The organism is Sneathiella sp., from assembly GCF_047631475.1.
Lineage (GTDB): Bacteria > Pseudomonadota > Alphaproteobacteria > Sneathiellales > Sneathiellaceae > Sneathiella.
Genome location: NZ_JBLHZT010000021.1, coordinates 1 through 57671, shown reverse-complemented (window position 1 = coordinate 57671; position 57671 = coordinate 1). Strand labels below are relative to the sequence as shown.

55 protein-coding genes, 1 tRNA gene and 1 CRISPR repeat array (1 of these 57 running past the window's edge) are annotated in these 57671 nt (G+C 48.7%); of the genes, 21 read left to right on the top strand and 35 right to left on the bottom strand.

Going from position 1 to position 57671, the window contains the following annotated elements:
- The 3 genes from cas9 to cas2 all read left to right on the top strand — a co-directional run.
- Positions 1 to 938: part of a type II CRISPR RNA-guided endonuclease Cas9 coding region (cas9, locus tag ACJAYR_RS10455; protein WP_415236553.1), annotated on the top strand (this coding region is incomplete at its 5' end). Its footprint begins 1662 nt before the window's first position; the window shows 938 of its 2600 annotated nt.
- A 64-nt stretch (positions 939 to 1002) separates the two neighbouring features.
- Positions 1003 to 1935: a type II CRISPR-associated endonuclease Cas1 gene (gene cas1 / locus ACJAYR_RS10450; protein WP_415236552.1), complete on the top strand. Its 933-nt coding sequence runs from the start codon at positions 1003 to 1005 to the stop codon at positions 1933 to 1935.
- The gene (cas2, locus tag ACJAYR_RS10445) at positions 1932 to 2279 is read left to right on the top strand and encodes a CRISPR-associated endonuclease Cas2 (RefSeq protein ID WP_415236551.1); all 348 of its coding nucleotides are present in this window, start codon (positions 1932 to 1934) and stop codon (positions 2277 to 2279) included. The genes cas1 and cas2 overlap by 4 nt, the downstream gene beginning before the upstream one ends.
- A gap of 73 nt (positions 2280 to 2352) precedes the next feature.
- Positions 2353 to 5225: direct repeats of the CRISPR family, unit length 36 nt; unit sequence GTTATAGCACTCTGGAAAAGCCGGGCCAACCGCAAC.
- A 184-nt stretch (positions 5226 to 5409) separates the two neighbouring features.
- Here the strand turns inward: cas2 and ACJAYR_RS10440 are convergent.
- Complete coding sequence (locus ACJAYR_RS10440) at positions 5410 to 7776, bottom strand: transketolase (protein ID WP_415236550.1); 2367 nt, start codon at positions 7774 to 7776, stop codon at positions 5410 to 5412.
- A gap of 11 nt (positions 7777 to 7787) precedes the next feature.
- Positions 7788 to 8993, bottom strand: coding sequence for a methionine gamma-lyase (locus ACJAYR_RS10435; protein ID WP_415236549.1), 1206 nt, complete (start codon positions 8991 to 8993; stop codon positions 7788 to 7790).
- Between the two features lie 116 nt (positions 8994 to 9109).
- On the opposite strand from ACJAYR_RS10435, the gene ACJAYR_RS10430 reads away from it, so the two are divergent.
- Positions 9110 to 9568: an Lrp/AsnC family transcriptional regulator gene (locus ACJAYR_RS10430; RefSeq protein WP_415236556.1), complete on the top strand. Its 459-nt coding sequence runs from the start codon at positions 9110 to 9112 to the stop codon at positions 9566 to 9568.
- Between the two features lie 482 nt (positions 9569 to 10050).
- Positions 10051 to 11022: a tRNA dihydrouridine(20/20a) synthase DusA gene (dusA, locus tag ACJAYR_RS10425; RefSeq protein ID WP_415236555.1), complete on the top strand. Its 972-nt coding sequence runs from the start codon at positions 10051 to 10053 to the stop codon at positions 11020 to 11022.
- 69 nt (positions 11023 to 11091) lie between these two features.
- Here the strand turns inward: dusA and ACJAYR_RS10420 are convergent, their stop codons facing one another.
- The 6 genes from ACJAYR_RS10420 to ACJAYR_RS10395 all read right to left on the bottom strand — a co-directional run bounded on the left by ACJAYR_RS10420 (position 11092) and on the right by ACJAYR_RS10395 (position 17201).
- Complete coding sequence (locus ACJAYR_RS10420; protein WP_415236548.1) at positions 11092 to 11862, bottom strand: hypothetical protein; 771 nt, start codon at positions 11860 to 11862, stop codon at positions 11092 to 11094.
- 117 nt (positions 11863 to 11979) lie between these two features.
- The gene (gene aroC, locus ACJAYR_RS10415; RefSeq protein WP_415236547.1) at positions 11980 to 13053 is read right to left on the bottom strand and encodes a chorismate synthase; all 1074 of its coding nucleotides are present in this window, start codon (positions 13051 to 13053) and stop codon (positions 11980 to 11982) included.
- Between the two features lie 29 nt (positions 13054 to 13082).
- Positions 13083 to 13907, bottom strand: a complete 825-nt coding sequence (gene fabI / locus ACJAYR_RS10410) for an enoyl-ACP reductase FabI (protein ID WP_415236546.1) — start codon at positions 13905 to 13907, stop codon at positions 13083 to 13085.
- Between the two features lie 115 nt (positions 13908 to 14022).
- On the bottom strand, positions 14023 to 14928 hold the full coding sequence (locus tag ACJAYR_RS10405) for a DnaJ C-terminal domain-containing protein (RefSeq protein ID WP_415236545.1): 906 nt from the start codon (positions 14926 to 14928) through the stop codon (positions 14023 to 14025).
- Between the two features lie 88 nt (positions 14929 to 15016).
- Positions 15017 to 16627, bottom strand: coding sequence for a hypothetical protein (locus ACJAYR_RS10400; protein ID WP_415236544.1), 1611 nt, complete (start codon positions 16625 to 16627; stop codon positions 15017 to 15019).
- A gap of 94 nt (positions 16628 to 16721) precedes the next feature.
- Positions 16722 to 17201 (bottom strand): RT0821/Lpp0805 family surface protein, encoded by a 480-nt coding sequence (locus ACJAYR_RS10395; protein ID WP_415236543.1) that lies wholly within the window; start codon positions 17199 to 17201, stop codon positions 16722 to 16724.
- 231 nt (positions 17202 to 17432) lie between these two features.
- On the opposite strand from ACJAYR_RS10395, the gene pdxH reads away from it, so the two are divergent.
- The 6 genes from pdxH to ACJAYR_RS10365 all read left to right on the top strand — a co-directional run bounded on the left by pdxH (position 17433) and on the right by ACJAYR_RS10365 (position 23396).
- Entirely contained in the window at positions 17433 to 18023 is a 591-nt protein-coding gene (gene pdxH / locus ACJAYR_RS10390; RefSeq protein ID WP_415236542.1) for a pyridoxamine 5'-phosphate oxidase, read from the top strand.
- A 27-nt stretch (positions 18024 to 18050) separates the two neighbouring features.
- The gene (locus ACJAYR_RS10385) at positions 18051 to 18941 is read left to right on the top strand and encodes a cation diffusion facilitator family transporter (RefSeq protein ID WP_415236541.1); all 891 of its coding nucleotides are present in this window, start codon (positions 18051 to 18053) and stop codon (positions 18939 to 18941) included.
- 2 nt (positions 18942 to 18943) lie between these two features.
- On the top strand, positions 18944 to 20524 hold the full coding sequence (locus ACJAYR_RS10380; RefSeq protein WP_415236540.1) for an AAA family ATPase: 1581 nt from the start codon (positions 18944 to 18946) through the stop codon (positions 20522 to 20524).
- A gap of 108 nt (positions 20525 to 20632) precedes the next feature.
- Positions 20633 to 21484: a universal stress protein gene (locus tag ACJAYR_RS10375; protein WP_415236539.1), complete on the top strand. Its 852-nt coding sequence runs from the start codon at positions 20633 to 20635 to the stop codon at positions 21482 to 21484.
- A 159-nt stretch (positions 21485 to 21643) separates the two neighbouring features.
- Positions 21644 to 22855: a 5-aminolevulinate synthase gene (gene hemA / locus ACJAYR_RS10370; RefSeq protein WP_415236554.1), complete on the top strand. Its 1212-nt coding sequence runs from the start codon at positions 21644 to 21646 to the stop codon at positions 22853 to 22855.
- Between the two features lie 4 nt (positions 22856 to 22859).
- A complete protein-coding gene (locus ACJAYR_RS10365; protein WP_415236538.1) occupies positions 22860 to 23396 on the top strand; it encodes an isochorismatase family protein in 537 nt (178 codons plus the stop codon).
- Here ACJAYR_RS10365 and ACJAYR_RS10360 read toward each other — a convergent pair.
- The 4 genes from ACJAYR_RS10360 to ACJAYR_RS10345 all read right to left on the bottom strand — a co-directional run bounded on the left by ACJAYR_RS10360 (position 23389) and on the right by ACJAYR_RS10345 (position 28070).
- Complete coding sequence (locus ACJAYR_RS10360; RefSeq protein WP_415236537.1) at positions 23389 to 24213, bottom strand: SDR family oxidoreductase; 825 nt, start codon at positions 24211 to 24213, stop codon at positions 23389 to 23391. The genes ACJAYR_RS10365 and ACJAYR_RS10360 overlap by 8 nt on opposite strands.
- Positions 24214 to 24250: 37 nt before the next feature.
- Complete coding sequence (locus ACJAYR_RS10355) at positions 24251 to 25048, bottom strand: enoyl-CoA hydratase (protein WP_415236536.1); 798 nt, start codon at positions 25046 to 25048, stop codon at positions 24251 to 24253.
- 55 nt (positions 25049 to 25103) lie between these two features.
- A complete protein-coding gene (locus ACJAYR_RS10350) occupies positions 25104 to 26165 on the bottom strand; it encodes an MBL fold metallo-hydrolase (RefSeq protein ID WP_415236535.1) in 1062 nt (353 codons plus the stop codon).
- Between the two features lie 105 nt (positions 26166 to 26270).
- Positions 26271 to 28070: an acyl-CoA dehydrogenase C-terminal domain-containing protein gene (locus ACJAYR_RS10345; protein ID WP_415236534.1), complete on the bottom strand. Its 1800-nt coding sequence runs from the start codon at positions 28068 to 28070 to the stop codon at positions 26271 to 26273.
- 129 nt (positions 28071 to 28199) lie between these two features.
- On the opposite strand from ACJAYR_RS10345, the gene ACJAYR_RS10340 reads away from it, so the two are divergent.
- Both ACJAYR_RS10340 and ACJAYR_RS10335 read left to right on the top strand, forming a co-directional pair.
- Positions 28200 to 29156, top strand: a complete 957-nt coding sequence (locus ACJAYR_RS10340; protein ID WP_415236533.1) for an L-threonylcarbamoyladenylate synthase — start codon at positions 28200 to 28202, stop codon at positions 29154 to 29156.
- Between the two features lie 11 nt (positions 29157 to 29167).
- On the top strand, positions 29168 to 30580 hold the full coding sequence (locus ACJAYR_RS10335; RefSeq protein WP_415236532.1) for an FAD-binding oxidoreductase: 1413 nt from the start codon (positions 29168 to 29170) through the stop codon (positions 30578 to 30580).
- An 11-nt stretch (positions 30581 to 30591) separates the two neighbouring features.
- On the opposite strand, the gene ACJAYR_RS10330 is transcribed toward ACJAYR_RS10335, so the two are convergent.
- From ACJAYR_RS10330 to ACJAYR_RS10315, 4 genes are all read right to left on the bottom strand, one after another.
- The gene (locus ACJAYR_RS10330) at positions 30592 to 32370 is read right to left on the bottom strand and encodes a putative bifunctional diguanylate cyclase/phosphodiesterase (RefSeq protein WP_415236531.1); all 1779 of its coding nucleotides are present in this window, start codon (positions 32368 to 32370) and stop codon (positions 30592 to 30594) included.
- A 99-nt stretch (positions 32371 to 32469) separates the two neighbouring features.
- Entirely contained in the window at positions 32470 to 33174 is a 705-nt protein-coding gene (locus ACJAYR_RS10325; RefSeq protein ID WP_415236530.1) for a glutathione S-transferase C-terminal domain-containing protein, read from the bottom strand.
- Positions 33175 to 33183: 9 nt separating this feature from the next.
- The gene (locus ACJAYR_RS10320) at positions 33184 to 33780 is read right to left on the bottom strand and encodes a 2-hydroxychromene-2-carboxylate isomerase (RefSeq protein WP_415236529.1); all 597 of its coding nucleotides are present in this window, start codon (positions 33778 to 33780) and stop codon (positions 33184 to 33186) included.
- Positions 33781 to 33896: 116 nt separating this feature from the next.
- Positions 33897 to 35042: a hypothetical protein gene (locus ACJAYR_RS10315; RefSeq protein WP_415236528.1), complete on the bottom strand. Its 1146-nt coding sequence runs from the start codon at positions 35040 to 35042 to the stop codon at positions 33897 to 33899.
- A gap of 336 nt (positions 35043 to 35378) precedes the next feature.
- Here ACJAYR_RS10315 and ACJAYR_RS10310 point away from each other — a divergent pair, with 336 nt between their 5' ends.
- Positions 35379 to 36032 carry a VPLPA-CTERM sorting domain-containing protein gene (locus tag ACJAYR_RS10310; protein WP_415236527.1) on the top strand — a complete coding sequence of 218 codons (654 nt, stop codon included), beginning with the start codon at positions 35379 to 35381 and terminating at the stop codon, positions 36030 to 36032.
- 94 nt (positions 36033 to 36126) lie between these two features.
- Here ACJAYR_RS10310 and ACJAYR_RS10305 read toward each other — a convergent pair whose 3' ends face one another.
- Together ACJAYR_RS10305 and ACJAYR_RS10300 are read right to left on the bottom strand one after the other, a co-directional pair.
- Positions 36127 to 36801, bottom strand: coding sequence for a cupin domain-containing protein (locus ACJAYR_RS10305; RefSeq protein ID WP_415236526.1), 675 nt, complete (start codon positions 36799 to 36801; stop codon positions 36127 to 36129).
- A 13-nt stretch (positions 36802 to 36814) separates the two neighbouring features.
- Positions 36815 to 37441, bottom strand: a complete 627-nt coding sequence (locus ACJAYR_RS10300; RefSeq protein ID WP_415236525.1) for a glutathione S-transferase family protein — start codon at positions 37439 to 37441, stop codon at positions 36815 to 36817.
- 133 nt (positions 37442 to 37574) lie between these two features.
- Between ACJAYR_RS10300 and ACJAYR_RS10295 the strand changes: the two genes are divergently transcribed.
- Entirely contained in the window at positions 37575 to 38132 is a 558-nt protein-coding gene (locus ACJAYR_RS10295) for a TetR/AcrR family transcriptional regulator (protein WP_415236524.1), read from the top strand.
- On the opposite strand, the gene ACJAYR_RS10290 is transcribed toward ACJAYR_RS10295, so the two are convergent.
- From ACJAYR_RS10290 to ACJAYR_RS10275, 4 genes are all read right to left on the bottom strand, one after another.
- Complete coding sequence (locus tag ACJAYR_RS10290; protein WP_415236523.1) at positions 38129 to 39088, bottom strand: ribonucleotide-diphosphate reductase subunit beta; 960 nt, start codon at positions 39086 to 39088, stop codon at positions 38129 to 38131. The two genes, ACJAYR_RS10295 and ACJAYR_RS10290, sit on opposite strands and share 4 nt — an antisense overlap.
- Before the next feature lie 55 nt (positions 39089 to 39143).
- Positions 39144 to 41024, bottom strand: a complete 1881-nt coding sequence (locus tag ACJAYR_RS10285) for a ribonucleoside-diphosphate reductase subunit alpha (RefSeq protein ID WP_169546130.1) — start codon at positions 41022 to 41024, stop codon at positions 39144 to 39146.
- Between the two features lie 655 nt (positions 41025 to 41679).
- A complete protein-coding gene (locus ACJAYR_RS10280; RefSeq protein WP_415236522.1) occupies positions 41680 to 43617 on the bottom strand; it encodes a bifunctional metallophosphatase/5'-nucleotidase in 1938 nt (645 codons plus the stop codon).
- 175 nt (positions 43618 to 43792) lie between these two features.
- The gene (locus tag ACJAYR_RS10275; protein ID WP_169546132.1) at positions 43793 to 43972 is read right to left on the bottom strand and encodes a YdcH family protein; all 180 of its coding nucleotides are present in this window, start codon (positions 43970 to 43972) and stop codon (positions 43793 to 43795) included.
- A 129-nt stretch (positions 43973 to 44101) separates the two neighbouring features.
- Between ACJAYR_RS10275 and ACJAYR_RS10270 the strand changes: the two genes are divergently transcribed.
- Positions 44102 to 44680: a UbiX family flavin prenyltransferase gene (locus tag ACJAYR_RS10270; protein WP_415236521.1), complete on the top strand. Its 579-nt coding sequence runs from the start codon at positions 44102 to 44104 to the stop codon at positions 44678 to 44680.
- On the opposite strand, the gene ACJAYR_RS10265 is transcribed toward ACJAYR_RS10270, so the two are convergent.
- The gene (locus tag ACJAYR_RS10265; RefSeq protein WP_415236520.1) at positions 44677 to 45240 is read right to left on the bottom strand and encodes a TIGR02444 family protein; all 564 of its coding nucleotides are present in this window, start codon (positions 45238 to 45240) and stop codon (positions 44677 to 44679) included. The two genes, ACJAYR_RS10270 and ACJAYR_RS10265, sit on opposite strands and share 4 nt — an antisense overlap.
- A gap of 251 nt (positions 45241 to 45491) precedes the next feature.
- On the opposite strand from ACJAYR_RS10265, the gene ACJAYR_RS10260 reads away from it, so the two are divergent.
- Positions 45492 to 45701 carry a YdcH family protein gene (locus ACJAYR_RS10260; RefSeq protein ID WP_415236519.1) on the top strand — a complete coding sequence of 70 codons (210 nt, stop codon included), beginning with the start codon at positions 45492 to 45494 and terminating at the stop codon, positions 45699 to 45701.
- A gap of 18 nt (positions 45702 to 45719) precedes the next feature.
- Here ACJAYR_RS10260 and ACJAYR_RS10255 read toward each other — a convergent pair whose 3' ends face one another.
- Complete coding sequence (locus tag ACJAYR_RS10255; protein WP_415236518.1) at positions 45720 to 46451, bottom strand: GGDEF domain-containing protein; 732 nt, start codon at positions 46449 to 46451, stop codon at positions 45720 to 45722.
- Between the two features lie 165 nt (positions 46452 to 46616).
- On the opposite strand from ACJAYR_RS10255, the gene purE reads away from it, so the two are divergent.
- Together purE and ACJAYR_RS10245 are read left to right on the top strand one after the other, a co-directional pair.
- Positions 46617 to 47120, top strand: a complete 504-nt coding sequence (purE, locus tag ACJAYR_RS10250) for a 5-(carboxyamino)imidazole ribonucleotide mutase (protein ID WP_415236517.1) — start codon at positions 46617 to 46619, stop codon at positions 47118 to 47120.
- 9 nt (positions 47121 to 47129) lie between these two features.
- On the top strand, positions 47130 to 48218 hold the full coding sequence (locus tag ACJAYR_RS10245) for a 5-(carboxyamino)imidazole ribonucleotide synthase (RefSeq protein WP_415236516.1): 1089 nt from the start codon (positions 47130 to 47132) through the stop codon (positions 48216 to 48218).
- Between the two features lie 10 nt (positions 48219 to 48228).
- Here ACJAYR_RS10245 and ACJAYR_RS10240 read toward each other — a convergent pair whose 3' ends face one another.
- The 3 genes from ACJAYR_RS10240 to def are packed head-to-tail and all read right to left on the bottom strand — an operon-like array spanning position 48229 to position 50230.
- On the bottom strand, positions 48229 to 48960 hold the full coding sequence (locus tag ACJAYR_RS10240; RefSeq protein WP_415236515.1) for an SDR family oxidoreductase: 732 nt from the start codon (positions 48958 to 48960) through the stop codon (positions 48229 to 48231).
- Between the two features lie 30 nt (positions 48961 to 48990).
- On the bottom strand, positions 48991 to 49647 hold the full coding sequence (locus ACJAYR_RS10235) for a COQ9 family protein (RefSeq protein ID WP_415236514.1): 657 nt from the start codon (positions 49645 to 49647) through the stop codon (positions 48991 to 48993).
- 19 nt (positions 49648 to 49666) lie between these two features.
- Positions 49667 to 50230 carry a peptide deformylase gene (gene def / locus ACJAYR_RS10230; RefSeq protein WP_415236513.1) on the bottom strand — a complete coding sequence of 188 codons (564 nt, stop codon included), beginning with the start codon at positions 50228 to 50230 and terminating at the stop codon, positions 49667 to 49669.
- A 162-nt stretch (positions 50231 to 50392) separates the two neighbouring features.
- Between def and rpsU the strand changes: the two genes are divergently transcribed.
- Positions 50393 to 50593 (top strand): 30S ribosomal protein S21, encoded by a 201-nt coding sequence (rpsU, locus tag ACJAYR_RS10225; RefSeq protein ID WP_037493599.1) that lies wholly within the window; start codon positions 50393 to 50395, stop codon positions 50591 to 50593.
- A gap of 96 nt (positions 50594 to 50689) precedes the next feature.
- On the opposite strand, the gene ACJAYR_RS10220 is transcribed toward rpsU, so the two are convergent.
- The 3 genes from ACJAYR_RS10220 to ACJAYR_RS10210 form a co-directional block, all read right to left on the bottom strand.
- Positions 50690 to 51013 (bottom strand): Mpo1-like protein, encoded by a 324-nt coding sequence (locus ACJAYR_RS10220; RefSeq protein ID WP_415236512.1) that lies wholly within the window; start codon positions 51011 to 51013, stop codon positions 50690 to 50692.
- A 551-nt stretch (positions 51014 to 51564) separates the two neighbouring features.
- Positions 51565 to 51651 (bottom strand) — tRNA-Leu (locus ACJAYR_RS10215).
- A gap of 111 nt (positions 51652 to 51762) precedes the next feature.
- Entirely contained in the window at positions 51763 to 52011 is a 249-nt protein-coding gene (locus ACJAYR_RS10210; protein ID WP_169546142.1) for a FliM/FliN family flagellar motor switch protein, read from the bottom strand.
- A 116-nt stretch (positions 52012 to 52127) separates the two neighbouring features.
- Here ACJAYR_RS10210 and lipB point away from each other — a divergent pair, with 116 nt between their 5' ends.
- Positions 52128 to 52784, top strand: a complete 657-nt coding sequence (gene lipB / locus ACJAYR_RS10205; protein ID WP_415236511.1) for a lipoyl(octanoyl) transferase LipB — start codon at positions 52128 to 52130, stop codon at positions 52782 to 52784.
- On the opposite strand, the gene ACJAYR_RS10200 is transcribed toward lipB, so the two are convergent.
- The 5 genes from ACJAYR_RS10200 to ACJAYR_RS10180 form a co-directional block, all read right to left on the bottom strand.
- Entirely contained in the window at positions 52762 to 53037 is a 276-nt protein-coding gene (locus ACJAYR_RS10200) for an acylphosphatase (protein ID WP_415236510.1), read from the bottom strand. The genes lipB and ACJAYR_RS10200 overlap by 23 nt on opposite strands.
- 16 nt (positions 53038 to 53053) lie before the next feature.
- On the bottom strand, positions 53054 to 55021 hold the full coding sequence (locus ACJAYR_RS10195) for an acetyl-CoA carboxylase biotin carboxylase subunit (RefSeq protein WP_415236509.1): 1968 nt from the start codon (positions 55019 to 55021) through the stop codon (positions 53054 to 53056).
- Between the two features lie 17 nt (positions 55022 to 55038).
- A complete protein-coding gene (locus tag ACJAYR_RS10190; RefSeq protein ID WP_415236508.1) occupies positions 55039 to 56571 on the bottom strand; it encodes an acyl-CoA carboxylase subunit beta in 1533 nt (510 codons plus the stop codon).
- A gap of 43 nt (positions 56572 to 56614) precedes the next feature.
- The gene (locus ACJAYR_RS10185; protein WP_415236507.1) at positions 56615 to 57307 is read right to left on the bottom strand and encodes an ATP12 family chaperone protein; all 693 of its coding nucleotides are present in this window, start codon (positions 57305 to 57307) and stop codon (positions 56615 to 56617) included.
- A 97-nt stretch (positions 57308 to 57404) separates the two neighbouring features.
- Positions 57405 to 57671 (bottom strand): HAD-IA family hydrolase (locus ACJAYR_RS10180; protein ID WP_415236506.1); only part of this gene is annotated, 267 nt, incomplete at its 5' end.

Below are 57671 nucleotides of genomic sequence, written 5' to 3'. Positions count from 1 at the left end.
ACCGGCAAGACCACCGGCATCATGCAATTGATGCAATCGTCGTTGCCTGCACAGATATGGCAATGCTTGGCAAGGCGGCCAGTCTGGCCAAGCAGAATGAAAACCTGAATAGTGAAAAGTTAATCGCGGGACTGGAAGAGCCCTGGCCGAATTTTCGAAGTGATGTCGAAACGGCCGTCAGAAATATTATTGTCAGCCACAAACCCGACCATGGCATACAGGCGGCCATGCATAATGATACGGCTTATGGCCTGACAAAAGGTGAAGAGGGCCTGCCTGACAAACGAGGCGCCCGTCTGGTTGTCACACGCAAACCACTGGACAGTGACAGTTTCAAATCAATCAACGATTTGGCAAAAATCCGGGATGAAAAGATTAGAGAGCATTTAGAAATTGCCACCTTTGGTCTGGCGGGATCAGACTTTAAGCAAGCCCTGCTGCAGGCCGCGCATGCCATGACACCCCCTGTTTACAAGGTACGGATTGAAGAAAAGTTGAACGTTATCCCTTTTAAAGATGCGGCGGGCAAGGAATACAAAGCCTACAAAGGCGATGGAAACTATTGCTATGACATCTGGATAACAGACAAAGGTAAATGGGCTGGCGAGGTTATTTCAATCTATCAGGCCTATCAACTTGCCCGGAAAGACGCCAATTGGTGGCGGCGACTTGAAGGACAGAACGGCCAGACACTGCTGATGCGACTGCGAAAAAAAGACTATCTTCAAATAGAGCATCAAGGGACTGAAAAAATTGTGCAGATTTATAAATTTTCAAAGGGCATTATATCGCTATCTGAACATCATGAAGCAAATGCCTCGGCTCGAGTGAGGGATAAGTCTCTCTCGGCAATTCAAATGGCACCCGGCGCCTTGCAAAAGGCCAAAGCCAAATATGTAACCGTCAGTCCTTCAGGTATCATAAAAACACACCAATAATATGCAATAATTGTTTTTTAACTCTACCGCTATATTTTCTCCTTATATAGATAAGGAGGGGATCATGAAAAATCGTGTTGTCGACATTTCTTCAGATGGTGCCTATCTCAGTGTTTCTCGTGGTTTTTTATCCATTGAAATTGACGAACAGATCATTGGGAAAGTCGCAATCGAGGACATGGCCGCCTTGATTATACGCGGCCATGGTGCGTCTTTATCAGTGAATATTTGCTCTCGTCTGGCTCAAGCAAATGTCCCCGTCGTAATATGTGATAACCGGCAATCCCCCGCATCAGTCATCTGGCCAATCGACGGGCATTTCGCTCAAGGGTTATCGATGCAAGCGCAAGCGGTCGCCAACAAACCTTTATTAAAGCGTCTATGGGCCCAACTGATAATCTCAAAGATTGAAACACAGGCACAAGTCCTGAACGCCTGCCACCTAAATGGGACAGATATTGCGTCGATGGCCTCACGGGTCAAATCGGGGGATTCGGACAACATCGAAGCACAGGCCGCGCGAAAATACTGGAAACGCCTGATGGGAGAAAGTTTTACACGAGGGTCGCGCGAGGGCGATATTAATGGGGCGCTGAATTATGGATACACCATTATTCGAACCGCTATGGCCCGTTCCATTTTGGCGGCGGGCCTGCACCCTTCATTGTCTCTACATCATCAAAGCAAAGGAGATGCCCTGCGTTTGGCCGACGACTTGATGGAACCTTTCCGCCCGTGGGTTGACTACAAAGTGAAAAGAATAGTTTCAGAAGCAGAAAATAATTCTTTTGAATTAACACCCGAACGCAAAGCCATCCTGGCAGGGGTTTTAACAATGGATATGCAGTCCCCGATCGGCGCGAGCCCGATGCAATCCTGTATGGACAGAATGGCACACTCTCTGGCGCAGGTGTTTATGGGACATCGTAAAAAACTTGAGATACCCGCGCCGCCGCCCCCCTTGATGCTAACCCCTTCAACCGATCGCTCAACATGAGTACCGTTCGCTTTACCAAACTAAGTGGATATAAATTCATGTGGGTAATGGTGTTATTTGATCTGCCAACGACAACTAAACAAGAGCGGCACTCCTATACAGAGTTTCGGTCTTTACTGCTTGATAACGCCTTCGAAATGGCTCAATATTCTGTTTATGTTCGCCATACAGCGGGTAAAGAAGCCGTTCAAGCAATTATACGGAAAATCGAAGCGGCAATGCCCCCTGAAGGCAAGGTAGATATTTTGCAATTCACAGATAAGCAGTATGAAAATATTGTTTGTTTGAGAGGGGGACGACGAAGCGATTCCCTAAAAAACCCGGAGCAATTTATACTTTTTTGAAAGGTATCTGGATGTTTTCGAAAATTAAAATATCTAAAACACCCAGATATATCAAATCGTTACCTATCGATCAGTTATAGCACTCTGGAAAAGCCGGGCCAACCGCAACTCTGATTTTATCCGGGTTACAAAGGTTAGCGTTATAGCACTCTGGAAAAGCCGGGCCAACCGCAACATCCGACTATAACCGGAGGATCGTCATGAAGTTATAGCACTCTGGAAAAGCCGGGCCAACCGCAACTGACCATCATGTATTTAAAACAAGGTGGTCGTTATAGCACTCTGGAAAAGCCGGGCCAACCGCAACGGTACAGCTCAAGCATATATTCCTGCTCTTGTTATAGCACTCTGGAAAAGCCGGGCCAACCGCAACACCGCTGCCATTAAAGCCATTTGCAGCCTTGTTATAGCACTCTGGAAAAGCCGGGCCAACCGCAACGACGGGCGGCGGAAGTGTAGTGAGTAATAGTTATAGCACTCTGGAAAAGCCGGGCCAACCGCAACGTTTGCTTTGTGATCATTTCGGTCTGTTTAGTTATAGCACTCTGGAAAAGCCGGGCCAACCGCAACTTCATGATGTTTCCTTTGTTGTGAGTTTAGGTTATAGCACTCTGGAAAAGCCGGGCCAACCGCAACACGATCAAAGACAACTAGTCTTTTCAAATCGTTATAGCACTCTGGAAAAGCCGGGCCAACCGCAACAGAACTTCGCGATGGCTACTCAAGGACAGAGTTATAGCACTCTGGAAAAGCCGGGCCAACCGCAACTGTAGAGAGACGTGATCTTTCGCGATGTTGGTTATAGCACTCTGGAAAAGCCGGGCCAACCGCAACTCGGGCTGGTGACGTTGAAGGCCCCGCCTGGTTATAGCACTCTGGAAAAGCCGGGCCAACCGCAACCGGTCCGACATAACCACCGGGGTTATTCACGTTATAGCACTCTGGAAAAGCCGGGCCAACCGCAACTAATGTGCGCGTACCTACGAGTAAATCAAAGTTATAGCACTCTGGAAAAGCCGGGCCAACCGCAACACCAGTGACAAACATTGCGCTGATGGTCCAGTTATAGCACTCTGGAAAAGCCGGGCCAACCGCAACACGCTTAATCCTGTGGACCATATTTTTTGTGTTATAGCACTCTGGAAAAGCCGGGCCAACCGCAACTGGCTGCTCTAGTGTCTGCCATTGTAAAAAGTTATAGCACTCTGGAAAAGCCGGGCCAACCGCAACAGCAAGAGGCTGCAATGCTGGCCGCGATTGGTTATAGCACTCTGGAAAAGCCGGGCCAACCGCAACTAGTCGTCGTGAACCTTGACGCATTTTCACGTTATAGCACTCTGGAAAAGCCGGGCCAACCGCAACTCAATTCGCTTTCTACGTCTGCTAGCTCGTGTTATAGCACTCTGGAAAAGCCGGGCCAACCGCAACTATCCACAGCACTGCTTGCAAAGCTGACGCTGTTATAGCACTCTGGAAAAGCCGGGCCAACCGCAACCCGCCTGCGCCAGCCCCTTCGCAATTAAGGTTATAGCACTCTGGAAAAGCCGGGCCAACCGCAACTATATCTTTGCCGAGCAACTTCTTTAGCCCGTTATAGCACTCTGGAAAAGCCGGGCCAACCGCAACAGGATTTGTATAAGTCCCGTTTGGTGTAGCAGTTATAGCACTCTGGAAAAGCCGGGCCAACCGCAACGACATACTCTCATGGAGCTGGCCTCAATGGGTTATAGCACTCTGGAAAAGCCGGGCCAACCGCAACACAGTATGGACCTGATGACTTAGATCGTGAGTTATAGCACTCTGGAAAAGCCGGGCCAACCGCAACAAAAACGGCAAAATAGCCAGTTCTGGGTATGTTATAGCACTCTGGAAAAGCCGGGCCAACCGCAACATGTTCAGGCCAATCTTTTGGCGGAGGCCAGTTATAGCACTCTGGAAAAGCCGGGCCAACCGCAACATATTTGGATCAGAACAGTCTTTTGGCAGTGTTATAGCACTCTGGAAAAGCCGGGCCAACCGCAACTAAATATGAAGCGTAGTAGGGGAGTGGGACGTTATAGCACTCTGGAAAAGCCGGGCCAACCGCAACCCAAAACAGGGTGGAGCCTGCCAGATAAATGTTATAGCACTCTGGAAAAGCCGGGCCAACCGCAACACAGTCAAAATACGCACCCTCGACAACATTGTTATAGCACTCTGGAAAAGCCGGGCCAACCGCAACTTGTAAGCACGCACGATCCATTCTTCTGATGTTATAGCACTCTGGAAAAGCCGGGCCAACCGCAACTCATCTGCTACACCTATTCGGTTGTCCGTTGTTATAGCACTCTGGAAAAGCCGGGCCAACCGCAACATAGCGCCGGGCCCAGACAATCTTTTTCTCGTTATAGCACTCTGGAAAAGCCGGGCCAACCGCAACATATCCACGCAACGCCAGAGGTCGCGTTTAGTTATAGCACTCTGGAAAAGCCGGGCCAACCGCAACGATATTCTCGCATGGAGCTGGCCCCAGTGGTTATAGCACTCTGGAAAAGCCGGGCCAACCGCAACTTCAAGCGGATGGTCGTTCTGACCGTTTGAGTTATAGCACTCTGGAAAAGCCGGGCCAACCGCAACATCCTTCGGCCATGTCTGGTGGTTTTGGTCGTTATAGCACTCTGGAAAAGCCGGGCCAACCGCAACGTAACCGCGCGTAGGGTTCGTAAGATTTTGGTTATAGCACTCTGGAAAAGCCGGGCCAACCGCAACGTTAATCGACGCCGAATATGACACATGTGAGTTATAGCACTCTGGAAAAGCCGGGCCAACCGCAACTGCTATGCTAGAGATTGTAATAAGCAGGAAGTTATAGCACTCTGGAAAAGCCGGGCCAACCGTAACGGTGGTATTGGATCAAAGGTTGGAGGAGTTGTTATAGCACTCTGGAAAAGCCGGGCCAGCAGAAAACCTTTCATACGGTTTTTGGTGCCAAGAGGCGCTTCGTTCGGGACTTTCGTTATTGAAAGAAAGCGACCGACTTTCAAACTGCCGGTCACGGTATTGGATGCAAGGGCACATAACAGCTTTTATTTCCTGATTGCTGGCCTTTCGGGAAACTCGTTTATTCTGTAATGTGCCCTCGTCTGTTCCTTTAGTAAACCGGGCGACCTGCGGTTAGGGCATTGACCTTTTTAATGATTGAGCTCGCGTCAATCCCATAGTGCTTGTAAACATCGCCAATGGTTCCAGTCTGGCCAAAATGCTCCACCCCAAGCGGGATCGTCTGGTGACCCAGAACCGACCCGAGCCACGCCAAGGTCGCCGGGTGACCGTCTATGACGGTGACGATGCGGCAATGTGCTGGTATATCCTGCAGCAGCGTTTCAATATGAGAACTGGCATCCTCCTGCCCACGTGAACGGGCGCGTTGTGCTGCGGTCCAGCCCGCGTTCAGACGATCAGCCGATGTAACGGCCAGAACACCAATGTCGCGGCGGCCTTCCGCCAGACGTCCCGCGGCCTTGATCGCTTCCGGTGCCACCACGCCCTGATACGCTACAACCACTTCACAATTCGGTCCGGGCTTCCTCAGCCAGTAAGCGCCATCGATTGCGCCTTGGCGGAACGCACTGTCCCCCCGTTTTCCCAGCTGTTCGATCGGGTTGGTTGACAAACGCAGGTAAACTGCACCGCCCGTTTCATCACGCAACCATGTCCGTTCATCCGGATCGCCCTCGCCCTCGCGCTGTAAATAGTCAAACGCCCATTCCATGATCACCGCCAGTTCATCGGCAAAAGCAGGCTCAAAGGCCGCCAATCCATCCTGGCTCATCCCGATCAAAGGTGTACCGATGGATTGGTGTGCCCCGCCTTCGGGTGCCAATGTCACACCAGAAGGCGTTCCTACCAACAGAAAACGTGCATCCTGATAGCAGGCATAATTAAGAGCATCCAGCCCACGGCTGACAAACGGATCGTATAAGGTTCCAACGGGTATTACTCGCTTGCCAAAAAGGCTATGCGACAGGCCAGCTGCTCCCAGAAGAAGCATCAGGTTCATCTCGGCGATACCGAGTTCAAGATGTTGACCCTCAGGTGCAAATTCCCATTTCGCGGTTGACGGAATGCGATGCTCGATGAAGGCGTCCGCCTGTGTGGTTCGGGCAAAAAGTTTGCGGCGATTAACCCATGATCCCAGACCTGTTGTGCCTGTGACATCGGGCGACATCGTCAGAATGCGATCGGCCATTGCCCCGCCGGTCTTGCCAAGGCCGTCAAGAATTTTGCCAAAGGCTGCTTGAGTGGATATCTCGCGATCGGTGATGCTGTCGATCTGGGGCACTTCGATCCGCTCGTCGCGATATCGGCGTGCGCCTTTTGCGAAAAACGGAACATCCGATAGAAACGCCCGAAGGCCGTCAGGGTCTTCTACTCCGGCGATGGGCTGCCACTCCTGCCCGTCCTCCACACCCATCTGAGCCTGCCAGTCCTTAAACTGCGGGACATTCATCAGGCCTCCATGATTATCCTTATGCCCGGCGATTGGTGTCCCCCACCCTTTCACCGTATAGGCCAGAAAGCAGACAGGGCGGTCGTGATCAATCCTGGCAAAAACCTCGGCCATGGTCTCTACGCAGTTGCCCCCAAGATTTTCCATCAATGCAGCCAGTTCATCATCGCTGCGCCGCCCTAAAAGCTCGCTCACATCTCCCTGATCACCAAGATCATCCATCAAGCGCTGACGCCACACCTCGCCTCCCATATAGGTAAGCGCTGCAAATTCCTGATTTGGACAGGCATCAATCCACGCCCGCAGTTTATCACCGCCCGGTTCGGCAAAGGCCGCGCGCTGTAGGGAGCCATGCTTCACGCGCACCACATCCCATCCAAACGCGTCGAAGATTTTTTCGATCCGGCTAAACAACCCCTCACGGACAACACCGTCGAGCGACTGCCGGTTATAGTCGATAATCCACCAACAATTCCGCAGATCGTTCTTCCAACCTTCTTGCAAGGTTTCATAAACGTTCCCTTCATCAAGCTCGGCGTCACCCACGAGCGCAACCATCCGACCAAAAGGCGCGCCCTCCCCCCAGGATTTGGCAGCGATATAATCCTGCACCAACGATGCAAAGGAGGTGATGGCAACACCAAGACCGACCGAGCCAGTCGAGAAATCAACGTCATCAATATCCTTGGTTCGGCTGGGATAACTCTGCGCGCCCTCAAAGCCACGGAAATTCTCCAGTTTCTCGCGGGTCTGGTTTCCCATGAGATACTGCATCGCGTGGAAGACAGGGCTGGCATGGGGCTTCACAGCCACCCTGTCCTCAGGGCGAAGCGCCGAGAAATAAAGTGCCGTCATGATCGACACCATGGACGCGCTGCTGGCCTGATGTCCGCCGACCTTGATCCCATCAATCTTGGGACGAATGTGGTTAGCGTGATGAATTGTCCAGTGCGAAAGCCACAACAGACGCTGTTCGATGGTCTTAAGATGCTTGGTTTTGGCGATCATCTTGCGCTTCCTTATGCTGCGGTTTGCGTCATATCCCGAGGCAGAGCCTGTTCGAGATCAGCAAATATGTCAGCTGGATCTTCCAGCCCTACGGACAGCCTGACCAACCCGTCGCTAATGCCATGCGCCAGGCGCTCTTCCGGCGTATAGGTCGAATGGGTCATGGAAGCGGGGTGCTGGATGAGGGTTTCAGCATCCCCCAAAGAAACTGCTCGTCCGATCATTTCAAGGCGGTTCATCATATCCTTTCCCGCCTGCATCCCGCCCTTCAGTTCAAAGGCGATCATTCCGCCCGGTTTGGCCATCTGCTGCGCGGCAAGTTCATACTGAGCAAAACTCTTCAGCCCCGGATAATATACCGTACCGATGGCAGGATGCGCTTCTAGCCAAAGGGCTGTTTCCATCGCCGAAGCACAGTGACGATCCATCCGAAGGGCAAGCGTCTTTAATCCGCGCAAGATCAACATTGCATTAAATGGGGCCATAACGGCACCGGTCATGTCTTTCATGCCAATGAGCCGTATTTCGCTGATCTGCTCCTGTTCTCCAACCACGAGCCCGGCGACAAGGTCCCCGTGTCCGCCCAGATATTTAGTAGCCGAGTGTACCACAAGGTCAGCCCCCAGCTCAATCGGGCGGGTTAGATAAGGGGTTGCGTAGGTGTTGTCGACAACAACCAAGGCACCCGCGTCATGAGCGATCGCAGTAACGGCACGAATATCAACCAAACGCATGTTCGGATTAGCGGGCGTTTCAAAATAAACTGCGCGGGTCTTTTCGCTGATAGCAGCCGACAGGTTCACCGGATCGGTCAGATCGACATGAGTGATCTTCACCCCCCATTTGGCGAGCCCATGACGCATGAAAGCAAAAGTGCATCCATAAAGTGTTTCATCCACGATCAGTTCATCACCCGGACTGAGAATGGTCCAAAGCGTTGCCGTAATTGCCCCCATTCCAGAGGACAGGGCCAACCCCGCTTCTGCCCCTTCGAGCTTGGCCACGCGGCGTTCTAGAAGATCCAGTGTCGGGTTTGATATCCGGGAATAGACATGACCTTGTCTCTCTCCGGCGAACATCTCAGCCCCTGCTTCGGCTGACTCAAACGCAAAAGTTGACGTCAAATGGAGCGGCGGCGTCAAGGCCCCCTCATTGTCCAGTGGATCGTAGCCATGATGAATAGCACGGGAGGCAAAGCCCTTCAAAGTGTTGGTCATTGTTGTCATCCTTCGTTTGAATATGGAAACATATTACCACACAAAAGACAGTATTTTATTGCCACTTATGCCAATTTTCGATATCATATTGATATATTATGCCAAAAAGGAACCCTATGGACGACAAAGACCGACAGATAATCCGCGCACTTCAAAAAAACGGACGAATGACCAATCAGGAGCTTGCTGAGCTCGTAAATCTGTCACCGTCCCCCTGTCTACGCCGGATACGCAACCTTGAAGCCCGCGGTGCCATTCTGGGATATGCCGCCAGCGCGGATGCTGCCGTCTACGGACTTCCCGTGACGGTCTTTGTCAGGATCAAGCTCGAGCGGCACAATGAAAAAGACGTTCAACATTTTGAGGCCCGCATCAAGGCGTTAGACGAAGTGCTCGAATGCCACGTCTTGACAGGGCAGACAGACTATCAGCTTCGCGTCGTGGTCGCCGATCTCGACAGTTACGAAACGTTCATCCGCAACCGTATCCATCCGATCGGATGCATTGCCTCCATTGATACGAGCTTCGTTTATGGCACGGTCAAAAAGACAGCTGTATTCCCACCACTGAATTGATTGAACATCTTGGATTGGACGGACAGTCAAATTCATTGAATTCACTCAGTTCTCTCTTCCTCGGTCGCCTAAACCAAACGTGATCCCAACGACGCCGTGCCCAAACAATTCTAGAAAACTGACACCGATCAGTGAAAGGGATCTTTTGTCGTTGTAGCACCTTTGGTGTGATTGATTGGGATGAATAAAGGGGTCGACATCCTTATTGGTTCTGATTTTTCACCAAAGGATCAGCACCTCTTTACCGTTCAAGGGACGAACATCCTTGGCAATTCGTCTTCACATGCGCCAGTGCATGTTCCCAAGCCTCTTAAAATCTCTGCGGTAGTCGGTCTCTTCTCAAAAACTTCGTTATTTTTGACAATGCTCCCGCCCATAATCATGATGGACAACCGATGTGCGACTGAGCCGGGCAGCGTAGTTTTTGCTTTTATGTTTTTATAAATTCATTATATCAGTGTCGATAAGCTTTTGAGGTATTTATCGTGACGAAACTGGACAGAACTGTAAGCATCGCTCCTATGTTGGACTGGACGGATCGCCATGATCGTTATTTCCTTCGGTTGATCTCCAGCAAGGCTCTTCTTTATACCGAGATGGTCACGACAGGCGCCATCTTATTTGGTGATGAAGCCCGGCATCTAAGCTTTGATCCGGCGGAACAGCCTGTTGCCCTGCAACTGGGGGGCAGCAATGCTGCTGATTTAGCAAAATGTGCCGCGATCGGCGAACGATATGGCTATCAGGAAATTAACCTGAACGTTGGCTGCCCTTCGGATCGGGTTCAAAATGGGCGCTTTGGCGCTTGCCTCATGGCCGAGCCCAACACCGTTGCAGACTGTATCAAAGCAATGAAAGATACGACGGCCCTTCCTGTGACCGTCAAAAACCGGATCGGCATTGATGATCTGGACAGCTATCAACATCTTGTCGATTTTATCGGAACTGTTACCGCGGCAGGCTGCAAAACCTTTATCATTCACGCGCGCAAAGCCTGGCTGACCGGATTGAGCCCAAAAGAGAACAGAACGATCCCGCCACTGGATTATCCTCGGGTTTACCAGTTAAAGAAAGATTTTCCAGATCTTGAAATCATCATCAATGGTGGCATTACAACTTTGGAAGAAATCGATGTGCATCTAGACCATGTAGACGGCGTCATGATTGGTCGGGAAGCGTATCAGAACCCGTATTTTCTAGCCGCGATCGACAATCGGTATTATGAACTATCCGATGAAAGTCCAGAACGGCAGGATATTATCCAGAACATGCTGCCTTATATTGATCGTGAGATGAAAAAAGGGGTTCCGCTCAAATCTATAACCCGGCATATGCTCGGTTTATTTCAGGGTCGACCCGGAGCCAAAGCCTGGCGCCGGCACATTTCTGAGAACGCGCATTTAAAAGACGCCACACCGTCTGTCCTGAAAGAAGCGGCGGCAAAAATCCGCTAACAACGGAGGGTCTCAAGATCCCGAATACGCGAATGCTCCCATTCCACTTCGGAATCCTGAACGAGGAACCTAAAAAATAGAGTTAAACCGGTTAAATCCGTTAAATACGGATTTCAACTGATGTCGATAACTATGTTCTTCCTGCCGGGAAAAAGCCTCTACGCGTTTCTGATTGTCTTTTAAGAAATCAAGAATTTGCTTCGCTTCTTCTGCTTTCTTGTGATCAAAGCCTGGAAGTTCCCTTACCGCATCAGCTTCACGGCGGAAGACCCCTCGTTTATGACCTTCAATCATTTGCATGGAAGAGAACTCGACCTTGCTTCCTTCCATATTGATCACTGCGGACCGATCAGGATCAAAATCAACCGTGGTCGTAGCAACACTCACTTCCAAGGCAAATCCGCTGAAAATTCCAGCGGAAGACGCACCATATCCACCTTGGCTATAGGTTTCTTCCACTCTGGCAAATCGGATATCGACGGAAAGGGCCGCTGCGTCAACGGCCGTATCCGAAACTAAATCCGATAGGCTTTCCATTGCTTTTCCAAGAATTTCTGCGAGCTCCTCACCTTTTTTACCGAACGGTTCTAAAAACCCTTCAAGCTTTTTGGCGAGCATTTCCATCATATCGTCAGACGATTTATCCCCTTCACCAAAAGGCAGGGAGACAACTGGTGCGCGGGCATCCTCAGCGACGAACGCATCAAAACTGAACGAGGCTTCCTGCGCTATTGACGTGGAGGTTTGTGAGAGACCGCTATACGGACTGGAATAGCGCGATGCTTCAGCAAACGAGCTATAAGAGGACGAGGCCGCAAACCCCGCTATTAAATCAGACATAAAAACAACCTTTCTCTTTTCAAGAGACCGTATGCTTCATTCTAAAGCTGGTACTGGTGCCCTTAAATTAGAGAAAGATACTTAATAACACGTTAAGCATTGGCCAAATTGTCAAATTTATCCCTGCTGCCCCCGATGACGGAGCAAATGGTCCGCCAACACACAGGCCATCATGGCTTCACCAACTGGAACAGCCCGAATACCAACGCAAGGGTCGTGACGTCCTTTGGTAACGATTTCAGTGTCTTCGCCCGCAACAGTGACCGTATCACGTGCCTTCAGGATAGACGAGGTCGGCTTCACAGCGAAACGCACCACGATATCCTGTCCGGTTGAAATACCCCCTAGAATACCGCCCGCGTGATTGCTCATAAAACGCGGAGTATCTGCATTTCCCTGACGCATTTCATCTGCATTGCTCTCACCGGTAAGGGCAGCCGCGGAAAATCCCTCGCCGATTTCAACTCCTTTTACGGCGTTAATGGTCATCATTGCGCCTGCCAGATCACTGTCCAGTTTTCCATAAATCGGCGCCCCTAGCCCGGCAGGAATACCGGATGCGACGACTTCAATCACGGCGCCAACTGACGAACCTGCTTTTCGGATACTGTCCAGATAAACTTCCCAGTCTTCTGCCGCCGTGGAATCCGGACACCAAAAGGGGTTATTTTCAATTTCAGCTGCATCAAAGCGCGACCGATCAATAACTTTATCGCCAATTTGGGTCAAATATCCCTGGATCTTAACCTGATCTCCAAGAACCTTGCGTGCGAGGGCCCCCGCCGCAACACGGGCTGCCGTCTCCCGCGCGCTAGAACGCCCACCGCCCCGATAGTCACGAATGCCATATTTGGTTTGATAGGCAAAATCAGCGTGCCCGGGACGATATTTTTCTTTGATATCCCCATAATCTTTGGATCGTTGATCGACATTCTCAATCATCAGGCTAACCGGGGTTCCCGTTGTTTTGCCTTCAAAGACGCCGGACAAAATCTTAACCGCATCTGGCTCGCGCCGCTGGGTTGTGAAACGGTTTTGCCCTGGACGGCGCCGATCCAGCCAGAATTGAATCTCTTCTTCCGTAATATCGATCAAGGACGGACAGCCATCAACAACGCAGCCAAGCGCGGGGCCGTGACTTTCGCCCCAAGTTGTTACCCGGAACAAATGACCAAAACTATTATGTGACATGGTGGCAATCGCCCCGAGTTAGAATAAGATCAGGAATTATTTTGAGGAGGTGTCAAATCAGGGGCATCTTCAGCCTTCATGCCAACAACATGATATCCTGCATCCACATGATGGGTTTCCCCGGAGACACCTGAACCAAGATCGCTCAACAGGTAAAGAGCCGATCCCCCAACATCTTCAATGGTAACATTGCGTTTCAACGGCGCATTATATTCGTTCCATTTCAGAATATAGCGAAAATCACCAATGCCAGAGGCCGCCAATGTTTTAATGGGTCCTGCTGAAATCGCGTTTACCCGAATTTTATTACGGCCCATTTCCATTGCAAGATAACGAACAGATGCCTCCAGTGCCGCCTTCGCAACGCCCATGACGTTGTAATGCGGAACGACCCGTTCTGCGCCGTAATAAGTCAGCGTTACCATACTGCCCCCTTCAGTCATAAGTCGGGCAGCTCGCTTGGCAACGGCTGTAAACGAGAAACACGAGATATCCATCGTCATCAAGAAGTTGTCGCGTGTGGTATCGGAATAATTTCCGCGCAGCTGGGTTTTATCAGAATAGCCAATGGCATGGACCAGAAAATCGATCTTGCCCCATCTATCCTCGATTGCCTGAAACACGCCATCCATCGAGGCGTCATCCGTTACATCACATTCAAGAACGAAGTCAGAACCAACACTTTCAGCCAATGGCTTTACCCTTTTCCCCAAAGCCTCGCCCTGATAGGTAAAAGCGATTTCCGCCCCATGATCACTCAGTGCTTTCGCAATTCCCCAGGCAAGAGATTTATCGTTTGCGACCCCCATGATCACACCCCGTTTTCCTGCCATTAGCCCCAATTGCTCAGTCATCCACCAATCCACTTTTCTTTTTGAAAAAGAACCTTTTGCTTGTCTATTTTTATAGCGCGGACCAAAAACAGTCAAAAGCAAATGGTATTATTTTGTTATAATAGTCAGTTATCAATTATTTTGCGAACTTTGAGCGGGCGTCATAATCATGATCTTCCGACCATTTCGCCACCCAGCCCTGAAGTTCTTCATCCTGTTTTTCAGGAAGTACAACTTTTAATCTTACCAGTTGATCACCTCGGGTTTTGCCATCAATCCCCTTCCCTTTCAATCGAAGGGTGGATCCTGTATTTGACCCAGCCGGGATTTTCAGGTTCACAGCCCCGTCCACTGTTGGAACAGCAACTTTTGCACCCAAGACAGCTTCGGGCAAACTGATCGGCAGTTCAACGATAACGTTCATCCCGTCTCGTTTAAAAACCGGGTGTTCCTTGACCGAGACATTGATCAGGATGTCGCCATTTCCGCCGCCATATGCACCGGGCTCGCCTTGCCCCTTCAGGCGGATCTGTTTTCCATCGGTTATGCCGGCAGGAACCTTGACGTCAAGCGTCTTGCCTCCCTCGCCCAAAGTAAGGCGGCGTTTTCCGCCGATCGCAGCCTCGACAAAAGAGACATCAATTGCAAAGATCTTATCGCGCCCTTTTTGCGGGACATTCTGTCGGCGGCCGCCCTGCCTGAAATTGCCAAAAATGTCTGAGAAAATATCCTCTGCACCACCTCCAAAAAAATCTGATCCGGCCTGACGGGTGCGCCCGCCGCCCCCGCCGCCGCCGCCAAATCCAAACGGCGCTTGTTGCTGGCCATTCGCATCAATTTCGCCACGATCAAATTTTCCACGCGATGTTTCGTCGCCGACAATATTATAGGCCGCAGAAACAGACTTGAATTTGTCCGCAATCTTTTCATCCCCTGGATTGGCGTCCGGGTGATATTTTTTTGCCAGCTTTCGATAAGCCGACTTTATTTCCTGCTGGCTGGCGCTTTTCGATACGCCAAGAACACTATAAGGGTCTTGCATGAGTTGTCTTTACCGTCCGATTTCTTGAATATTCTGTTTATCAAACCAAAAACTGCTGTGGAAGAAATTCCACGATTTTCTGAATAAACTAGTTCACACGCTGAAGTTGCCGTTTCTCAAGAAATGTAAGTGTTTTTTCAAGGTTCGCAAGAGATTGAGCTGCATTTTGATTACCGCTCTGCTTTGCTTTTTCCCACCAATAATATGCCCGAACACGATCCACAGGAACAGCCAGGCCGCGATTGAACATAACCCCTAACCTATATTGGGCAACGTCGTTGCCTTTTTGGGCCAATGGGGCCCAGACACTCAGTGCCTGTTGATATTCTTCGAGCGTAAATGCTAGTTCCGCAAGTTCCAATTGCTCCGATAACGATAGTGCACTCGGGGCAACCGTAACGGCAGGTGCTGCCATCTTTGGCTGGACGACAGGCTGCTGCGGTGCTACCGCAGCAACGGTTTGTGCCGTTTCGGTTTGTGGTTGAACCTTCTCAGAAGCTTGGGTTGCCGTAGAAGCGGTCGACTGAACAGGAGAAGCGTCCGTCGTTGCCGCAGATTTATTGCTCGTCACGGTCCGGTCTGAACCTTCTGTTTTCACCTCGGAAGTATCAACAGCTTTTTCTTGTTCACTATCGCCGGAGACCAAGGACTTAAGCGCCGCAAAAAAACCTTTTTCCTCTTTTGGCTTATCAGCGATCGGGACTGCAACCGTCTTTGGGCTCTCACTTGGGGCCGCCTTCGAGAAAACTGTTGCTTCACCAGAGGTTTGAACTTTGTTTTCACTTCCCGCAAACGGGTCAAACTTCGTCTCGGCTTTCACTGTCGGAGCTGGTTTCTCGGGGGCCGTTACGGAAGAGGCCGTCGCAGTTTTTGTCACTGAGGCGACACTGTCCGGTTTTGAAACAGGTGCAACCGGGGCAGTTTTCGATACTGTCACCGGTTTCGTGACCGTATTCAAAACCGGTTTCAAGGCTGGCTTTGGTGTCGCTGGCACCACCGTTTTTACCACACTATCTTTTGGCGGCTTGGGTGTTGGGGCCACGACAGGCGTCTCGGGCTGTGAAGATGCTTTAACCGCAGCAACACTTTTCGGTTTCTCTTGTACCGTCGCAACAGGGATAGATTTCTTAACGGGGATCTCTTTCTCAGTCGCAGAAATATCTGGATTGCCCGCAACAAGGATCGACAATTTGTTTAAAGCCTGTTTATGCCCTGCTTTTGACGCAAGATTATACCAAGCCAAAGCTTTTGCTTTATTCTTCTCTACGCCTTTTCCATATTCATACATCAGGCCCAGGTTATATTGCGCAATAGTATGGCCATTTCTTGCGGCCTTTGTAAACCAGGAGGCGGCTTCGGTGAAGTTTTGATCCACCCCTTCGCCGTTCAGGTACATGGTCCCAACATTTGCCTGCGCCCGATCAAATCCCATATTGGCGGCGCGCTTATACCATTTAAGCGCAAGCGAGAAATCTTTCTCGACACCAAGGCCTCGCCGAAACAGATGACCAATGTTTCGCATAGCCGCAGGATCATCATCCTCAGCAAGAGGCAGCCAATTGTCATAGGCTGTTTTATAGTCCCCTTGCTCATAGGCAGCAACAGCTTCTTCGAAACCAGCTGTAACAACCGGGGCAATAGACAAAGACAGGACGACTGCAACAGCCGTACCTGTCAGAATTTTTTCAAGTTTCCGCATCAACTCAATCTACACTTTTGTGTTCTGTATGTCCCTTTTATTGGACTATACAGTAAAAAGACAGACCTATTGAAGTGAAATTCACCTTTGAAAATTAGGTCATGATCTGCCAGCTACCATCTGGCTGCCGACAGGCCGTTCCATAGCCTTCTTCCAACTTGCCTCCAACTTCGATGGTTTGACGAAATTCTCTGCAATAACGGCCCTTGGTATCCTGTCCATCCCGGACTGGCGTAATGGTGCCGCGATTACCGCTTTCCGGATTATTCCAGGTGATCGTTTTATTCAATGGCGCTGCGGTTGCCCTTTGTTCAGCGCGGTCAATGGCTGCCCGATCCGCAGCATCCAACGATTTGCCAAATTCCTGGCCAATCATCGCACCAACCAGTGTACCGACAGCTACCGCCGCCAACCGGCCAGAGCCACCTCCAAATAACGATCCGAGCAATGCCCCTCCAACACCGCCAATAATGGCGCCACCGGTTTGCTTGGGATTTTCCCTTTGCGCAGCGCAGCCTGTCAGAGCCAGCATACTCGCCAATGCAAAAACGGATAAAGTTTTGCCTATTGCCATATTTAATCCTTCCTGTCTTAGTCAATACCGTCTGCTTAACGCATCTTAAAAAATTATATGGTGCGCATTCAAACAGAATCACCAATTTTCATACCTTCCTCCCACATATTTATGGCGCGAATAAGACAACAGGTCGACAGATTGCCTCCGCTTGACTAAATTACCGGACAACGAGATAACGTTCCTGCCCAAAACCGGAACTGACCAATCTACTTAACTGCGAGTAAAACCATGAGCGTCACTAACCTGTCTGATTTAATTGCAGAATTTAATGACTGGCTGAAAGAAGCCGAAGCAAGCGAGCCAAATGATGCAAACGCGATGTCTCTTGCTACCGTCGGCACAGATGGCTTTCCTTCGGTTCGAATGGTTTTACTGAAAGACGTCACTGAACAGGGCTTTGTGTTCTACACAAACTTCGAAAGCCGCAAGGGAGAGGAACTTCTGAAAACCCCGAAAGCGGCCCTATGTTTTCACTGGAAAAGCCTGCGACGCGCAATCCGGGTCCGGGGCACCGTCGAGCCAGTATCAGACGCAGAGGCAGACGCCTATTTTGCCAGCCGGGCCAGGGACAGTCGAATTGGCGCCTGGGCCAGTCAACAATCGAGGCCTATGGATGGGCGTTTCTCGCTGGAGGCCGCGGTTGCCAAATATGCCGCGAAATATGCAGTTGGCGAAGTCCCACGTCCGTCTTATTGGTCGGGTTTTCGCGTCATACCACAAGAGATTGAATTTTGGCGGGATAAACCCTTCCGCCTTCATGAACGTCGCCAATATTCCAAAGGACCGGATGGCTGGGGAAAAGCCGTCTTATACCCTTGATTATACTCCGCAAAGAAAAGTGTTTCCATGACCAGTCAGGCTGAAAAAAACAGCTCTTTAATGCGCTTTGCTACCTATGCAGCGGTATTCGTCGCGATCAGTCTGATTGCGGTGAAATCATGGGCGTATATTGCAACAGATTCTGTATCGATCCTGTCGACCTTGGTTGATTCTGTTCTTGATCTGGGCGCGTCTATCGTCAACCTTCTTGCCGTTCGCCATGCCCTGACGCCTGCGGATGATGAACACCGATTTGGTCACGGAAAAGCAGAAGCGCTCGCCGGGCTATTCCAGTCTGCCTTTATTGTTGGGTCGGCGATTTTCCTGTTATTGCAGGCTGCTGAACGACTCGTTCACCCGCAACCCATTCAGGCGGGTTGGGTCGGTATCGGCGTCATGATTGCATCAATCGTGCTCACGCTGTTTTTGGTTGTTTTCCAGCGCTTTGTTATCCGTCAGACCAAATCGGTCGCGATTTCAGCGGACTATCTTCATTATGCCGGTGACCTTCTGGTCAATGCTAGTGTGATATTGGCCATCATCTTAAGTGCGCAGTTAGGGTGGATCATGGCAGATGGTGTTTTCGCTATCGGCATTGCGATATACATAAGTTACAACGCCTGGAGCATTATTCGCATGTCCTTCGCAGATCTGATGGACGAAGAACTTCCCGAAGAAGATCGTCAACAAATCATTGATCTTGTGCTCACACAAAAAAGCGTCATGGGCGTTCACGAACTCAGAACACGCCGTTCAGGCCAAAAAGTCTTTATTCAAATGCATATTGACCTGCCGGCCTCTCTTAACCTGCAAGAAGCCCATGAAATCTCTGAAACGGTTGAAATGGAAGTTTTGAAACTGTATCCGGATGCAGAAGCGATTATTCATCAGGACCCCTACCCTGCTGCGACCCCATAATCATGGAGCTTTTAGAACAGCTAGAAGTTCAACAGAAGCTGATTGCTTTCTTGATAGCGCACCCCAATAGCTGGGACCCAAGAGCTGCAGCCACTGATCCGGTGGAGGTAATCGAAACTCACGGTGCCACCGTATTGCTTGGTCCGACGGTTGCATTAAAGATCAAAAAAGCGGTCCATTTTGATCATATGAATTACAGTACATTGTCTCAGAGAAAGTATTTTTGTGACAAGGAAGTAGCAATAAATCAGAACGGTGCTCGGGGGCTTTATCACGGCGTAATTGCTCTATACAGATCGAACGAAGAATTTTCGCTGACCCCAAGCCAGGAAATCGTCGAATATGCCGTAAAAATGCAGCGTTTCCCCAAAGGTTCCCGACTGGATGAACGGGTTCAGACAGGTAATTTTCCTGTGGTGATACAGGACAAGCTCTCCGATACGCTTGCCAGCTTTCATTTAAAAGCGGAAATCATTGATGATTCCGCCAAAATTCCGACTTTCGCGACTGTCATTGAACAAAATTTTCACCAACTGGATCACTTTTGCCCTGAACTTCTCTCACAAGATGCCGTTGATGATTTCCGTGAAAATCTTATAAATGACGCAGACAGGCTTTCTCCCTTATTTCAAAAACGCCAACAAGACGGATGGATACGGGCAGGACATGGTGACTTACACCTTCAGAATATCTGTGTGCTAAATGATCAGCCGTTGCTCTTTGATGCTATTGAATATCAAGACGACTTTGTCATAAGCGATGTCCTTTATGATGTTGCGTTTCTGATTATGGATCTTTGGTATCGTGACCAGAAAATGCCTGCCAATCGTATTTTCAACCGTTACTTGGGGAAAATCGGATGGACGACCAGCGTGACACCCCTTGAAGCTCTCCAAGCCCTTCCCTTTTTTATGTCCATGCGGGCCGGCATTCGAACACATGTCGCGGGCAACCGTTACCGACAGGCTGCGCAACCTGATCAAAAGGCCGTGCTATCAGAGCAAACGAAAAGCCTGTTTGAGGCGGCCTGCGCCTATCAGCGATCGGATCGCCCAAGCCTGATTGCCATTGGCGGCTATTCCGGAAGCGGAAAATCAACCCTCGCAGAACGGCTTGCCCCGGAAATCGGAACGACTGCCCCTGGCGCCATTCGATTGCGAAGCGATGTTCTAAGGCGACAGTTAATTGATTGGGATGACTATTCACCGATGCCACAATGGGCTTACACGCCGCAAATGTCCGAAAAAACTTATTCTCTTATGGCACGGAATGCTCGTGCGATATTACAAGCAGGCCATAGCGTGATTGTCGACGCTGTTTTGGACCGCCCAACCGATCAGCAGCAATTCAAAGAGCTTGCTGCCTCCCTAAACGTCCCTTTTCACGGGTTATGGCTCAGCGTCAATAAAGACAATATGAAAGACCGCATCAACAAACGAACACGGGACGCCTCGGATGCGACAGTTGATATTCTGGATAAACAATTGGCCGCCCAACATGAAATCCCGAATAGCTGGTCGATAATTGACGGAAACGGTAGTATAGAAAAAACAACCGTTCTCGCCAGAGAAGCATTACCATAAAAACAGCGCCTCAATCCGTATGACAAAAGCCTCTTCCGTCAAATAACTTGGTTCTAACCCCTTACTTACGCTATATTATTTAAGCACGATAACAAAGTGAGGTAGACAATGTCCGTGAAAACAGTTTTGGTTCCGCTCGTTGGTTCTGACCATACCTGCGACACTACGGCGCTCGACAGCGCCCTAACTGTTGCAAGTCGATTGAAGGCCTATGTTGACGCCCTTCACGTTCGACTTGACCCTCGCTCCGCCGCGGCCTTTGTCGGAGAGGGCATGACCTCGGCGATGATCGAAAGTGTTATCGATATGGCGGAAAAAGACAGCCGGGCAAGACGGCAAACCGCCCTCGACTTGTTCAACAAAAAAACCGAAAAACTAGATAAAGCGCTAAACGGAAAAGTCAGTTTTGTGGAGCGTCAGGGCAACCGTGAAGATGTCCTGCTGAATTACGGCAGACTGTGTGACCTGATTGTTGTCTGCAAAAATGCTAACGAAGAAAATACCAGCAATGAGATGGTTATTAATGCCGCATTATTGGAAACCGGCCGGCCCGTGTTGGTCGTTGATTCTCCTATTACCAAGGAGTTTGGCAAAAATGTTGCCGTTATCTGGAATGGTTCCGCCGAATCAAGCCGGGCAATTACCCATGCATTACCGATCCTGAAAGATGCTGATAAAGTTACACTGATTTGTGCCGTCGATGATCTCGATGATGAATTGCATTCAGAAGAAGCTGTCCGGTACCTGGAACGCCACGGGATAGCCGCCAGTGCCTGCGAAATCCGGGGAAGCAGCGGGCGAACAACAGCGGATCTTCTGATGTCGCAGGCAGAGAAGTGCGGCGCTGACTTTCTTGTGATGGGCGCATATACGCGCAGTCGGTTACGGCGCCTGTTTTTTGGTGCCGTTACAGGTGAAATTCTAGAGAAATGTAAACTCCCTGTTCTTATGGCGCATTAGGAAGGTTAAGCCTGATTAGCCGCCGTTTACGAATAGAATGCGACCATTTGTCTCTTGCCAAGGAAGCGTTATATTCGTATTCAACTTTTATAAAATATTTATGATTAAACTCTAATAAGAATATAACCTGTAGCTAAAGAGGAAGTTGAAGGCATGACCGTGAACTATGACAAAGTGTTCGAGCAAGCCATTCAAAACCTAAAGGATGAAAACCGCTATAGGGTTTTTACCGAACTCGGACGCCACGCTGGTGATTTCCCACGGGCGACACGTCATACAGAAACCGGTGAGCAAGAAGTTACAATCTGGTGCTCAAATGATTATCTGGGCATGGGCCAAAACCCAAAAGTGATTGCTGCAATGAAAGAGGCTGTCGAGAAATACGGCGCAGGCGCAGGCGGCACACGCAACATTTCTGGTAATACACACATGGTCTGTGAGCTGGAAAAAGAACTTGCGGACCTTCACAATAAAGAAGCCGCGCTGGTGTTCACATCCGGCTTTGTCTCAAACGACGCGACCATCAGCACGCTGGGCAAACTAATGCCGGGTGCAATCATTTTGTCTGATGAGCTTAATCATGCGTCGATGATAGACGGCGTTCGTCATTCCGGATGCGAAAAAATGATCTTCAAACATAATGATGTTGCAGATCTGGAAGAAAAACTCAAAAGTATCGATCCAAATCGTCCAAAGATTATCGCATTTGAATCCGTTTATTCGATGGATGGTGATATCTCTCCCATGGCAAAAATTTGTGACCTTGCCGACAAGTATAATGCCATGACCTACTTGGACGAAGTGCATGCCGTGGGCCTGTACGGACAACGTGGCGGCGGAATTGCTGAACGCGAAGGGCTTATGGATCGCATCGATATTATGGAAGGCACAATGGGCAAGGCCTTTGGTGTTGTTGGCGGATTTATTACTGGGTCAGCCAATATTGTTGATGCCATTCGCTCATATGCTGCGGGCTTTATTTTTACGACAACCCTGCCGCCCGTGATCGCCGCTGGTGCCTTGGCCAGCATTCGCCACCTTAAAGAAAGCGAAGCGGAACGGACGGCTCATCAGGAACGCGCAGCAACCCTTAAACGTTTGCTTGCGGAAGCCGGACTGCCTGTCATGAACACGCAAACCCATATCGTTCCCGTGATGGTATATGATGCGGCTCTTTGTAAAGAAGCCAGTGATATCTTGCTGGAAGATTACGGTATTTATATTCAGCCAATTAATTTTCCGACCGTTCCGCGCGGTGAAGAACGGCTGAGAATTACCCCTTCCCCGCTTCACGATGATACCATGATGAGTGCCCTCGTGAGTGCACTGACAGAAGTCTGGGGTCGACTGGGACTGAAACAGGCCGCGTAAAAAAATGCCGCTTATCGATCCCACACGATCGCTATTGCTTATCATTGATTTTCAAGAGCGCCTTTTGCCGGCCCTTCAAGGTGGGTCTGAAGCTGTGTCCATAGCCACGACCTTGCTCAAAGCTGCCCAGCAACTCTCGATACCAGTAGTCATGACGGAACAGAACCCGGATAAGCTCTGTGGTACAACAAGCGCCCTTTCTCCGGGACCATCAAGCCTGCTCGTTCCCAAAATGACGTTTAACAGTTGCCAGGCCGATGGCTTTCAAACGGCCCTTGGAAATAAAGATCATCTGATTGTTGTCGGCGCAGAAGCCCATGTTTGTGTTCTCCAGACTGTTTTGGGACTGTGCGAGCTGGGAAAAAGCGTCTTTGTTGTGTCTGATGGGATTGCATCGCGCACATCCCAAAACAAAGACGCCGCCCTTACCAGAATGGCAAAGAGCGGCGCAGAAATCGTTACCGGCGAAATGGTGATCTTTGAATGGCTTCAAACAGCGGAACATCCATCATTCAAAGATATTCACCCGTTGATCAAATAAAGAAATCTGGCAACAGCTCTTCTTCCTTCACACCATTGTATCGATATTTTGAAAGATCAGTCACGCCAACACTTGCCAGAACTTCGTCATCAACATAGAAGTTCCCGGTGAATTCTTTCGAGTCTCTCGTCAGAACAACATGTGCTGCATCAGACATAATTTCCGGTTTCCGGCAATTACGGCTAATCTGACCGCCACCGATCATATCCATGGCAGCGGTGTCAATCGCCGTACGCGGCCAAAGTCCATTAAAAGCAATCCCGGCTTTTCTGAACTCTTCCGCCATACCAAGAACACACAGGCTCATCCCATATTTTGCCATGCTATAGGCGACATGCGGTTTAAACCAGCGCGCCTCAAAATTTAGCGGAGGCGACAAATTCAACACCTGCGGATTGTCCGCTTCTTTCAAGTATGGAATTGCTTTTTGCGAACACAAAAACGTTCCGCGCACATTGATCTGGTGCATAAGATCGTAACGTTTCATCGGTGTCTGAAGGGTACCGGTCAAACTAATAGCCGATGCGTTATTCACAAGAATGTCAATTCCGCCAAATGTCAGCGCCGCTTTTTCCATTGCTTTCTCAACAACGTCTTCTTCACGGACATCAACAATCAGTGGCAATGCGGTTCCACCAGCAGCCTCAATTTCTTCAGCTGCTGTGTAGATAGTGCCCTTCAGCTTGGGATGTGGTTCAGCTGTTTTCGCGGCGACAACAATATTTGCCCCGTCAGCCGCTGCACGCTTCGCAATCGCCAATCCGATCCCCCGGCTCGCTCCTGTGATAAACAGTGTTTTCCCTTTTAACGTCGCCATACCGCATCCCTTTCTAGTTTGCAGCTTCAGATTTCAATCATTTTCCCTTGAATTCAGGCTTTCGCTTTTGGCCAAAGGCAGTCACTCCTTCGACCCAATCCTCCGTCGCACTACAAGCCGCAAAATTCTCGGCCTCTGAATTCAACTGTTCTTCAAGGCTGTTATTTAATGACGCGTGCAACATCTGTTTGGTTCGGCCAATTGCGACGGTCGGGCCATTTGCAAGGCGCCGCGCCAGTTGATTGGTTTCCATTTCAATATCGGCGGCAGGGACCACCTTATTCACCAGTCCGAGCCTATAGGCTTCTTCTGCATCAAACCGGTCACCAAGCATTGCAATTTCCATTGCCTTCTTAAGACCGACCATTCTCGGTAACGAATAGGTTCCAGAGCCATCAGGCGTTGTCGCAATATTAATATAGGCCAAGGTAAAAAAGGCATTATCCGCTGCAACTACAAGGTCACATGCCATGGCCAGCGAAAGGCCAAAGCCGGCCGCGGCCCCCTGTACGCTGCCAATGATCGGTTTGCGCATACGGCGCATGGTAACCATGGTAGGGTGAAGTCCGTGAATACGGGCCTCAAATTCCTTGCGCCGGGCATCTGCTTCTTTTTTGGCAATCTCCCCAAAAGAAATGACGTCCCCGCCTGCCATAAAATGATCGCCTGCCCCTTTGATCACCACACACCGAATGTCTTCGTCCGTTTCGATATCCACGACAGCTTCATACAGCTTACGACGCATTTCAATGGACAACGCGTTCCGGCTTTCCGGGCGGTTCATTGTTAGAGTTGCAATCCCATCTTCTTTTTCAAACAGCAAATGATCTGACATAATTCTTCTTTCTTATTATTCGTTGTTATCAGTTTCTTGTCTTTTAACGTTGGTCTCAGGCGACTTTATCCCGAGCCAATTTACGCACACCATATCGCCAGACACCATCCTGCCCGACGGTTCGAACGAATTCGTTTGTACCAACCAGATAATGGCAATGTGCGAGGCCTTCCGCAATACCAAGACCGATATCATTTTCTCCTAATTCACGGTCGAACAGGTCTGGCAGGATTTCAATGGCCGTTTTCGGCGACTGGCACGCCGTTTTAAGGCGGTCAAGCCGTTCCTGATGATGGCTTTCGTAAAAATCCAATTGATTATGCAATCCGACAAACACATCGTTATGGGCCGGCAACACAAGAAGGTCATCCGGCAGATGACGGAATTTAATAATTGAATCCAGGAATTTTTTAAGCGGGTTGGCAAAAGGCTCCGCTGGATAGACGCCAATATGCGGCGTAATACGCGGAAGAACCTGATCGCCGGAAATCAAAATATTCTTTTCTTTATTGTGCAGGCAAACATGTTCAGGTGCGTGACCTGTCCCAACGATAACTTGCCACTCCGATCCCCCAATCGACAGAACATCCCCTTCATCCAAACGAACAAAACCCATTGGCATGGAATGAAAGGCCTTATTAAACATATTAAATCCGCGGTCTTTTACGCGCTTCATCATCGGTTCTGTGAAACCAATCTGCTGATAGAATTCAACAACATAATCCGGAGTTTGTTCCTCTCCCTCCAGATACAGCATGCGCCCGAAAGTCCATTCACCAAAGCTCATGGTCAATGGGATATTCCATCGCTCGGTAATCCAGCCTGCAAGCCCCATGTGATCGGGATGGAAATGAGTACAAATCAGTCTGGTTACAGGCTTCCCATCAAGGAACTTGTCAAAAATTTCTTCCCATAAAGATTTGATTTTACTGGAGTTAAAACCAGAATCAACAATCGTCCAGCCTTCGTCGTCCTCCAATAAATACAGATTGATATAGTCCAAACCTTTAAACGGTATCGGCATACGGACCCAGAAGACGCCCTCAGTGATTTTCAAGACTTCCCCATCATCTGGGCGGGTACCTAGCGGGTATGTGATTTCTTGTTGTTTTTTCATTCATTCTTCCCGGTAGCGAGTTTTCACGCAAAAACAATTGTGGCGGCCGAAGCCGCCACAATCAATAGTTAAATATGATGAACCTTCCCCAAAGGTCAAACCCAATCAGGCAACCAGGTTTTCCTCATCAATTGCAAAAAGCAACTCTGGTCCCTCTGTGACCGGACCCAACAGGGCCGCAGCCTGAGGTAGTATTTGCGCAGCAAAGAAACGGGCGGTCGCGACTTTCGCTTTCAGGAATTTCTGATCCGCGTCGCCCGCCTCCAACAACTCTTTTGCTTTCACAGCGGACTGAGCCATCAGGTACCCACCCACTGTTGTTGCAAACATTCGCAAGTAAGGTGTCGCCCCTGCAGGCGCCGCATTCGGATCATTCGACGCATTGCTATACATCCATTCAGTCGCTTCCCTTAAGGCCGTCACAGCAACACCGAGATGACGAGAGATTTCAGCCAGTTCAGCGTCCTCTCCGTTCATATCATGGGCTAGACGATCCATATCAGACAACAGGTTCCGAACAGGGGCGCCGCCCTGAAGGCCCAATTTACGCCCAACCAGATCAAGTGCCTGAATACCATTTGTTCCTTCATAGATCGGCAAAATACGAGCGTCCCGATAATGTTGACCAGCCCCCGTTTCCTCAATGAAGCCCATGCCGCCGTGAATTTGCACACCAATAGACGCAAGTTCCACACCTAAATCAGTGCACCATCCTTTTGATAGGGGTATCAGCAATTCGGCAAGCCCCAGCTGACGTTCCCGCTCTGCCTTATCCGGATGATTATGGGCTTTATCAAGACTGGCACCGTTCAGGTAAATCAGGCACCGCATTGCTTCAATCTGCGACTTCATCGTCATTAACATCCGGCGTACATCCGCATGCTTTACAATTGGGGCGCTTTCTCCCTTGGCTGTTCCCGGCGCTTTACCCTGCTTGCGATCCAGCGCATATTCAACGGCCTGTTGATACGCCCGTTCAGCGATAGCGAGCCCTTGGGTTCCCACGCCAAGGCGCGCGCTGTTCATCATGGTGAACATACATGCCATGCCTTTATTTTCGCCGCCGATCAGATATCCAACACAGTCACCATTATCGCCATAAGACATAACCGCAGTAGGGCTTGCATGGATGCCGATTTTTTCTTCCAGTGAAACACATTTCAAATCGTTCCGCTTACCCAGAGAACCATCGTCGTTCACTAGGAATTTCGGAACGATGAATAGTGAGATGCCGCGGGTTCCAGCGGGTGAGCCCGGTGTTCTTGCCAGAACAAGATGAATGATATTGTCAGTCATCTCATGCTCGCCATACGTAATGAAGATTTTTTGCCCGGAAATCCGCCAGCTTCCATCCTCAGCGGGTTCCGCTTTTGCCCGCAAAGCGCCAACATCTGAACCTGCATGACTTTCTGTCAGGTTCATGGTTGCGGTCCATTCTCCCGTAACAAGTTTATTCAGGTATTTTTCTTTTTGCTCATCTGAACCATGGGCAATCAGGCTTTCGATTGCCCCTTGTGTCAACAGCGGACAAAGAGCGAAAGACAGGTTAGCGGCGTTCCACATTTCGACCGTTGCAAGCGTCACAGCCTGAGGCATTGCGCCGCCTTCAAATTCCTCAGGGCTGGAAATACCGTTCCATCCCCCTTCTGCAAACATCTTGTAGGCTTCTGCCCATCCTTCGGGCGATGTTACAACACCATCCTTCACAGAAGTTCCTGCCAAGTCTCCAGCCTTGTTCAAAGGAGAGAGTACATTTGTCGCCAGTTTGGATGCTTCTTCAAGAACAGCATCTACAACATCACTCTCAGCATGCGAAAATGTTTCAATCTCACTAAGCTCATCAAGCCCGATAACATTGTTTAGAACAAAGCGCATGTCTTTGATCGGTGCTTTATATTCGCCCATGGGATAATCCTTCCAAATTACTGCTTATGTGTTTGCAGCAGTTATGCCATAGTCACGGCACTAAAAAAAAGTATTTTAGTAGCAATGATCCTGTTGGATCTGAGTTTTTCAATACGGTACCTAATATCAATGTCTGCCTCAAAATCTATTATCCCCCCATCGAGCACCGCGTTAGAACGGGCATCTGATCTCCTTCATAATGGAGAACTCGTTGCCTTCCCTACGGAAACTGTCTATGGGCTGGGCGCGGATGCGATGCATGACAAAGCCGTCGCCAAAATTTTCGAAGCAAAAGGCAGGCCCAGCTTCAATCCGCTCATTATCCACGTCCCGGACATGGAAACAGCAAAACAGTATGTTATCTTTGATGAACGCGCAGAGATTCTCGGGCGCGTTTTCTGGCCCGGCGCCCTCACCATGGTGCTGCCTCGAAGGAAAGACTGCCCCATATCGAAACTAGCCAGTGCGGGTCTTGAAACATTGGCTATTCGGGTTCCAGCCAATCCACTGGCGCGGCAACTGTTGCAAGTCTGCCGCCTGCCGCTGGCGGCGCCAAGTGCAAATCCATCAGGTCAGATCAGCCCAACGCAAGCGGCCCATGTTGCAACCGGTTTAGGCGATCGTGTTTCCATGATTTTGGACGGGGGCACCTGCACAATTGGCGTTGAAAGCACCGTCGTGGGGTTTGATGAGGAGAACGTGATCTTGCTTCGGCCCGGCGGCATTACCAAAGAGCAGTTGGAGGTGCATTTTCCAAATGTGCAAGAAGCCAATGAAGAGAGTGAAATCTCAAGTCCCGGTATGCTGCTAAGCCATTATGCCCCCTCCTGCCCGGTGCGTTTAAATGCGACCGACAAACACAAAAATGAAGCGTTTCTCGGTTTTGGGCGCGAGTATGATAAAATATCAACAATCAATTTAAGTGTCTCTGGCGACCTGAGCGAAGCCACAGCCAACCTGTTTTCAGCATTCCACTTGCTGGACGAACAAGGCGCAAAGCAGATCGCAGTCGCACCAATCCCAAATATTGGATTGGGCGTCGCGATCAATGATCGGCTAAAGAGAGCCGCCGCGCCCCGGCCATAAGGAAAAATCACATGACTTTCGAACAACAGATAAAAGAGATTGTCGGCGACAAGGGCCTTATTACCGATCCTCAGGACATGCAGGGTTATTTAAGCGAATGGCGGGATAAATACACAGGAAAAGCCCGACTTGTTGCCCTTCCCAAAACCACCGACGAAGTCAGTGCAATTGTTCGCCTTTGCGCACAAACCGAAACACCGATCGTCCCGCAAGGAGGGAATACCAGTCTGGTGGGTGGGTCTATCCCGTTTGACAGTGGTAACGAGGTTATTCTCTCTCTTCGCCGAATGAACACCGTGCGGGATGTGGACGTCAAAGGGGGCACCCTGACCATTGATGCAGGTTGTATTCTTGCAGATCTTCAAACCCTTGCCGACGACCATGGCTTCATGTTCCCCCTTCGCATCGGCTCAGAAGGCAGTTGTCAGATTGGCGGAAATATCTCAACGAATGCAGGGGGAGTTCAGGTTTTACATTACGGTAATACGCGCGATCAGGTGCTTGGCCTGGAAGTGGTTTTACCTGATGGTGAAATCTGGGATGGATTGACAAACTTGCGGAAAAACAATACCGGATACGACCTCAAGCAGCTTTTTATTGGCGGCGAGGGAACGCTAGGCATTATCACGGCCGCTGTCGTCAAGATATATCCCAAACCAAAATATCAACAGGTGGCCCTTGTCGCTATTCCAGACGTTGAAGCCGCGATCAATTTTTTAGGATTGGCGCGCCAATTAAGCGGCGATCAAGTAACCGCGATTGAACTTATTCCCCGTATCGCTATCGATCTGGTGGTCAAGAATGTACCTAATTTTTCAGATCCAATGCCGCAAAAATATGACTGGCATATTCTTGTCGAATTGAGCTCGAGTGTTACTGAAAATTTATCAACCTTGCTTGAAGAAATTCTTGAACAGGGATTTGAAAAAGAAATCGTGCTGGACGCGATCATCCCGGCCAGTGACGCGCAGCAGCAAAAACTATGGTCCCTGCGCGAGGAAATCTCAGGCGCACAAAAACCCGAAGGCGGTAGCATCAAACATGATATTTCAGTGCCCATCGCCCGGATTGCCGATTTTATTCAGCAGGCAGACACCGCGTTGCAAAAAATTATTCCAGGTTTCCGCCCTGTAACCTTTGGTCATATTGGAGACGGCAATCTTCATTATAATCCGCTGCAACCGGAAGGAATGGACAAACAGGCGTTTCTCGACAATTGGGAGACTGTCAGTCGCACTGTCCACGATATAGCCCATTCAATGCGCGGAAGTATGAGTGCTGAGCACGGGATCGGGCGTATGAAAAAAAATGATCTCCCTCTTTATAAATCAGAGGTAGAGATCGATCTGATGCACCGTATTAAAGATGCGCTGGACCCGCAGAATATTATGAACCCCGGAAAATTATTGCCTGACAGAAAATAAACGCTGATGCTTTAGAATATTTTCTCGGCCAGTTCAACGATCTGGTCCGCAGAGACGGGCCGAGAAAACACATAACCTTGTGCTTGATGGCAGCCAGCCTGCTTCAAAAACTCAACCTGCTCAATATTTTCAACACCCTCGGCCAAAACCTCCATCCCAAGATTCTTACCCAAAGAAATGATGGTATTGGCGATGGCGGCATCTTTTGAATTTACAACCACCCCATCCACAAAGCATTTGTCAATTTTCAAAACAGACGCAGGTAAATGGGTAAGATAACTGAGCGAAGAATATCCTGTTCCAAAATCATCAATCGATAGCCGGACACCGATCCCCTTTAGACGGATCATATTGCGTTTCGTCTGGCCGCGATCCCGCATAATTACACTTTCCGTCAGTTCAATGTCCAAAAGGGCTGCCGGTATTCCTGTTTCGAACAGGACCTGTTTCACCAGGGGAACGAATTCATCACTTTGAAATTCAGCAAGCGATATATTCACGGCCACAGGAAATTCAGGCACCCCTTGCTCGGACCATCTCTGTCGTTGTTCGCAGGCTTCTCTTAAAACCCACTCGCTGATTGGACCCAACAAGCCGGATGCTTCTGCAATGGGAATGAATGTATTCGCCGGAACAAACTTTCCTTTTTCCCGCTCCCACCGCAAAAGGGCCTCAACGCCGGTCAGGACCCCTGTCTCTAAATTGATTTGAGGCTGGTAGCTAAGCGACAATTGGCCACTCGTCATTCCCTCCCGCAGCGCATTATTCAACGTTACACGCCCCAGAATTTCAGTTTCAATATGATTGTCATAATAACAGAAATTCGGACTACCGGGCTTTTTAGTGTTGGCCAAGGCAATGTTTGTATTTCGCCAAAGCTGATCTGACGTTCCACCATCCATCGGGTAAAGTGATATGCCAATGCGCGGAACAAGATGCGGCAAATTCAGTTCTTCCGGCAGATAAACATCAAAAAGATCGTTCACCAGATCGGGCAATAGAGCGATTTGCTCATTAGTGGTAATGGGTGTGCAGACCCCGAAACCATCGCCTGATGTCCGGGCGAGCGCGATTGCGTCAGGAAAAAGCCTGTCCAGTTGTTCAGCCGCACTGCGCAATAATTCGTCCCCGGACGAATGACCCAGCGCAATATTCAGCTCAGGCAAGTCATCCAGGACAAACTGAACGACAGCAAACCTTTCAGTTTCACCATGCTGCAACAAGGCGATTTCCGCCTGAATTTCTTTTTTAAAACTCAGGCGATTTCCCAAAGACGTGAGCACATCATGATAGGCCAGTAATCGCGCTTCCTGAAGCAAGGCCGTTGTTTCCAGCCCACGAGCCCCATTTTCCGAAAACTGCTTGAAGAGCTTTCGCTGTGCGCTTGACCATACGAAGCCTTCAGCACACTGAATAACGATGACAGCCGGTATATCCGGCCCCCGTACAAACGGTATGGCAAGTCTGTTCTGATGAGCAACAATGTCTGATGTTTCCAGAGACTCTGATATGACAGTAGAAAAATCAGCCAGTATTTCCTCAGCAGAAATACTTTGGGATCCCTCAACGGCACTCACTTCAATATCGTTATTGCGACCGGGTATCTGTAGAAAGGCAGCGCGGGAAATATCTGGAAAAACCCGACATAGCTCTTGAAGCGTAACCCGACAAAACTGCCGCGTGTCTTCACATTCCTGCATTCTGGAAAGGGAAATCAGCAAGTCTTCAGACGGGGACTGATGATTGCCCGCCACGTCCCTGCCTTTAGTCTGGTTGTCAATTGTAGACATATTATCTAACCATACACACTGAACACCGGTTTTTAACCGGTAAAGTTACTAACACCCTCTCGATGATCCTACTATCAATCCAGCTGACATTGGAAGGAATTATTTTGTCTGACCGGGCAATTCGGCTTGCGCCATCAAATGCTTTCGTGCTTCTTCATCCCACTTACCCGTTGGTTTCCCCAGTTCAGCACCAACCTTATATCCGGCTCTCAACCCCGGTCTTCCCTTAAGCCGATCATACCATTTCCGTAAATTTGGAAATTGGTCGATATCAAGTTCCTGACGCTTATAGGTAATGATCCAAGGCCAACAGGCCATATCTGCGATCGAAAAATCATCACAAATATAGTCCCGCCCTTCCAATCGCCGATCGAGAACACCAAACAACCTAAGCGCTTCATTCCTGTAGCGTTCCTGTGCATACGGAATAGTTTCCGGCGCATAGAACTTAAAGTGACCATGTTGTCCCAGCATGGGGCCCAGGCCGCCCATTTGCCACATTACCCATTCAACAACCTGTATTCGCCCGCGCAAATCCGATGGAAGGAACTTGCCGCATTTTTCAGCCAGATAAATGAGAATGGCACCCGTCTCAAAGACCGAAACGGGGTCCCCGCCACCAATAGGATCGTGATCCACAATTGCGGGCATCCTATTATTGGGGCTAATCGAAAGAAACGTTTCCTTAAATTGATCTCCACGACCGATATTCACTGGAATCACGTTATATTCCAGTCCCATTTCTTCGAGCGCGATGGAGATTTTCCAGCCATTAGGAGTTGGCCAATAATAAAGATCAATCATTTGCCGCCCCTACAATTTGGCTTCAATCAACGCCATGCGATCGTTGCCAAAATACATGTCATCCGTATTTAAAAACAAGGTCGGGGAGCCAAAACCTCCGCGTTCAATCAGTTCTTCCGTATTCTGTCGCAGCATGTCCTTGTAGGCTTGTTGTGAAATGCGCTCAAAAAATTCTGTTTCGTCCAGCCCCACTTCGCTGACGATCTCTCGCAGAACGGTCTCCTGTGAAATATCATCAAGATCTGTCCAGTAACGCTTAAACACCGCGCGCGCATAAGGAACAATACACTCATTCTCCAACGCAACAAATGCGCCGCGCATTGCCTTCACACTATTCACCGGAAAAACCGGAGGCTGTCCAATCTGGATACCCACATAGGTGCACCAGTCCTGCAGGTCTTTTTTTGAATAGACCTGCTTGGCCGGGACCGGATTATCGCGATTTGCATACACAGACGGATTAACTGCATTAAAAACACCACCCACAAGGAACGGTTTGTAAAGCACCTTCAGATCCGGGTGGCGGCCTCTCATCTGTTCCAGGCTTTCAAACCCCAAATAGGTCCAGGGGCTCGAGCAATCAAAGAAGAATTCTAGTTTTGACACGGGGGTCCTCCATCTGTTGTTCGCGGCCAGTGATTTTTATTGTTTCTTGAATTGCCGCGCGGAAAGCCTAGAAGAACCGCTTACAGGCGTCAATCGCTAGAAACAAACATCAGAGTTCAATCCCCGTCTAACACGCAGCGATGCTGCCAATTCAGAACGTCATTTTTTACAGCGCGCTGTGTTTGTCCGATGGATGTCTTTCCATCGCGGACCAAGATTACTCGAAATCGAAATTCATGATCCACCACTTTTGTGTTGCGCTTTTCAAATACTGACCGACCGAACGGATAGGAAAAAATATGGCGTCCCTTTCCTTCTTTGAATTCAATTCCGTCGCTCACATATACTGTTTTATTTTTTTCGGTGACCCGCAGATAGATCAAGCCGCGGCCTTTCCCTATAAATCGAAGATCAAACTCCGCGGTAGAGGGACACTCTCCTTCAAAAAGTCCGATATCCTGCGCAAACACAATTTCATCGACAGAAGCCACTTGCGTCCGTTCAGTATTATTTGATGAGATAGGTTTCTGTACGGAAGAAAGCGGCAGTTTTTTGCGATAGCGAAGTTCAGGATCGCCTTCATATCGCAAGGAAATGGGCACCTTTGTCGTTGTGATCGACAGAATATCCTCTCCGTAAGCTTCTTTTCCAGTCAACGCATCCTTTGTGACCGCCTGACAGATAACCCGCATATAGATTGGAAAGGTGAGCGTAAACTGGTGAGGTCGCCGGAAATATGCCCATCTTTTTTGGGGATCCGTTCCTGTTCTACGAGCATCTTTTAAGACGATTTCAACGGGATCTACAATTTGTGATTGCTGGTTCGCCGATCGAATAGGAACTGAAAACGTCTTGTTAATCAAATAACGCACCTGTTTTTGTGCGGCCAAACTTTCTGGCTCTATATCTTCTTCCCACAATGACTTGTCTTCGTTACCGATGCCAATGGTTACTTTCTTGAGGTAATAAAAAGTGTCCTTCAAAAGGGTCCGTTTTGTTTCTTTACCGCACTTGGCCTCTGCCCTGATTGGTAGGTCAAAATCAGGTTCCTGCAGCATCAACGACAGGTCAGACAAATTTTTTGATTTACCACCGTTGGTTACGCGAACCCCACTGCCGCCGGTACCAGGCATAATGAAAGATCCATTTTCAGCTTCCCGTTCAATTTCTTTTGCCGCCACCCATGATTGAGCCAAAAGAATGCAGAGGATCAGCAGCCCGATAATCCAGAAAAATCGGGCAATGAAAGGATTTCTTTTCATTTGCAATCCAACCGATAAAAAAACTCATGTTCCATATCAAACTGATTCGTCTTGTTTCATCAAATTAACCATAGCGGCCCAAAAATTAACCTTTCACAACCGGAGGCTTTTAAAATCATACTTTAATTGCCAACATCAATAACCCTCTAATTTCATTTATAGAAATTGTTGTGGATGAACGGGTTTTCGGAAAATATTGGTTAATTTTGCGTAAAATTTTCTTTTCAACTTCAGAATAAAACAACCCATCATTGCAAAATCCCATTGTAAATTCAGGACACTCATCCCTATGTTGTCTCAACTTTGACGAAAGATTCTTGATTTGCGAGGGGCAAAATGAAGAAAATATTGGTAGCGTGCGCGTTTTTATTATGTACATCCATGGCAGCACAAGCGGCGACATTTGATTTCTCTGGAAATGGTGGTCTGGCTTCTTCTTACTCTTTCACGAATGATGGTGTGACCGTAACAACAACGCCCGGTGTTTTTTCTGACGCCGGCACGGTTTATTCTCAGGGTCGCATCGGTCAATATTCAACCGGGCTTGGCATTAGCAGCTACCGCGGCGACAGCCATCAGGTTGACGGGAATTATAGAAACGATTTCGTCAATTTTTCGTTTGACCAGAACGTGACAATCAAAAGCGTTTCCTTCAGCTATGTTGATCGAGACGACGAGTTTACGTTTCTCTTTGATTTGGGTCCAAACGGTGTTTTGGATGCCATTAATTACAGTGTCGACATCCCGTCAAATGGCACTTACATCTTTCAAGGGATCTGGACAGGAAGCCTTTTTGGTATAGGCGCGTTTGATGACGATACAAGTCGGCGCTGGCAGCGCAGCAATATGGACGATTTTAAAATCTCCGGCATGGTTGTCGACCCGGTAATTTCGACGGTTCCGCTACCTGCCGCGCTTCCGCTCTATGGCGCGGGAATAGCGATCCTGGGCTTCTTTGGTTGGCGCCGCAAAAAACGCCTCGCCAGCTAAAGACACAAAATGGTGAGAATTTTCCAACATTGACACATTTCTCCCTCCCTTTGAAAACTGCCTTTTCAGGCAGTTTTTTTTGTTTATGGGGCGCCTATTCAGGGACAGTTATTTTGGTCAAATGCCCGGTTTTCGTCCAAACCCTGACGGGCTTCTCGCCGGTTTTAATATCAACTTTTTTACCCGGTGGCAGGCGAAGCCAGGAATATGGGGAAAATGTCCGCCCCTCATAGTCAAACTGATTGTTTAAAACAAAAACTTCTGCACCCCCGTCATCGCCAACACGGATCAACGATGCCTCTGGCCAATATTCAAGCCTGACCGTCTCAAACGCGTCCTGAAACAACGGTTTTATGAGAACATTTTTCCTCAAGGGGTCCCCAAAAAGTTCCATTTTTTCGCTATCCACAACTGTAAACGCTCTATCATCTGCCTGAAACTGCCATAACTTGACCAAAATCACGCAGCCCTTATCAGAACGAGGAGTGTGCTGAGATGTTGGTGGGTTTCGAATATAGGTTCCGACAGGATAATCTCCATGTTCATCCTGAAACACGCCTTCCAAAACCAGAAATTCTTCTCCACCGCCATGTATGTGTGCATCAAACTGGCTATTTTCATCGAAGCGGACAATCGTCGTCGCCCGCGCAACCTCTCCGCCAACACGGTCAAGCATCCGCCTGTGAACACCTTTTATCGGCGAAGGAACCCAATCAAGGGCTCCTCCATGTTCTATGGCAACAGTATTAAAATCAGCATTAATCTGCATGTCATTCACTTTCCTATGCCGCTTGTTTGACACTCTCCCGATTGGCAAGGCGTTCAGCATAAGCCTTAACCGCTGGGCAGTCTTCCGGTATTTCCAGATTACTAAATCCTGCAAACATGAAACCGGCTTGCGCCGTAATATCGGCCACTGTAAACCTGTCGCCCGCTAGGAATTCCTGACCAACAAGCTGTTCTTCCATCCAATATAGGGTTTTGATGGCAACATTTTTACGATGCTCACCCCATTCGATATTTTGATACCCTTCCACATCCGGGCCCAGCCCCTCTGTGGCATGGTGAAAGAAGTCTGCAACGGCATCCAGAAATCCAGCTTCCACTTTACGCTGGTACATAGCAATACGGGCCCGTTCTTCGGCCCCAGTGCCTGTTAGGATCGAATTTTTGTCAATCTGATCAATATACTCAGTTATTGCCGTGCATTCGGAGATAAAAACACCGTCGTCCAGCTCCAACACAGGGACAGCACCAGAGGGGTTTTTCTTTAAAAAAGCGTCCTTTCTGTGTTCCGCTGACGGCACATCCACATGAACAAAGTCCACCGGATCGAGCAATCCTTTTTCAGCTAATGCAATTCTTACTCTGGCTGGATTTGGAAATCCCTTGAATTCATGTATTTTCATCTCGCATTCCTTTTATCAAGTTTACCGGCCATAGACGTAAAATCGTGAATACGACTATCTATCTATCGATAGGTAGATAGATAGCGCAAATTTTGATCTTGTCAACTGCCTATCACCTGATAGATAAAAGAGTATGACTCAAACAAACTCCACAGATCGTGTAGAAACCATTTTGGAAACGGCGGAAAAAAGAATTCGTCAGGGCGGTTTTAATCAGATCAGCTTTCGAGATATTGCCACCGAAGTGGGCATAAAAAGCTCCAGTGTCCATTATCACTTCCCAAAGAAGGAGGATTTAGGCCGGGCTGTCGTTGAACGATATGGTCGCACCCTTCTTGACAGTTTGGGGCCTGCTGACAAGCCTGATGAAAAGCCTGCGCACCGTATACAACGCCTTGGGGAGGTGTATCTTCACGCGCTTCAATCGCAAAATACAATCTGTCTGGGATGTGTTCTCGGAGCGGAAAGTGCGGGCCTACCCACCGAGGTACAAAAAGCTGTTGAGGTCTTCTTTCAGAAGATGCTGAACTGGACGGACACGGCCGTTTCCGGCGCAAAAAGTGCCGCAGCTGATGCTGACTACATCATCAGCGCATTACAAGGGGCGATGGTATTGTCAATTGCATTAAAAAAGCCGGACCCGCTAGAAAAAACGGCCCGGCTTCTTGTTCAGATGATTGATGACGCTTAGGAAAAAGCGTCTTCCCACGATCCTTGAGTGGCCGCTTTTGAATATTCAGTTGCCCGATTTTCAAAAAAGTTGGTGTGCTCAACAGCGTTCAGAATTGCATCGAGCCAAGGCAATGGGTTTTTATCAATATTATAGATGGGATCCAACCCGAGCTGCCCCATACGCCGGTCTGCAATATACCGAATATAGGCTTTGATTTCTTCAGCGGTCAGTCCTTCAATATTTCCAGCGCCAAATGCAAGATCAATAAAGGCGTCCTCATGCGAGACAATATCCTGACAGGTTTGATAAAGCTCTTCAACGAACGTGTCGTTCCAGATTTCAGGGTTTTCACTGATAAAAGTTTTGAACAGTTTGATGATCGAATTGCAATGCAATGTCTCATCGCGAACAGACCAGGTAACGATCTGTCCCATCCCCTTCATTTTACCATGACGAGGAAAATTAAGTAGAATGGCAAAACTTGCAAACAGTTGTAATCCTTCTGTGAACGCACCAAATACAGCCAATGTTTTGGCTATTTCCGACTTACTTTCCACGTTGAACTGCTGCATATAATCATATTTGTCCTTCATCTCCTTGTAACGGAGGAAGGCAGAATACTCGGTTTCAGGCATACCAATGGTATCCAGCAGGTGCGAGTAAGCCGCAATATGAACTGTTTCCATATTGGAAAAAGCCGCAAGCATCATCTGCACTTCGGTGGGCTGAAAAACACGCGTATAGTGGCGCATATAACAGTTATTCACCTCAATATCAGATTGCGTAAAGAAGCGAAAAATCTGCGTCAAAAGATGCTGTTCGTCTTCCGTTAAATTTTGATGCCAGTCCTTCACGTCATCGGCGAGCGGAACTTCTTCCGGCAACCAGTGAATTTGCTGCTGCATCAACCAGGCGTCATAACACCATGGATAGGAAAAAGGTTTATAAACCGGTTTTGCATCAAGCAGGGACATCTGACTCTCTAAACTCTCGTAACGGAAATTCTAAAAATAAGGGATTTTGCTTACCTTATTGGCAAGCAAGACATTCTTCATAGTCAGTTGTTTCGGACGCGACAACCTCCAATTTAGGACGGGATGTCTTGGCCACTCCAGCAACAAGCTCTTTTAGGCTGTCCGGCATATCTTCCTTTGTAGCAATCACTTCTGCACGCTGGATCGATTTTGACCGGCAATAATACAAACTTTTCACGCCCTGCTTCCAAGCCTGGAAGTGAATCTGGTGCAAATCGCGTTTGTGTACATCGGCAGGGAGGAAAATATTGACGGATTGAGACTGATCAATCATTGGTGTGCGATCTGCCGCAAGCTCGATAATCCATCGCTGATCCAGTTCAAACGCCGTTTTAAAGACATCTTTTTCCAAATCGGTCAGGAAATCCAGTTTCTGGACAGATCCTTCATTTACCGTAATGAAGCTCCAGGTTTCCTCGTTATCATGGCCTTTTTCTGCCAGCAATGCCTTCAAGTGCGGATTACGCACATTATAAGAGCCTGATAGCGTTTTATGGGTGTAACTGTTGGCCGCAGTTGGTTCAATGCCCGGGCTTGCGCCGCCGCAAATAATTGAAATTGATGCTGTTGGTGCAATCGCTGTTTTGTTGGAAAACCGCTCTTCAAAGCCGTAATCAGCCGCATCCGGGCAGGCGCCCCGTGTCTTCGCCAATGACTTGGAAGCCGCATCCACATGTTTTTGTATGTGACTGAAGATCTGATTGTTCCAGACTTTAGCCATAACAGATTCCATTGGAACCCGTTTTGCCTGCAACAATGAATGGAAACCCATTACACCCAAGCCCACGCTTCTTTCACGCATCGCAGCATATTTGGCCCGCTCCATCTTTTCGGGGGCCCGATCGATAAAGTCCTGCAAAACATTATCCAGGAACAACATGACATCTTCGATAAAGACCTCATCATCCTTCCATTCTTCATACTTTTCCAAATTTAAAGAAGAAAGACAGCAAACCGCTGTTCGATCGTTCCCCAAATGGTCGCGGCCTGTCGGCAACGTGATTTCGGCACAAAGATTAGATGTTTTTACAGAGAGACCAGCAAGCTTGTGATGCTCAGGTACCAGGCTATTCACGCGATCATTGAAAATAATATAGGGCTCACCGGTTTCGACCCGCGCGGTCAGAATTCTAATCCACAGACTGCGTGCGCTGATTTTCCGGACAACGGAGCCATCTTTCGGACTGGTTAATCCCCAATCCGTGTCATTTTCCACGGCCCTCATAAAATCGTCAGACAACAAAATACCATGGTGCAAATTCGGTGTTTTGCGGTTTGGATCCCCCCCTGTCGGACGGCGAATTTCAACAAATTCTTCGATTTCAGGGTGTGAAACAGGCAAATAAACAGCAGCAGAGCCACGGCGCAACGAACCTTGGCTAATCGCCAGAGTGAGGCTATCCATGACACGAATGAAGGGCACAACACCAGACGTTTTACCAACAGCACCAACGCCCTCACCGATAGAACGCAGATTGCCCCAGTAACTGCCAATACCGCCGCCTTTTGACGCCAGCCAGACATTTTCTGTCCAAAGATCCACAATACCGTTCAGGCTATCATCAGACTCATTTAGAAAGCAGGAAATCGGCAGACCCCGATTACTACCGCCATTACTGAGGACGGGCGTGGAAGGCATGAACCAAAGCTTGGAAATATAGTTATAGATCCGCTGAGCATGATCATCATTGTCACCATAGGCGCTTGCAACCCGACCGAACAGGTCTTGAAAACTTTCACCTGGCAGAAGATAGCGATCAACCAAAACCGCCTTACCAAATTCTGTCAGATACTCATCGCGACTATGGTCGATATGTACACGCGCACCATCTTTTACCTGTACGACATCCGTCAACATATCGACTGTATCCAGCATCCGTTTATCCCCAATATTTCCAATTTTCCCGCAAGCCAACATTGGCCTGTACAATTTTTGTTCCTCAAGAGACCAGACAATGCCTGTCAAAAAAGCCTGTCATAAACATGTAACGACAATCGAGTATTTTGAATAACATCCAAAAAACCGAGTTCCGCCTTTATTCTTATGAATTGTCGAGCTTTTTCAGCTCGCCGCCCCTTCTTGAGAACCACTACATATTGTAGAATACCCCTCACCCCGTCAACAAATTGTAGTGCATTTTTTTAAAAAAATTTACTTGACGAATCCGGGATGCTTTATTTCTGCCGTTCTTACAGAAACTTCCCTGAAAATCCTCATATTTTTGATGGAAAGTCCGGCTGTGGCACAAAAGTGACAATTCTCACCTTCGCCGCCTTTTTCATCTGCTTTAGGCCATACAGGTTGTTTTTTGCGAGTTTTTAACAGCCCATCGCCTAGCGGTATCTGAAAGAAGGCCAAATCAACATATAGTATGCCTATAAATTAACCAAAAATCCGGTTATGGCCCCCTCCCAACTGAAAAAACACAACAAATCAGAGGAGTTAGAAGTCTGTGTTACAACAAAATATAAAAGCCCCTCTCCGGTCTGAGAGGGGCCTGACATCAATGGCATCAGAAAAAAGGTTCCTGTTAGCTCCTTGGGGAGGCGGAAACGGTGACGCGACCGTCATAGACCGCGCCGGTTTCGGGTCCCACGATACCCCCTGCCTCGTTGCGGATATAATTTATGATCTGACCGCGATAGAGAAGGTAGGTATTAAACGCCTTCATCTGCCGTAGTTTTTTAAGATCAAACCCCTTGATCTGCGTGGGCAACCCCTTGATCGCCCCCCCTGAATAACCTTCCCGACCGTTTGCAACGTAAGAGTTAAACGCGATCCGGAAGTTCCGATCCAAAAGCTGGTCAATTGGTGTGCCGTTCAAGGTGATATTTTTGGCGACTGTTTCCATGGCATTATTTCCAAGGAAAATTTCGTATCGGATGCCTGATGAATAATGCTGGAACCCCCGCGGGATGAATTTTTCAGGATCCAGTGATCCGCCATTACGCTGCAGCTCTTCTGGACGAACGATGCGCCGCGCATTGTCCTGAATGATGGCTTTCAACTCTGCACCTGTCACCGAGTAGACATAAATCTCGTCGGCATAGGGCATAACCTTGTACCATTCGTCATAGGTCAGGTCACCGTTCATGTCCACACCGCGCATCCCTGTTGCGTTAAAGGCGGCAAAATCAACAGGATCCGTTGCCCAGTATTTACTTCTGGCGACAACCGCATCATTCATAAAATTGGCAATTGCCGTTTCGCCGGTATAACGATCCAAAATGACCTGATCATCCCGCATACTCTTCTGAGATAAAACAACACCAATAGATTCCTGCAAACGCTTGTCCAGTTCCTCTTTAATCGGATCCAATACGTCTTCGTTCATCTTCAAATCAAGGTCGGCCGCCGTTTCATTGGCCCGGCCTTTTGTCGCAATCAATCGTTCAGAAAAAACTGCGCTCACCTCACCGGACTGAGACTTGGTCAGGGTGATTTTCAAATCACCAACAAATTTTCCGTATTCACCAGCCTGGACTATAGGAACGCCAGCCACAACCGAACGGTTGTCCAGCGCATTTTCGTTAAGGACTGTATGGGTATGCCCTCCCAGAAGGGCAACAGGTTTTGTTGCGACTTCCGATACCGCTTCAGCAATCTGCTTATCACCGATCGCCAGATCGTATTTAAGCTCCATTCCTTTTGGTAACGCACCATTATACCCAACATGGCTTAACAGCAGGATCACATCGACATGCGGATCAAGAGCCTTGACCATATTTTTTGCAACCTTCACAGGTTCATAGCCTTTAAGCCCGGGATCAGCTTCTGTCTGCAAATAAGTGTCAATTATGGATGTTAGTCCGATAAATCCGATCCGAACGTCATTTACCTCGCCGATGGCTGCGGGTGCCCAAGGCATTTTGAATTTTGAGCCTGCCAAATTCGCTGTCAAAACCGGAAAATCCGCATCCTGCTCAATTGCGCGCGCCAAAAGTTCAGAGCCTTTATCCAATTCATGATTTCCAACCACCGACATATCCAGACCCGCAGCAGACAAAGCCCGATAGGGCGCACTCATTTTAAAATCGTCTGCGGAAGAGCCAAGCAGTTCGTCCCAAACGGTTCCAATATGCTCGTCCCCCATACTCAAAAACAGGACGGCTTCGTTATTGGCGCCCGCTTTCCGACGCGCGTCTTTTACGATTTTTGAAATTTGTGAAAACCGATGCGTATCGCCTTTGCGATGGAAATCAATCAGATGAGAATGCAGGTCATTTATATGCAGGACCCTTAGCGTTTTTGTTTGCCCTGAGGTAAAATCATTTTTACCGGCACGGAAATCCAGGGCAAGCTCATCTTCAGCCACACTATTTCCGTTCAGGACATATAGTTTGTTCAAAGCGCCTGCGCTGTTGGGCGCGATCGCCCTTGCCGACAGTGTTTGTTCAGCAAAAGACATCGTTGATGTCGATGCCAGCAAACCGACGGTTAGCGCTGCGGAAATTAGTGTCTTTTTCATAAGGCAACCCCTGTATACTTAATTCGATTGAGTAAAATCGTTTTGTCAGACGACAAACTGTTGGGGTTGCGTTGCAGTGATGTGTCGAAACATTGACAGTTTCGTGATAGGGCAAATAAAAAATGCGCCAGAAAAATCCAGCGCATTGTTAAAAGTTATAAAGCAATCAGAGGGATTAGTTTTTCACCTGCTGCGCTGATACTTCTGCTATTCGTTCTTTTAATCGGAGTTTTTCTCGTTTGAGCTCGGTAATATGGGTATGGTCGGCCGACGGATGTAACATTTCTGAATGAATTTCTTCTTCAATCTGATGATGTTTTTCTGTCAACTGTGCAACATACTCTGTTGTGCTCATATTTTATCTCCTCTACTAAAAGGTAGGCAGTTGGGATTCCAACTTTGGACATTAATATATTACAAAATTGTTAAAGAAAATGATATCAATCATTGCCCTGAAACCCAAAATAATGAGTGAACCGAATTAATGTCCGAAAAACAGAAACTTATAATCGGAATGACTGGCGCATCAGGGGCGATTTATGGAATTCGTCTGTTAGAGGCCTGCAAATTACTAAATATTGAGACCCATTTAGTCATAAGCAAGGCTGCAGAAATCACCCTCGTTCACGAAACCAAACAATCTGTTTCAGAGGTCCGGGCTTTGGCTGATGTCAGCTATAAATACGCTGATATTGGAGCCGCCATTGCGTCAGGATCTTTTCGGAATGCGGGTATGGTAATAGCCCCCTGTTCTGTCCGCTCGATGTCAGAGATTGCTGCGGGAACAACCAGTAACTTGCTGACACGGGCCGCTGATGTAATCCTGAAAGAACGTCGGCGTCTTATTCTAATGATACGAGAATCGCCCCTTCATTCAGGACATTTAAGGCATCTGGCTGAGTTGTCTGATCTGGGGGCAATCATTGCGCCGCCCGTTCCGGCCTTTTACACACACCCGGAAAATCTGGATGATATGGTCAACCATACAATTGGCAGAACCCTTGACCTGATGAATATTGACAATGATCTGGCAACCCGTTGGAACGGCCTCAAAAACAGTTAGGCAATTTCTTCAAACAGCTCGTCTTCTTCAGAAAAAGCGGCCAACCAAATAGCCTTTATGTCTGCCCGATCCTTATTATCCGGTTCAGCGTCCAGTTCTTCTGCCAAATATTTAAATAAGTTATGAACGGCGGCACGGGCGCAAATGGACCCACTGAAGGACGCCGTTGCAGGCCTGTCGATCAGACGGTCTAATGCTAGCAATTGAAGTTTTTCTGCGTAAATTTCACTTTCACTGACCACACGCTTCAATTCGTTGGCCAATCGATTATCTACATATTTTAAAGGCGGCTTTAAAAAATTCCGAATGTCCCGCATAGGCCGGACGGTTGCCTCTTGCCAATAATGACTTATCGCCAAGCCTTCCTTAAGCTCCGCTTCCCGTAATTCCTCTCGTCCACTGGCAGCAACCCACACGCAAAACAGAAGCAAATTAACATCAACGCCTTTTCTGTTTTGTAGAGACAGGCAAGCCTGCTCAACGGCCGGATTACTATAAAGCTTCAAAGCAAAGTCCCACAGAGCGCAAGGTGGGAAACCGGCATTTGGAAAAACGGACAACTCAACACTCCTTGACTCTTGTCTTGTTACAATTCATAAACATCCACCATTTCTGACTGCCAAAACAAGGTCTTGCCGTGTTTAAACTCCGGCAAATTAGACCATTCCGACCTAGTTTAAATTGCAAAAAAATGGTACATTCTAGAATGAGGTTACCGCATATCACTGATATTACAAAATTTGTGTGGTAGCGGTTTCACAAAATGATCGCTTACGCGAAGACTTTGTATTGTTGGGGTTTGAACGTCGCCATGACAGAAATTGATGAGCAGGAAATTCTTAAGCAGCACTTGGCGGAACTAAAGACGGAACACAGAGATATGGATCTGGCCATTGATGCCCTGATAAATTCTGGAAATTATAACAGCCTGCAACTTCAACGCCTGAAAAAGCGAAAGCTTATATTGAAAGATCAGATATTCAGGACTGAAAGTGCGTTACTGCCGGATATTATTGCGTAATTCCAGCCGCTGGACGGATCAGCTTTCTTTTTTGAATTCCTGCTTATGCTCGTACATTTTGCTATCGGCCTTATCAAGGGCTTGTTCAGCATTAACACCGCTTTCAACAGGAACAATCCCGTAGGACATCCCGACATCCAATCGGTGCCCTTCCCATGATATTGGATTCCCGGATAGTTCGCTGGTCAGACGCAATGTAAGTGCCGTTGCCGCTTCTTGATTGGTTCTGGACAGGATCAAACCAAATTCATCTCCGCCCAGACGGCCAACGATATCCGTTTCACGTACGGTTACCAACAACCGCTTTGAAAACTCGGACAACACATAGTCACCTGCCTGATGACCATATTTGTCATTTATGCCCTTGAACCCGTTCAGGTCGATATAAATCAAGCTGGCTGCACTGTCGTAACGCTCGACCGATGCTTGCACACGGGTCAACTCCCGAACAAAGGCCCGGCGATTATAAATTGGAAGCAAAGGATCCTGATCCGCCAGCTTTTCGGCTTCTTCCAGTCGTTGATTTATCCCTTCAACAGATTTTCGAAGCCGATCTACTTCGCCCATGAGCGTCATAATGGCATCCCGCACTTTAGGTGTCAGTTCCGCTTCGGGAATCCCCATGACAGAGGTTGTATCTGTGATTGTACGCGGGCTCGAAACACTGGAATAGGCATCTGTCGCAGCTTTAGACCTTGTCTTTCCAACTGCTCCGGTTACGCCGGCACGGCCCGTGGATCCTATTTTCATTTATAAACCTGACTGGTCACAATAATTCTACACACTGATAACTACATACTCTATTTGACTTTAAATTTCAAAGCTTCAAGCGATACTTGCTTCTGAAAAAACCGGGCCTATAATCCGGAAAATTCACTCATCCATTAGGAAACTCCGATAACAGGACACCAAAACATGGGTCAAGACGGCGCACCACTCGTCGGTATTATCATGGGCAGTCAGTCAGACTGGCCAATTATGAAACATGCCGCAGATACATTATCAACCCTTGGCATTCCCTATGAAGCCAAGATCGTCTCAGCGCATCGCACACCGGACCGTCTGGTGGACTATGCACAGTCTGCCAAATCCAAAGGACTTAAGGTTCTGATCGCGGGCGCAGGCGGCGCGGCGCACCTTCCTGGAATGGCTGCGTCAATGACCCCCTTGCCAGTACTAGGCGTTCCGGTTGAAAGCAAAGCCTTAAAAGGTATGGATAGCCTGTTATCTATTGTTCAAATGCCAGGTGGGGTTCCTGTTGGAACCCTTGCGATTGGAAAAGCTGGTGCGATCAATGCCGCCCTGCTTGCCGGGCAAATTCTCGCGCTCGGCAATGAGGATATTGCAAGCGCAATCGATATCTGGCGGTCCAAACAAACAGAAGCCGTCGCGTTAGAACCAACTGACACTCCTGAATAGGATATATTCATGACCACTCTTGCTCCCGGACAAACGATCGGCATCCTCGGTGATGGACAATTAGGTCGCATGATGGCAATTGCTGCGGCGGAATTGGGGTTTAAAACCCACATTTTTGGGCAGGAAAAAAATAGTCCCGCAGCTCAAGTTGCCAATGCAAATACAATTGCAGACTACACGGACAAAGCCGCTTTACGGAAATTTGCGTCCTCAGTAGATGTTGTGACGTTGGAATTTGAAAATATTCCAACAGATACTCTGAACTTTCTATCTCCTCTTGTCCCGGTGCGGCCCGGCAGAAAGGTTCTTGAGATCACACAGGACCGTCATCTGGAAAAAAGTTTCGTTAATAATCTGGGGGTACCGACAGCCCCTTTCGCCAATGTTGAAAGCCTGGAAGAATTGCGGCAGGCAGTCGAACGGATTGGAACGCCTGCAATTTTAAAAACGCGGCGGGATGGCTATGACGGTAAAGGTCAGGTCAAAATAAGTTCGGCAACCGAAATCGACAAAGCGTGGGAGGCTCTAGGGGGAAAAGCATCCATTCTGGAAGGATTTGTTCCGTTCGAACTTGAAATCTCAATCGTCGCTGCACGTGACATTCATGGCAATGTGGCAACCTACTGCCCCGTTGAAAACCGGCACAAAAACCATATTTTGGATGTTACAATTGCACCAGCGAACATTTTGTCTGCTGTTTCAAAACACGCTACAGAGCTTGCCACCAAAATTGTGCAAAATCTGGATCTTGTCGGTTTGGTCGCCGTGGAAATGTTTGTCGCCAGAGATGGGGATGTTCTCGTAAACGAACTTGCTCCCCGCCCCCACAATTCGGGCCACTGGACGATAGAGGCCTGCACCACATCCCAGTTCCGCCAAAGCATTCGTGCAGCCGCGGGTCTGTCTCTGGGCGATCCAACAGCCCACTCCAATGCCTTGATGCGCAACCTGATCGGCGACGATGCCGATCATTGGAACGACATTTTACAGCATCCCGAGATGAGCCTCCACCTCTATGGAAAAGCGGAAAGCCGCCCCGGCCGAAAAATGGGCCATGTTACCCGGCTGTTCCCCTTAAATGTACCGCCAAAAGTTTAAATCCTGGCGGCTATGCCCAACCGCCAGCGAAATACAGGATCTGACCGGTAATAAAATCTGATTTGTCCGAGACGAGAAAGGCGAGATATTCACCCGCTTCTTCGGGCTTACCCAATCGGCCAATAGGGATGGGTTTGGTTATTTTCTTTAATGTTTCAGGATTACTCAGAAGTTCTTCAGGAAAATAGGTCGGGCTTTCCACAAAATTCGGGGCCAGCGCGTTCACCTGAATACCAAATTTTCCCAGCTCCTTGGCAAGGGACACCGCCAGACTATTGGCCCCGCCGCGCGCCGCGGTATACATTGAATAATTTGGCAAGCCATGTTTTGGCACCGCCGATGAAACAAAAACAATTTTACCTTTTCCTGCGGCCTTCATGACCTTTGATGCGTATTTGGCATAGGCAAAGCCGCGCACCAGTAAGGCATCCAGTGTTTTTCGAAAATCGTCAATATCTGCGCCATCAATGGTTGCCTTGATCGCCGGATAGGCATCATTGTTGATCAAAGCATCCAAGCGCCCCTCGGCCTGAATAACAGCCGCAACAACGTCCTCGGGCTCCTGTTCGGCCAGCGCCTTCACACCCGGGATTAAGGCCTCGAATGCCTCGCGGGCGGTCGCATCGACAAAAGAAGCGTCCTGTGCGTAAAGTGTCGCATGCTCACGCACCAAAACCCGGCTCCCCGGAGTTCCTACAAAATGAGTCGCGTCTGTAATCAGGATAATTTTATTTTTAAGCATTTTTTTGGTCCCGAGTTAAAGTCGGCCTTTTTATTTGGCTGTCAAATTTCGAAAGAAACGCCCCGGCCTTGGAATAAAAGAGAAATCAGGTTTGTTGGCCAGTTTTTGTCTGGTCTTAAATTTAAAGGTCTCAAACTGCATGACATTTTCGATACGGCGATCCAAAAACCCCCACGTTTTTTCATGCCCTTCAGACACATCATCCAACCAATAAAGCAACGTGGCACTATAAACAGCAGAGAGGGTCAATCGCTTTGTGTAATAACTGAAATCAGTTGATCGATCCCCCGTCGCGTACCACATCCGGCTGACGGTTTCGTTGGTCAGCTTCAACGCCAAAGCGGCATTTTGCGGCATGGCAAGCCACGTCAACGTTTTACGAACGCAGTCTTTTTCCTGCTCCACCAATTCCAATCGGGTTCTGACCGCCAGCGTAATCCTGTCCCGGATCTTCATTGAAAGAACATCCTTTGCCTGAAGCGCCGCCTCCATCCGATCATCGGCACGGGTGACATAAAAAGTGACAAGGTCTTTCAGGCCACCCGGAAAAAGAAGATCAAAATCCAGAACATCCATCCCAAGATCAGCCGCGCCGCGCCGGACAGCCTCTTCTGACCAACCGTCAAACATCACATGATCCAAAACCGCATTCAGACATTTATCTTTTGTGATCTTTTGATCTGTCATCACCTACTCCTTGGAATGATTAATCTTTTCCTTCGGTTAAGGAAAAGTGCTTCATAAATTCACCCATCTCATCTTCATACACCAGATTACGGATATCTGTCATGCGTTGAACATATAAAATACCATCCAGATGATCGCATTCATGTTGAACAACACGCGCATGAAACCCTTCAGCAACGACGTCTTGCCTCTGCCCTTGAAGGTCAAACGCCCGATATCTCAATCTTGTATACCGGGGCACAAGACCGCGTAAACCCGGCACGGAAAGGCATCCTTCCCAGCCCAAGGATATATCCGGCCCCAAAGGCTCCAACTCCGGATTAATCAACACTCTTTGCGCAAGCCCGTCTCCGTCCGGGTTGCCATCTTCGCTTTGAAGGCGCGCCGCGGGGATCCCGAAAATAACAAGGCGCAATGGAACACCGATCTGCGGGGCCGCCAAACCTATACCACCGGCTTCTTTCAGGCTTTCCTGCATCTGTTTAACGAGTTTACGAATCTCTGGCGCTGTTGGATCATCGATCTCCTCTGCACGCTGTGATAAAACTGGATTTCCCATTTTCACGATTGGTTTTGCTGGCATTTTCGGTTGTTTACTCGCTTAAAACTGTGTTAAAAGACTTTTCTTTATAAATATTCCCTATTTCGGGTGTTTAACGCTTCACATCGGTTAGGCGGCATGTTACTAGACACGCCACTTTGTGAACTGACTTAACCACATTATAGCATAGGAGCACTAAAGGCTGTGCAGGTACATGTTCGCGACAACAATGTCGATCAAGCGCTACGCGCTTTAAAAAAGAAAATGCAACGAGAAGGTATCTTCCGCGAGTTGAAACTCCGGGGTGCTTACGAAAAGCCGTCTGAAAAACGCGCTCGCCAGAAAGCAGAGGCTATTCGCCGCGCTCGCAAGCTGGCTCGCAAACGCGCTCTCCGCGAAGGTTAAGTTTTCCGCAAACAGGAAGCTTTGGTTTCCTGATCATGCGACAGTCAAAGCCGCACCGGTTTTACCGGTTAGCGGCTTTTGGTGTTTGTGGGGAATTCAGAAAAGCCGGACACGGCCAATCAGAATATCTTTGAACATAACCCAGTCCCCGAAAAGACTGTAAAAGGGATACTTGAAAGTGGCCGGTCTATTCTTCTCAAAGAAGAAATGTCCGACCCAGGCAAATCCATATCCAATAACGGGCAGCCACCATAGAAGAAACCACATCCCGGACCAAAGCGCGGCCACAAGAGTGACAAGCACCAGAAGACTGCCCACGAAATGCAGCCGTCTGCACGTCACATTCGAATGTTCACTCAAGTAAAATGGATAAAATTCCTTAAACGACGAAAATCTTTCGTCCCTTGATTGTCGGGTCAATTGCAGGCCTCCCTTCTCTAACGCCGGCACGTCATCCAGCAGTCCGGACCTCTAACAGCTTGCGCCGGCACACACAGAACGTCAAGACTGGGCCGACCTCTCCGTGAACACAGAACCACCCGCCCCCGACCCCCAATCGCACTGATACGAAATGCATTTCGGCGACATAGTATTGTGAACACCCAGTTTGACTAGAAATTGACCAGAATAAGGAATCGGGAGGAAAACCAGCAGTAAGAAAAACGAATTAGTGAAGGATTTCGATCCTGAAAAATGAAGGTGCAGCCTCAGCAGAGTAGGCTTTTTCATACATAAGTGGGCATAAGTGGAATTTGTACCATCGTCTTACGTTAAAGCCTACTGAAAGATTAATTCCTTGCCAAGCTTCTCATGGTAAGCTCTCGGAACCACATATCGGACATACCAAGTGTGACCGTGTTTTCAGGGATTCTATGTTAAGGGATGGTTTATCAACCTTTGTCCTGAACCTGTTACACCAAAGAATGTGTAACAAGCTAGGAACCTTAGGCTCTCTGGGTGTTCCAGAGAGTTGGTGCGGCCGAGAAGACTCGAACTTCCACCCGTGTTACCGGACAGCGACCTCAACGCTGCGCGTCTACCAATTCCGCCACGGCCGCTTGAGGTAGAGGGGAGATATCAAATACCAGCGTCGCTGGCAAGGACAGATTTCAATATTTTTTATGATTTGTGAACTTTATTGAATTTTTACCAGCTACAAGCGCAAATCTTTACACATCTTGCTGATTGGGACTGATTTTATCTGTGATCGAGATCCCGATATTGTCATCCACAACAATAATTTCACCATAGGCGATCGGTTGATTATTCGCGAGCACAATAGCATCGTCATCTACGCTGGTATCCAGCTCAATAACGGCACCGCGACCCATTTTGAGAAGCTGATGGATTGGCATGATGGATTTTCCCAGAACAACTGAGATTTCAACATCGACCCCTTTAATCGCTTTATCGCGCATTGCATTCCCTATTCAATAACTCACCGAGACCAGTATCCGTGATTAGGGTTACCAAGAGATTAACATTCTGCAATTGAGGCAACTTGAACCACTTGGGATTAATGGTATAACGACCCATGCATGAAATCGAATGGAAAATTTCAGACGGCCTTGTTTCCTATGAAACTGCCTTACAGGAAATGGAAGCCAGAGTGGCCGCTATTCGCGCAGGAGCAGCCCCCGAGCTGATTTGGCTATTGGAGCATCCTCCGCTTTATACAGCAGGCACCAGCGCGGATAAAGAGGACTTGGTCGCCCCCGATAAATTCCCTGTTTATAACGCGGGCCGCGGCGGACAATACACCTATCATGGTCCGGGACAGCGGGTTGCCTATGTTATGCTCGATCTGAAGAAACGAGAGTCGGACATTCGCAAATTTGTCGAAGACATGGAAAACTGGGTAATTGATGTTCTTGCTCAGTATCAGATAAAAGGCGAAAAGCGGGATGGCCGGGTCGGCGTTTGGGTTGCCCGCGGGACGAAAGAAGATAAAATCGCAGCAATCGGCGTGCGCGTGCGCAAATGGGTCAGCTTTCACGGCATCTCAATCAATGTTGAGCCGGACCTTAGCCACTATGACGGCATCATACCTTGCGGGATTTCAGAGCACGGGGTCACATCGCTGGTTGATCAGGGAATTCCTGTGACAATGGATGAGTTTGATCAGGAATTACGTGCGAGCTTTGAGAAAATATTCTTAAAAGAAGGTGCTAAAGGGTCGATTTTGAGCTGAACCTGTCAAAGGGCTCTTCCTCGATTTCACGGGTCTGTATATCGACCACCCGCGCCAGAAAAGGGCCCTCAAAACACTTATCAATCATTTGTTGAAGCCGGCGCTCGTCCCCTTGAAAAACAGCTTCAACAGAGCCGTCCTTTCGATTTCGGACCCACCCTTTCAAGCCAAGGGACGTCGCCGTTTCAATTGTCCATGCCCGATAGCCAACGCCTTGGACGCGGCCTTTGATTCGGGCATGGAGGCTTTTCATCTTTCAGGGCCTTCCCTTATTCAAACTCAAGAATAACGTCATCCACAGCCAATGTGTCGCCTGCTGCGGCATTAACCGCCGAGACAACACCATCCTGTTCCGCCCGCAAGATATTTTCCATTTTCATCGCTTCGACAACAGCAAGCGGCTGACCTGCTTTAACTTCGTCGCCCAGCCCCACACTCACCGAAACAATCAGGCCCGGCATCGGGCATAACAGATATTTCGACATATCCGGCGCAACTTTAACAGGCATGAACTTGGCCAATTCTGCAAGCCGTGGACGCCGCAAAGCAATATCAACAACACCCCCGCCATGGGTAATCCGGATACCATCGCCTGCTTTTTCAACCAGACCCGCGACCAGTTTACCGTTGATATCAGCAACAATCCGGCGATCCCCCGGCAACCAGTCACTTCGAACAGCCAGAACATGATCACCGATGGTCACGTCAATACCATGCTCGACATCTTCAACAGACAGTTCCGTCTGTCGATCCAACCCTTCACTGGCAACCCAGCGAGAGCCAGCGGTCTCAACCATCCCAATGATCTGACGGGTTGTCTGGCGTAAATGAACCAGTGTCGCAAGCGCGATAATGTTGTTATACGCGGTTTCCGTCAAATCCACGCCAGCAAATCCATCCGGATATTCCTCAGCAATGAAACCCGTGGTCAGGCGACCCTCTTTGAAACGCGGATGGTTACAAACGGCGTTCAGGAAATTGATGTTATGGGCAATCCCTTTCACTTCGTAGGCATCCAAGGCCTGACTCATCCGGTCGATCGCAGTGGCCCGATCAGGGCCATAAGTGCAAAGCTTGGCAATCATCGGATCATAGAACATGGTGATTTCAGAACCCTCCGTCACACCAGTATCAACCCGAACATTGTCCCCTTCTGGCGCATGATAGCGGCTCAGGCGACCAATGGACGGCAGGAAGCCGCGATATGGGTCTTCGGCATATAGACGGCTTTCAACAGCCCAACCGGTCAACGTTACATCTTCCTGCTTCAAGGAAAGCGCTTCGCCATTTGCAACACGGATCATTTGCTCAACAAGATCGACCCCGGTGATTAATTCGGTCACGGGATGCTCGACCTGCAAGCGGGTGTTCATTTCCAAAAAGTAGAAGCTCCGATCGGCACCGACGATGAATTCCACTGTACCGGCGGAATGGTAATCCACCTCTTTTGCCAATGCGACGGCCTGTTCCCCCATTGCTTTACGCAAAGCGTCGTCCAGAAACGGGCTTGGGGCTTCCTCAATTACTTTCTGATGACGGCGTTGGATTGAACATTCCCGTTCGCCCAGATAAATACAGTTTCCATGCTTGTCCGCCAGAACCTGAATTTCAATATGGCGCGGATCAACAACGAACTTTTCAATGAAGATACGGTCATCCCCAAAGCTGCTGATGGCTTCATTTTTTGCGGACTGGAACCCCTCACGCGCTTCGTCGTCATTCCAGGCAACCCGCATACCCTTGCCGCCGCCGCCGGCCGATGCCTTGATCATCACCGGATAACCAATTTCGCCGGAAATCTTAACCGCATGTTCGGCGTCTTCGATCAGGTCCATGTGACCAGGAACGGTATTAACCCCAGCTTCCAGAGCCAGTTTTTTGGACTCGATTTTATCACCCATTGAGGCAATTGCTTTTTTACCAGGTCCGATAAAGGCGATATTTTCTTTGGCTAGCGCATCAGCAAACGCCTGATTTTCAGAAAGAAAACCATAACCAGGGTGGACAGCCTCTGCCCCCGTTTCCTTACACGCGCCGATGATCTTTTCAATGATCAAATAACTCTCAGCAGCAGGAGATGGGCCAATATGGATCGCTTCGTCCGCCATCTTCATATGCATCGCGCCATCATCCGCATCCGAATAAACAGCAACGGTTTTGATGCCCATTTCACGTGCCGTTTTAACAACCCGGCAGGCAATTTCGCCACGGTTGGCAATCAGGATTTTCTTAAACATTGTGCGTTCCTCCTCGCCTACAGCGGTATATTGCCGTGTTTTTTCCACGGATTTTCTAGTTCTTTGTTTTTTAACATTCGAAGCGAGCTTGCGATCCGGTGCCGAGTGTTGTTTGGCATGATCACATCGTCAATAAAGCCGCGATGCCCAGCAATGAACGGGTTGGCAAAGCGTTCTTTATATTCTTCGGTGCGCCGCTCGATCTTGGCGTCATCGCCAATTTCTGACCGGAAAATAATTTCAACGGCACCTTTGGCACCCATCACCGCAATTTCGGCTGAAGGCCACGCATAATTAACGTCACCCCGCAGATGCTTGGACGACATAACATCATAAGCACCGCCATATGCTTTACGGGTAATAACCGTTACTTTTGGAACGGTTGCCTCTGCATAGGCGTACAGCAACTTCGCCCCATGTTTAATGATGCCCCCATATTCCTGCGATGTTCCCGGCAAAAAGCCCGGGACATCCACCAACGTGACAATCGGAATATTAAAACAGTCACAGAAGCGGACAAAACGGGCCGCTTTACGGGAACTGTCGATATCCAGACACCCCGCCAAGACCATCGGCTGGTTCGCGACAATACCAACGGTCTGTCCTTCGATGCGAGCAAACCCTGTTATGATGTTTTTCGCAAAATCAGGCTGAATTTCAAAGAAATCGCCTTCATCCGACAATTTCTCAACCAGTTCCATCATATCATAGGGTTTATTCGGATTATCCGGGATCAATGTATCCAAAGACGGCTCTTTCCGATCAGGATCGTCAAAAGTGGGCCGAACGGGAGACCGTTCCCGGTTGGATGCCGGAAGCATATCCACCAGACGGCGAACCTCTGAAAGGGCTTCCACGTCGTTGTCATAGGCATTATCAGCAACAGAAGACTTGCTGGTATGGGTTCCCGCGCCGCCCAGCTCTTCTGCGGTAACACTTTCGTTGGTAACCGTTTTCACAACATCCGGTCCCGTTACAAACATGTAGGAGCTATCACGGACCATGAAAATAAAATCGGTCATGGCCGGTGAATAAACAGCACCGCCAGCACAAGGGCCCATAATGACTGAAATCTGAGGGATAACACCAGAGGCCATAACATTACGTTGGAAGACTTCTGCATAGCCTGCCAGACTGTCGATGCCTTCCTGAATACGAGCGCCACCTGAATCATTCAGACCAATAATCGGGGCACCAACCTGAACGGCCTTGTCCATGACCTTACAGATTTTCTTCGCATGATACTCAGAAAGAGACCCACCAAAAACAGTAAAATCCTGCGAGAAAACAAAAACAAGTTTACCATTTATTGTGCCGTGTCCGGTAATAACACCATCGCCGGTTATCGCTTCATCTTCCATACCGAATTCGGTGCAGCGATGCTCAACGAACATATCCCATTCTTCGAAAGACCCTTCATCCAATAGGAACTCAATCCTCTCCCGAGCGATGAGCTTTCCCTTTTTATGCTGCGAGTCAATTCGCTTTTGCCCGCCTCCCAAACGTGCAACTGCGCGTTTTTCCTCAAGCTTTTGGATAATATCTTTCATATCAACTCCCTGACGCCTTTACCGAAAACGGCGGTGTTTATCATTAGTCACAAAGGGTTAAAAACCGGATCGCATTCAGAAGGCTTTGCTTATTGTTTTTTCTCCGCAAAGCTGCTTCTGCATCTTCTCCCCACTCTTCTATAACATGGGTTTCGTCCAGTTCACTTACTTCAAAAGCCATCTCTCCATCAAGATGACCATCCAGAACAGCCAGCGTTACCACCATGGACCCTGTCAGACTGACAATGGTATGCGTAGCCGCCAGTTCAAAATCGTTTCTGGCCTTTACCAAATCGTGAAATTTCTTTAGCGCGTGCTCTTCTTGCCTGATATGGGACAGGCCAGTGGTCGTTTTCAACGAAATTTCGTGCTCGTTTCGAACCCACTCCAATAGTGGATCCCAAGCCTTTGATTGTTTTTTGACCAGAGGGGCAGGATAACTCGCTCGGTAACAAACCAGATCGGTGCCGCCAAAGCCGCAAATTTCATCAATAACAGCGTCCCGCTGCGTTGTGACGCGATCAATAGCCGTGGCCGCATATTGCATACAGGGCATGGTTGACGGATCAACTTTTTCTTCCTGCGCATCCCATTCGTTGGCGATTGCAACGGCCATCTTTTCTGATGGTAACTGAAATTGTGCTTTTGCAGGTGTTTTGATCGGACGCCCGTCGAGCAGGACCGTCATGCCAGATTCCAAAGAACCTGCTTCTGCTTTTTTATAAAATCGCTTCATAAATGTTTCTTTGTCGCCAAATTTTGATTGGATAAAACAAACAGTCGTTTGGTTTATACTGTCTTCTTAGGAAAAATCAAGCTTTTCTGCATCTTTATTAGGGATGTATCAAGGAATACAGGTCCCTGTAATGATGGATAAGATGATCCGCACCGCTCTGCCACAAAGTTTCCTCGTCATGATATCCCCAGTTCACGCCGACCGCATGGCAGCCCGCATTTTTTGCCATGGAAATATCATAGCTGGTGTCACCGATCATAAAGGTGTTTGCCGCTTCGGCACCAACGGCCGACATTGCCTTTTCCAGCATTTGAGGGTGGGGTTTTCCCGGATTGCTGTCCGGGGTCTGCAATGACATGAAAAA

Bases quoted from the DNA above. Each gene is read 5' to 3' on its own strand.
- cas1 (WP_415236552.1), top strand. From the start codon at position 1,003: ATGAAAAATCGTGTTGTCGACATTTCTTCAGATGGTGCCTATCTCAGT.
- cas2 (WP_415236551.1), top strand. From the start codon at position 1,932: ATGAGTACCGTTCGCTTTACCAAACTAAGTGGATATAAATTCATGTGG.
- ACJAYR_RS10440 (WP_415236550.1), bottom strand. From the start codon at position 7,776: ATGATCGCCAAAACCAAGCATCTTAAGACCATCGAACAGCGTCTGTTG.
- ACJAYR_RS10435 (WP_415236549.1), bottom strand. From the start codon at position 8,993: ATGACCAACACTTTGAAGGGCTTTGCCTCCCGTGCTATTCATCATGGC.
- ACJAYR_RS10430 (WP_415236556.1), top strand. From the start codon at position 9,110: ATGGACGACAAAGACCGACAGATAATCCGCGCACTTCAAAAAAACGGA.
- ACJAYR_RS10420 (WP_415236548.1), bottom strand. From the start codon at position 11,862: ATGTCTGATTTAATAGCGGGGTTTGCGGCCTCGTCCTCTTATAGCTCG.
- aroC (WP_415236547.1), bottom strand. From the start codon at position 13,053: ATGTCACATAATAGTTTTGGTCATTTGTTCCGGGTAACAACTTGGGGC.
- fabI (WP_415236546.1), bottom strand. From the start codon at position 13,907: ATGACTGAGCAATTGGGGCTAATGGCAGGAAAACGGGGTGTGATCATG.
- ACJAYR_RS10405 (WP_415236545.1), bottom strand. From the start codon at position 14,928: ATGCAAGACCCTTATAGTGTTCTTGGCGTATCGAAAAGCGCCAGCCAG.
- ACJAYR_RS10400 (WP_415236544.1), bottom strand. From the start codon at position 16,627: ATGCGGAAACTTGAAAAAATTCTGACAGGTACGGCTGTTGCAGTCGTC.
- ACJAYR_RS10395 (WP_415236543.1), bottom strand. From the start codon at position 17,201: ATGGCAATAGGCAAAACTTTATCCGTTTTTGCATTGGCGAGTATGCTG.
- pdxH (WP_415236542.1), top strand. From the start codon at position 17,433: ATGAGCGTCACTAACCTGTCTGATTTAATTGCAGAATTTAATGACTGG.
- ACJAYR_RS10385 (WP_415236541.1), top strand. From the start codon at position 18,051: ATGACCAGTCAGGCTGAAAAAAACAGCTCTTTAATGCGCTTTGCTACC.
- ACJAYR_RS10380 (WP_415236540.1), top strand. From the start codon at position 18,944: ATGGAGCTTTTAGAACAGCTAGAAGTTCAACAGAAGCTGATTGCTTTC.
- ACJAYR_RS10375 (WP_415236539.1), top strand. From the start codon at position 20,633: ATGTCCGTGAAAACAGTTTTGGTTCCGCTCGTTGGTTCTGACCATACC.
- ACJAYR_RS10365 (WP_415236538.1), top strand. From the start codon at position 22,860: ATGCCGCTTATCGATCCCACACGATCGCTATTGCTTATCATTGATTTT.
- ACJAYR_RS10360 (WP_415236537.1), bottom strand. From the start codon at position 24,213: ATGGCGACGTTAAAAGGGAAAACACTGTTTATCACAGGAGCGAGCCGG.
- ACJAYR_RS10355 (WP_415236536.1), bottom strand. From the start codon at position 25,048: ATGTCAGATCATTTGCTGTTTGAAAAAGAAGATGGGATTGCAACTCTA.
- ACJAYR_RS10350 (WP_415236535.1), bottom strand. From the start codon at position 26,165: ATGAAAAAACAACAAGAAATCACATACCCGCTAGGTACCCGCCCAGAT.
- ACJAYR_RS10345 (WP_415236534.1), bottom strand. From the start codon at position 28,070: ATGGGCGAATATAAAGCACCGATCAAAGACATGCGCTTTGTTCTAAAC.
- ACJAYR_RS10340 (WP_415236533.1), top strand. From the start codon at position 28,200: ATGTCTGCCTCAAAATCTATTATCCCCCCATCGAGCACCGCGTTAGAA.
- ACJAYR_RS10335 (WP_415236532.1), top strand. From the start codon at position 29,168: ATGACTTTCGAACAACAGATAAAAGAGATTGTCGGCGACAAGGGCCTT.
- ACJAYR_RS10330 (WP_415236531.1), bottom strand. From the start codon at position 32,370: ATGTCTACAATTGACAACCAGACTAAAGGCAGGGACGTGGCGGGCAAT.
- ACJAYR_RS10325 (WP_415236530.1), bottom strand. From the start codon at position 33,174: ATGATTGATCTTTATTATTGGCCAACTCCTAATGGCTGGAAAATCTCC.
- ACJAYR_RS10315 (WP_415236528.1), bottom strand. From the start codon at position 35,042: ATGAAAAGAAATCCTTTCATTGCCCGATTTTTCTGGATTATCGGGCTG.
- ACJAYR_RS10310 (WP_415236527.1), top strand. From the start codon at position 35,379: ATGAAGAAAATATTGGTAGCGTGCGCGTTTTTATTATGTACATCCATG.
- ACJAYR_RS10305 (WP_415236526.1), bottom strand. From the start codon at position 36,801: ATGCAGATTAATGCTGATTTTAATACTGTTGCCATAGAACATGGAGGA.
- ACJAYR_RS10300 (WP_415236525.1), bottom strand. From the start codon at position 37,441: ATGAAAATACATGAATTCAAGGGATTTCCAAATCCAGCCAGAGTAAGA.
- ACJAYR_RS10295 (WP_415236524.1), top strand. From the start codon at position 37,575: ATGACTCAAACAAACTCCACAGATCGTGTAGAAACCATTTTGGAAACG.
- ACJAYR_RS10290 (WP_415236523.1), bottom strand. From the start codon at position 39,088: ATGTCCCTGCTTGATGCAAAACCGGTTTATAAACCTTTTTCCTATCCA.
- ACJAYR_RS10285 (WP_169546130.1), bottom strand. From the start codon at position 41,024: ATGCTGGATACAGTCGATATGTTGACGGATGTCGTACAGGTAAAAGAT.
- ACJAYR_RS10280 (WP_415236522.1), bottom strand. From the start codon at position 43,617: ATGAAAAAGACACTAATTTCCGCAGCGCTAACCGTCGGTTTGCTGGCA.
- ACJAYR_RS10275 (WP_169546132.1), bottom strand. From the start codon at position 43,972: ATGAGCACAACAGAGTATGTTGCACAGTTGACAGAAAAACATCATCAG.
- ACJAYR_RS10270 (WP_415236521.1), top strand. From the start codon at position 44,102: ATGTCCGAAAAACAGAAACTTATAATCGGAATGACTGGCGCATCAGGG.
- ACJAYR_RS10260 (WP_415236519.1), top strand. From the start codon at position 45,492: ATGACAGAAATTGATGAGCAGGAAATTCTTAAGCAGCACTTGGCGGAA.
- ACJAYR_RS10255 (WP_415236518.1), bottom strand. From the start codon at position 46,451: ATGAAAATAGGATCCACGGGCCGTGCCGGCGTAACCGGAGCAGTTGGA.
- purE (WP_415236517.1), top strand. From the start codon at position 46,617: ATGGGTCAAGACGGCGCACCACTCGTCGGTATTATCATGGGCAGTCAG.
- ACJAYR_RS10245 (WP_415236516.1), top strand. From the start codon at position 47,130: ATGACCACTCTTGCTCCCGGACAAACGATCGGCATCCTCGGTGATGGA.
- ACJAYR_RS10240 (WP_415236515.1), bottom strand. From the start codon at position 48,960: ATGCTTAAAAATAAAATTATCCTGATTACAGACGCGACTCATTTTGTA.
- ACJAYR_RS10235 (WP_415236514.1), bottom strand. From the start codon at position 49,647: ATGACAGATCAAAAGATCACAAAAGATAAATGTCTGAATGCGGTTTTG.
- def (WP_415236513.1), bottom strand. From the start codon at position 50,230: ATGCCAGCAAAACCAATCGTGAAAATGGGAAATCCAGTTTTATCACAG.
- ACJAYR_RS10210 (WP_169546142.1), bottom strand. From the start codon at position 52,011: ATGCGCGATAAAGCGATTAAAGGGGTCGATGTTGAAATCTCAGTTGTT.
- lipB (WP_415236511.1), top strand. From the start codon at position 52,128: ATGCATGAAATCGAATGGAAAATTTCAGACGGCCTTGTTTCCTATGAA.
- ACJAYR_RS10200 (WP_415236510.1), bottom strand. From the start codon at position 53,037: ATGAAAAGCCTCCATGCCCGAATCAAAGGCCGCGTCCAAGGCGTTGGC.
- ACJAYR_RS10195 (WP_415236509.1), bottom strand. From the start codon at position 55,021: ATGTTTAAGAAAATCCTGATTGCCAACCGTGGCGAAATTGCCTGCCGG.
- ACJAYR_RS10190 (WP_415236508.1), bottom strand. From the start codon at position 56,571: ATGAAAGATATTATCCAAAAGCTTGAGGAAAAACGCGCAGTTGCACGT.
- ACJAYR_RS10185 (WP_415236507.1), bottom strand. From the start codon at position 57,307: ATGAAGCGATTTTATAAAAAAGCAGAAGCAGGTTCTTTGGAATCTGGC.